The sequence below is a fragment of the Nonomuraea maheshkhaliensis genome, assembly GCF_039529435.1.
GTDB classification, from domain to species: Bacteria; Actinomycetota; Actinomycetes; order Streptosporangiales; family Streptosporangiaceae; genus Nonomuraea; species Nonomuraea maheshkhaliensis.
This window is the reverse complement of sequence record NZ_BAAAMU010000047.1, coordinates 1-57191: the sequence shown is the minus strand read 5'-3', so window position 1 is coordinate 57191 and position 57191 is coordinate 1. Positions and strand designations below refer to the sequence as shown.

At 71.4% G+C, this 57191-nt stretch carries 48 protein-coding genes (1 of these 48 running past the window's edge); 31 read left to right on the top strand and 17 right to left on the bottom strand.

Annotated elements, in window-relative coordinates; genetic code table 11:
• The 6 genes from ABFX54_RS28495 to ABFX54_RS28470 form a co-directional block, all read left to right on the top strand.
• On the top strand, positions 1-564 hold the 3' portion of the coding sequence (locus ABFX54_RS28495) for a BMP family lipoprotein (protein WP_346109630.1). The gene continues 504 nt to the left of window position 1, outside the view; only the last 564 of its 1068 coding nucleotides appear in the window; its start codon lies off the left edge, out of view; its stop codon occupies positions 562-564.
• Between the two features lie 87 nt (positions 565-651).
• Positions 652-2259, top strand: coding sequence for an ABC transporter ATP-binding protein (locus ABFX54_RS28490; protein ID WP_346109629.1), 1608 nt, complete (start codon positions 652-654; stop codon positions 2257-2259).
• Entirely contained in the window at positions 2259-3401 is a 1143-nt protein-coding gene (locus tag ABFX54_RS28485) for an ABC transporter permease (RefSeq protein ID WP_346109628.1), read from the top strand. Before ABFX54_RS28490 ends, ABFX54_RS28485 begins: the two co-directional genes overlap by 1 nt.
• Entirely contained in the window at positions 3398-4678 is a 1281-nt protein-coding gene (locus ABFX54_RS28480) for an ABC transporter permease (RefSeq protein ID WP_346109627.1), read from the top strand. The genes ABFX54_RS28485 and ABFX54_RS28480 overlap by 4 nt, the downstream gene beginning before the upstream one ends.
• Positions 4675-5070, top strand: a complete 396-nt coding sequence (locus ABFX54_RS28475) for a cytidine deaminase (RefSeq protein ID WP_346109626.1) — start codon at positions 4675-4677, stop codon at positions 5068-5070. The genes ABFX54_RS28480 and ABFX54_RS28475 overlap by 4 nt, the downstream gene beginning before the upstream one ends.
• Positions 5070-6350, top strand: coding sequence for a thymidine phosphorylase (locus tag ABFX54_RS28470; protein ID WP_346109625.1), 1281 nt, complete (start codon positions 5070-5072; stop codon positions 6348-6350). The genes ABFX54_RS28475 and ABFX54_RS28470 overlap by 1 nt, the downstream gene beginning before the upstream one ends.
• A gap of 75 nt (positions 6351-6425) precedes the next feature.
• On the opposite strand, the gene ABFX54_RS28465 is transcribed toward ABFX54_RS28470, so the two are convergent.
• Positions 6426-6851, bottom strand: coding sequence for a MarR family winged helix-turn-helix transcriptional regulator (locus ABFX54_RS28465; protein WP_346109624.1), 426 nt, complete (start codon positions 6849-6851; stop codon positions 6426-6428).
• A 135-nt stretch (positions 6852-6986) separates the two neighbouring features.
• On the opposite strand from ABFX54_RS28465, the gene ABFX54_RS28460 reads away from it, so the two are divergent.
• The 5 genes from ABFX54_RS28460 to ABFX54_RS28440 all read left to right on the top strand — a co-directional run bounded on the left by ABFX54_RS28460 (position 6987) and on the right by ABFX54_RS28440 (position 11259).
• The gene (locus tag ABFX54_RS28460) at positions 6987-8348 is read left to right on the top strand and encodes an MFS transporter (protein ID WP_346109623.1); all 1362 of its coding nucleotides are present in this window, start codon (positions 6987-6989) and stop codon (positions 8346-8348) included.
• Between the two features lie 139 nt (positions 8349-8487).
• Positions 8488-9105: an AMIN-like domain-containing (lipo)protein gene (locus ABFX54_RS28455; RefSeq protein ID WP_346109622.1), complete on the top strand. Its 618-nt coding sequence runs from the start codon at positions 8488-8490 to the stop codon at positions 9103-9105.
• Positions 9106-9109: 4 nt separating this feature from the next.
• Positions 9110-9460 (top strand): cupin domain-containing protein, encoded by a 351-nt coding sequence (locus ABFX54_RS28450; RefSeq protein WP_106236343.1) that lies wholly within the window; start codon positions 9110-9112, stop codon positions 9458-9460.
• 117 nt (positions 9461-9577) lie between these two features.
• Positions 9578-10651, top strand: a complete 1074-nt coding sequence (locus tag ABFX54_RS28445) for an adenosine deaminase (RefSeq protein WP_346109621.1) — start codon at positions 9578-9580, stop codon at positions 10649-10651.
• Positions 10648-11259 carry a PH domain-containing protein gene (locus ABFX54_RS28440; RefSeq protein ID WP_346109620.1) on the top strand — a complete coding sequence of 204 codons (612 nt, stop codon included), beginning with the start codon at positions 10648-10650 and terminating at the stop codon, positions 11257-11259. Before ABFX54_RS28445 ends, ABFX54_RS28440 begins: the two co-directional genes overlap by 4 nt.
• A gap of 65 nt (positions 11260-11324) precedes the next feature.
• Here the strand turns inward: ABFX54_RS28440 and ABFX54_RS28435 are convergent, their stop codons facing one another.
• Genes ABFX54_RS28435 through ABFX54_RS28425 form a run of 3 tightly spaced genes read right to left on the bottom strand, consistent with a single transcriptional unit; the run spans position 11325 to position 14231 of the window.
• On the bottom strand, positions 11325-12056 hold the full coding sequence (locus tag ABFX54_RS28435) for an enoyl-CoA hydratase/isomerase family protein (protein ID WP_346109619.1): 732 nt from the start codon (positions 12054-12056) through the stop codon (positions 11325-11327).
• Positions 12053-13531: an AMP-binding protein gene (locus ABFX54_RS28430; protein WP_346109618.1), complete on the bottom strand. Its 1479-nt coding sequence runs from the start codon at positions 13529-13531 to the stop codon at positions 12053-12055. The genes ABFX54_RS28435 and ABFX54_RS28430 overlap by 4 nt, the downstream gene beginning before the upstream one ends.
• Positions 13491-14231 (bottom strand): TetR/AcrR family transcriptional regulator, encoded by a 741-nt coding sequence (locus ABFX54_RS28425; protein ID WP_346109617.1) that lies wholly within the window; start codon positions 14229-14231, stop codon positions 13491-13493. The genes ABFX54_RS28430 and ABFX54_RS28425 overlap by 41 nt, the downstream gene beginning before the upstream one ends.
• 159 nt (positions 14232-14390) lie before the next feature.
• Here ABFX54_RS28425 and ABFX54_RS28420 point away from each other — a divergent pair, with 159 nt between their 5' ends.
• Positions 14391-14876 (top strand): GyrI-like domain-containing protein, encoded by a 486-nt coding sequence (locus tag ABFX54_RS28420; RefSeq protein ID WP_346109616.1) that lies wholly within the window; start codon positions 14391-14393, stop codon positions 14874-14876.
• A gap of 340 nt (positions 14877-15216) precedes the next feature.
• On the opposite strand, the gene ABFX54_RS28415 is transcribed toward ABFX54_RS28420, so the two are convergent.
• The 5 genes from ABFX54_RS28415 to ABFX54_RS28395 form a co-directional block, all read right to left on the bottom strand.
• A complete protein-coding gene (locus ABFX54_RS28415; RefSeq protein WP_346109615.1) occupies positions 15217-15933 on the bottom strand; it encodes a hypothetical protein in 717 nt (238 codons plus the stop codon).
• Between the two features lie 65 nt (positions 15934-15998).
• Positions 15999-17621 (bottom strand): phospho-sugar mutase, encoded by a 1623-nt coding sequence (locus tag ABFX54_RS28410; RefSeq protein ID WP_346109614.1) that lies wholly within the window; start codon positions 17619-17621, stop codon positions 15999-16001.
• Positions 17618-18442 (bottom strand): purine-nucleoside phosphorylase, encoded by an 825-nt coding sequence (locus ABFX54_RS28405; protein WP_346109613.1) that lies wholly within the window; start codon positions 18440-18442, stop codon positions 17618-17620. Before ABFX54_RS28405 ends, ABFX54_RS28410 begins: the two co-directional genes overlap by 4 nt.
• 2 nt (positions 18443-18444) lie before the next feature.
• Complete coding sequence (locus ABFX54_RS28400) at positions 18445-19752, bottom strand: M20/M25/M40 family metallo-hydrolase (protein WP_346109612.1); 1308 nt, start codon at positions 19750-19752, stop codon at positions 18445-18447.
• Positions 19749-20741: an Lrp/AsnC family transcriptional regulator gene (locus ABFX54_RS28395; protein ID WP_346109611.1), complete on the bottom strand. Its 993-nt coding sequence runs from the start codon at positions 20739-20741 to the stop codon at positions 19749-19751. The genes ABFX54_RS28400 and ABFX54_RS28395 overlap by 4 nt, the downstream gene beginning before the upstream one ends.
• Before the next feature lie 111 nt (positions 20742-20852).
• On the opposite strand from ABFX54_RS28395, the gene ABFX54_RS28390 reads away from it, so the two are divergent.
• Positions 20853-22157, top strand: a complete 1305-nt coding sequence (locus tag ABFX54_RS28390) for an MFS transporter (protein ID WP_346109610.1) — start codon at positions 20853-20855, stop codon at positions 22155-22157.
• Positions 22158-22173: 16 nt separating this feature from the next.
• Here the strand turns inward: ABFX54_RS28390 and ABFX54_RS28385 are convergent, their stop codons facing one another.
• Positions 22174-22623: a gamma-glutamylcyclotransferase family protein gene (locus tag ABFX54_RS28385; RefSeq protein ID WP_346109609.1), complete on the bottom strand. Its 450-nt coding sequence runs from the start codon at positions 22621-22623 to the stop codon at positions 22174-22176.
• A gap of 70 nt (positions 22624-22693) precedes the next feature.
• Between ABFX54_RS28385 and ABFX54_RS28380 the strand changes: the two genes are divergently transcribed.
• From ABFX54_RS28380 to ABFX54_RS28350, 7 genes are all read left to right on the top strand, one after another.
• Entirely contained in the window at positions 22694-24082 is a 1389-nt protein-coding gene (locus ABFX54_RS28380; RefSeq protein WP_346109608.1) for an NAD(P)H-quinone dehydrogenase, read from the top strand.
• Positions 24083-24209: 127 nt separating this feature from the next.
• The gene (locus tag ABFX54_RS28375; protein WP_346109607.1) at positions 24210-26495 is read left to right on the top strand and encodes a TIM-barrel domain-containing protein; all 2286 of its coding nucleotides are present in this window, start codon (positions 24210-24212) and stop codon (positions 26493-26495) included.
• Positions 26496-26512: 17 nt separating this feature from the next.
• Positions 26513-27820, top strand: a complete 1308-nt coding sequence (locus tag ABFX54_RS28370; protein ID WP_346109606.1) for an ABC transporter substrate-binding protein — start codon at positions 26513-26515, stop codon at positions 27818-27820.
• Positions 27821-28684 (top strand): carbohydrate ABC transporter permease, encoded by an 864-nt coding sequence (locus ABFX54_RS28365; RefSeq protein ID WP_346109605.1) that lies wholly within the window; start codon positions 27821-27823, stop codon positions 28682-28684.
• A complete protein-coding gene (locus ABFX54_RS28360; protein ID WP_346109604.1) occupies positions 28681-29502 on the top strand; it encodes a carbohydrate ABC transporter permease in 822 nt (273 codons plus the stop codon). The genes ABFX54_RS28365 and ABFX54_RS28360 overlap by 4 nt, the downstream gene beginning before the upstream one ends.
• 16 nt (positions 29503-29518) lie before the next feature.
• On the top strand, positions 29519-32413 hold the full coding sequence (locus tag ABFX54_RS28355; RefSeq protein ID WP_346109603.1) for a glycoside hydrolase family 3 C-terminal domain-containing protein: 2895 nt from the start codon (positions 29519-29521) through the stop codon (positions 32411-32413).
• 161 nt (positions 32414-32574) lie between these two features.
• The gene (locus tag ABFX54_RS28350; RefSeq protein ID WP_346109602.1) at positions 32575-33066 is read left to right on the top strand and encodes a DoxX family protein; all 492 of its coding nucleotides are present in this window, start codon (positions 32575-32577) and stop codon (positions 33064-33066) included.
• Positions 33067-33072: 6 nt separating this feature from the next.
• Here ABFX54_RS28350 and ABFX54_RS28345 read toward each other — a convergent pair whose 3' ends face one another.
• Complete coding sequence (locus ABFX54_RS28345; RefSeq protein ID WP_346109601.1) at positions 33073-33843, bottom strand: SDR family NAD(P)-dependent oxidoreductase; 771 nt, start codon at positions 33841-33843, stop codon at positions 33073-33075.
• Between the two features lie 197 nt (positions 33844-34040).
• On the opposite strand from ABFX54_RS28345, the gene ABFX54_RS28340 reads away from it, so the two are divergent.
• Entirely contained in the window at positions 34041-36704 is a 2664-nt protein-coding gene (locus ABFX54_RS28340) for a cellulose binding domain-containing protein (protein WP_346109600.1), read from the top strand.
• Positions 36705-36885: 181 nt separating this feature from the next.
• On the top strand, positions 36886-37998 hold the full coding sequence (locus ABFX54_RS28335; protein ID WP_346109599.1) for an acetamidase/formamidase family protein: 1113 nt from the start codon (positions 36886-36888) through the stop codon (positions 37996-37998).
• A gap of 12 nt (positions 37999-38010) precedes the next feature.
• On the opposite strand, the gene ABFX54_RS28330 is transcribed toward ABFX54_RS28335, so the two are convergent.
• Complete coding sequence (locus ABFX54_RS28330; RefSeq protein WP_346109598.1) at positions 38011-40860, bottom strand: helix-turn-helix transcriptional regulator; 2850 nt, start codon at positions 40858-40860, stop codon at positions 38011-38013.
• 302 nt (positions 40861-41162) lie between these two features.
• Here ABFX54_RS28330 and ABFX54_RS28325 point away from each other — a divergent pair, with 302 nt between their 5' ends.
• Positions 41163-43460 carry a TOMM precursor leader peptide-binding protein gene (locus tag ABFX54_RS28325; RefSeq protein WP_346109597.1) on the top strand — a complete coding sequence of 766 codons (2298 nt, stop codon included), beginning with the start codon at positions 41163-41165 and terminating at the stop codon, positions 43458-43460.
• Here ABFX54_RS28325 and ABFX54_RS28320 read toward each other — a convergent pair.
• On the bottom strand, positions 43444-43818 hold the full coding sequence (locus ABFX54_RS28320; RefSeq protein WP_346109596.1) for a hypothetical protein: 375 nt from the start codon (positions 43816-43818) through the stop codon (positions 43444-43446). The two genes, ABFX54_RS28325 and ABFX54_RS28320, sit on opposite strands and share 17 nt — an antisense overlap.
• A 41-nt stretch (positions 43819-43859) precedes the next feature.
• On the opposite strand from ABFX54_RS28320, the gene ABFX54_RS28315 reads away from it, so the two are divergent.
• The 5 genes from ABFX54_RS28315 to ABFX54_RS28295 all read left to right on the top strand — a co-directional run bounded on the left by ABFX54_RS28315 (position 43860) and on the right by ABFX54_RS28295 (position 51387).
• Complete coding sequence (locus tag ABFX54_RS28315; protein ID WP_428834583.1) at positions 43860-44900, top strand: SagB/ThcOx family dehydrogenase; 1041 nt, start codon at positions 43860-43862, stop codon at positions 44898-44900.
• 4 nt (positions 44901-44904) lie between these two features.
• Positions 44905-45717 (top strand): HlyD family efflux transporter periplasmic adaptor subunit, encoded by an 813-nt coding sequence (locus ABFX54_RS28310; protein ID WP_346109594.1) that lies wholly within the window; start codon positions 44905-44907, stop codon positions 45715-45717.
• Between the two features lie 10 nt (positions 45718-45727).
• Complete coding sequence (locus ABFX54_RS28305) at positions 45728-47983, top strand: NHLP family bacteriocin export ABC transporter peptidase/permease/ATPase subunit (RefSeq protein ID WP_346109593.1); 2256 nt, start codon at positions 45728-45730, stop codon at positions 47981-47983.
• Positions 47984-47985: 2 nt separating this feature from the next.
• Entirely contained in the window at positions 47986-50913 is a 2928-nt protein-coding gene (locus tag ABFX54_RS28300) for an NHLP bacteriocin export ABC transporter permease/ATPase subunit (protein ID WP_346109592.1), read from the top strand.
• 129 nt (positions 50914-51042) lie between these two features.
• Positions 51043-51387 (top strand): YciI family protein, encoded by a 345-nt coding sequence (locus tag ABFX54_RS28295; RefSeq protein WP_346109591.1) that lies wholly within the window; start codon positions 51043-51045, stop codon positions 51385-51387.
• A 65-nt stretch (positions 51388-51452) separates the two neighbouring features.
• Here ABFX54_RS28295 and ABFX54_RS28290 read toward each other — a convergent pair whose 3' ends face one another.
• From ABFX54_RS28290 to ABFX54_RS28280, 3 genes are read right to left on the bottom strand one after another with little or no spacing between them, the layout of a single operon-like run.
• Positions 51453-51638 (bottom strand): hypothetical protein, encoded by a 186-nt coding sequence (locus ABFX54_RS28290; protein WP_106236399.1) that lies wholly within the window; start codon positions 51636-51638, stop codon positions 51453-51455.
• Positions 51635-52513, bottom strand: coding sequence for a class I SAM-dependent methyltransferase (locus tag ABFX54_RS28285; RefSeq protein WP_346109590.1), 879 nt, complete (start codon positions 52511-52513; stop codon positions 51635-51637). Before ABFX54_RS28285 ends, ABFX54_RS28290 begins: the two co-directional genes overlap by 4 nt.
• Positions 52510-53877: a cytochrome P450 gene (locus ABFX54_RS28280; RefSeq protein WP_346109589.1), complete on the bottom strand. Its 1368-nt coding sequence runs from the start codon at positions 53875-53877 to the stop codon at positions 52510-52512. Before ABFX54_RS28280 ends, ABFX54_RS28285 begins: the two co-directional genes overlap by 4 nt.
• A 306-nt stretch (positions 53878-54183) precedes the next feature.
• Between ABFX54_RS28280 and ABFX54_RS28275 the strand changes: the two genes are divergently transcribed.
• From ABFX54_RS28275 to ABFX54_RS28265, 3 genes are read left to right on the top strand one after another with little or no spacing between them, the layout of a single operon-like run.
• A complete protein-coding gene (locus ABFX54_RS28275) occupies positions 54184-54558 on the top strand; it encodes a hypothetical protein (RefSeq protein WP_346109588.1) in 375 nt (124 codons plus the stop codon).
• Positions 54559-54606: 48 nt separating this feature from the next.
• Positions 54607-55548: an ABC transporter ATP-binding protein gene (locus tag ABFX54_RS28270; protein WP_346109587.1), complete on the top strand. Its 942-nt coding sequence runs from the start codon at positions 54607-54609 to the stop codon at positions 55546-55548.
• Complete coding sequence (locus ABFX54_RS28265) at positions 55545-56399, top strand: ABC transporter permease (protein WP_346109586.1); 855 nt, start codon at positions 55545-55547, stop codon at positions 56397-56399. The genes ABFX54_RS28270 and ABFX54_RS28265 overlap by 4 nt, the downstream gene beginning before the upstream one ends.
• Here the strand turns inward: ABFX54_RS28265 and ABFX54_RS28260 are convergent.
• Positions 56392-57191 (bottom strand): cytochrome P450 (locus tag ABFX54_RS28260; protein ID WP_346109585.1); only part of this gene is annotated, 800 nt, incomplete at its 5' end. The two genes, ABFX54_RS28265 and ABFX54_RS28260, sit on opposite strands and share 8 nt — an antisense overlap.

The window sequence follows — 57191 nt, the reverse complement described above, 5'->3', positions numbered from 1 at the left end:
AAGTCGGAGAGCGGCCACGTCGGCTTCGTCGGCGGCGTCGAGTCCGACCTGATCAAGAAGTTCGAGGCCGGCTTCGTGGCCGGGGTGAAGTCGGTCAAGGCGGACGCCAAGATCGACGTCACCTACCTCACCCCCGACGGCGACTTCTCCGGCTTCAAGGCCCCCGACAAGGGCAAGGTCGCGGCCGAGAAGATGTACCAGGACGGCGCCGACATCGTCTACCACGCCTCCGGCGACTCCGGCCTCGGCGTGTTCCAGGCGGCCGCCGCGGCCAAGAAGAAGGCCATCGGCGTCGACTCCGACCAGCGCCAGACGGTCAAGGAGACCGACCTGCAGTCCGTCATCATGACCTCGATGCTCAAGCGCGTCGACGTCGGCGTCTTCGAGTTCATCAAGGCGTTCCAGGGTGGCGCCAAGGGCGGCTCGAACGTGACGTACGACCTCAAGGTCGACGGCGTCGGCCTGTCCACCACGGGCGGCGAGATCGACGACATCAAGGACAAGCTCGACGCTGCCAAGCAGGACATCGTCGACGGCAAGATCACGGTTCCTGCCAAGCCGTAACTGGGGTATGAGTGACAGATGAGGGCCCGGAGTCCGTAAACTTCGGGCCTTCTGTCTATGTCGCCCACCCGCTCTAGGAGAGGCGAAATGAGTGCTGACACCCTGGCCACGGCGCGACCCGCCGTAGAGCTGGAGGGCATCACCAAGCGTTTCCCCGGTGTCGTCGCGAACCACGACATCCGCATCACCGTCCAGCCCGGCACGGTGCACGCCATCGTCGGGGAGAACGGCGCGGGCAAGTCCACCCTGATGAAGATCCTCTACGGCATGCAGAAGCCGGACGAGGGGACGATCAAGGTCAACGGCACGGAGGTCAGCTTCCGCACGCCGAGTGACGCCATCGCGGTCGGGATCGGCATGGTGCACCAGCACTTCATGCTCGCCGACAACTTCACGGTGCTGGAGAACATCATCCTCGGCGCCGAGCCGAAGCGGGCCGGACGGCTCGACACGGCCGCGGCCCGCAAGCGCATCACCGAGCTGGCCACCGCCCACGGCCTGCGCGTCGATCCCGACCGGCTGGTCGAGGACCTCGGCGTCGGCGACCGCCAGCGCGTCGAGATCCTCAAGGTGCTCTACCGCGGCGCCCGCATCCTCATCCTCGACGAGCCGACCGCCGTGCTCGTGCCGCAGGAGGTGGACGAGCTCTTCCAGAACCTGCGCGAGCTCAAGGCCGAGGGCCTGACGGTCATCTTCATCTCCCACAAGCTCGACGAGGTGCTCGGCATCGCCGACGCCATCACCGTGATCCGCCGCGGCACCACCGTCGCCAGCGTCGATCCCGGCGACGTCACCGCGCGCCAGCTCGCCGAGCTGATGGTGGGCAGCGAACTGCCGACCCCCGAGACCCGCGAATCCACGGTGACCGACACGGTCGCGCTGCGGGTCTCCGAGCTCACCGTCGAAGCCGACGGCCACCACCCCCTGCCCAAGGGCGTCTCCGTCGGCGAATACGCCGCCCGGCTGCGCGCCGAGGGCAAGCGGCTGCTGCTCGACGAGGTCTCGCTCCAGGTGCGCAAGGGCGAGATCCTGGGCATCGCCGGCGTCGAGGGCAACGGCCAGTCGGAGCTGATCGAGGCCGTCATGGGCATCCGCGCCGCACACGGCCGCGTCGAGCTGAACGGGCGCGACGTCAGCGGCTGGTCCACGCTGCGCCGCCGCGAGGCCGGCATCGGCTACATCCCGGAGGACCGGCACCGCCAGGGCCTGCTGCTGGAGGCCTCGCTCTGGGAGAACCGCGTGCTCGGCCACCAGACCAGGAAGCCCGCGCGCAACGGCATCTGGGTGGACCGGCGGGCCTCGAAGGCCGACACCCAGCGCATCATCGAGGCGTACGACGTCCGCACCCCCGGCGTCGACACGCTGGCCCTGGCCCTGTCGGGTGGCAACCAGCAGAAGCTGATCGTGGGCCGCGAGATGAGCGGCGAACCCGCGTTCCTCATCGCCGCGCATCCCACGCGCGGCGTCGACGTCGGCGCCCAGGCCGCGATCTGGGACCATCTGCGCGACGCCCGCGCCGCCGGGCTGGCCGTGCTGCTCATCTCCGCCGACCTCGACGAGCTGATCGGCCTGTCCGACTCGATCCAGGTCATCTACCGCGGCCGGCTCGTGGCCGCGCTCGACCCTTCCGAGATCACGCCCGAACGGCTGGGCGGTTACATGACCGGCGCGATCGCCGGAACTGAGGAGACGTGATGCCCGCCGGGCTCAACCGGGCACTGCTCACCGTCGCCGGCGCCGCCGTCGCCGTCGTCCTGGCGATCGCGATCTGCAGTGTGGCCATCGTCATCGCGGGCGGCAGCCCGCTCGACGCGCTGGCCGCCTTCTTCGACTTCGGCAGAAGCGAGTCGGCGGAGTCGAACTCCGTCGCCGTCTTCCTCAACCGGGCGGTGCCGCTGTTCATCGCCGGGCTGGCGGTGGCCGTCGGCTTCCGCATGAACCTCTTCAACATCGGCGTCGAGGGCCAGTACCGCGTCGCGGCCCTCTGCGCCGCGTACGTGGGCTCCACGTTCACCGCCCCCGCCCCCATCCAGATCGGGGTCATCATCCTGGTCGCGGCCGCGGTGGGCGGCCTGTACGCGCTCATCCCCGCCGTCATGAAGGTGACCAGGGGCGTGAACGAGGTCATCTCCACGATCATGCTCAACTACATCGCGATCGCCGTGTCGGCCTATCTGGTCCGCGGCCCGTTCGCGGGCGAGCGCGCGCAGGGCCAGCTCACCACGACCACCCCGCCGCTGCCGCCGTCCGGCATGTTCCCCGACCTGAACTTCGTCTTCGAGTGGTTCGGCATGGTGGCGCCCACCCGCAACGGCGGCCTGTGGGGTTTCCTCATCGTGGCCGTCGTGCTCGGCGTGGTGATCTGGCTCGTGCTGGAGCGCACCCGGTTCGGTTTCAACATCAAGGCCAGCGGGCTCAACGGGCCCGCCGCGCTCGCCTCCGGCGTCAACCCCAAGACCATGGTGATCGCGGCCATGGTGCTGTCCGGCGGGATCGCCGGCCTCATCGGCCTGCCCGAGATCCTCGGCGACCGGGGCGCCTTCGGCTCCAACTTCACCGCGGGCCTGGGTTTCCTCGGCATCGCGGTCGCGCTGCTCGGCCGCAACAAGCCCCTCGGCATCGCGGTCGCCGCGCTGCTGTTCGCCTTCCTCGACCGGGCCCAGGGCGCGCTGCAGTTCGCCGACATCCCCGCGTCCGTCGTCACGATCATCCAGGGCGCGATCGTGCTGCTGGTCGTCGTGGCCAACGAGGTGACCAACCGGATCGCGCTCAGACTCGAAGAACGGCGAGCCGCCCAGCAGCTCGGCAGGAACACCCCCGTTGAGGTGGCAGCATGACCAGGGTCCGCAAGTATCACCTGGCGCTCATCGGCGTCGCCGGGCTCATCCTGGTGGTGTCGGCGGTCCGCGTCCTGACCGGCTTCAACGACCTCACCTCCTCCGGCACGATCGGCGCCGCGCTGCTGCTGGCCGTGCCGATCGCCCTGGCCGGTCTCGGCGGCCTGTGGGCCGAACGGGCCGGCGTGGTCAACATCGGCCTCGAAGGCATGATGGTGCTCGGCACCTGGTTCGCCGGCTGGGGCGGCTACCAGTGGGGTCCCGTGGGCGCGCTGGTAGCCGGGCTGATCGGCGGCGCGCTCGGCGGGCTCCTGCACGCCATCGCGACCGTGTCGTTCGGCGTCGACCACATCATCAGCGGCGTCGCCATCAACCTGCTCGGCCCCGGCATCACCCGCTTCCTGTCGGAGGTCCTCTACAAGGAGGGCACGCCGGCCGGCGAGGCAGGCGCCGGCATCACCTCCTCGCCCGCCGTCAGCGGGCAGACGCCGGAGTTCAACCTGCCCCTGCTCTCCGCCGGGCCCGACCTGCTCGGCAGACTGGAGAGCACCCACTGGTTCCTGCTCTCCGACCTGGCCGGCATCCTGCGCGGGGTCACGCACAACGTCAACGTGCTGGTGATCCTGGCCGTGCTCCTGCTGCCGCTGACGTTCTACGTGCTCTGGCACACCGCCTTCGGCCTGCGGCTGCGCTCGGCCGGCGAGAACCCGTGGGCGGCCGAGTCGCTCGGCGTCAACGTCTACCGGATCAAGTACGTCGCCGTCGTCATCTCCGGCGCCTTCGCCGGGCTCGGTGGCGTGTTCCTGGTCTTCGTCTCCGACAAGTACGTCGAGGGCCAGACGCAGGGGCGCGGCTTCATCGGCCTGGCCGCGATGATCTTCGGCAACTGGCGGCCCGGCGGCCTCGCGGCCGGCTCCGCGCTGTTCGGCTACGCCAACGGGCTGCAGCTGCGCAGTGCCCCGGCGGTCAACACGTTCTTCCTGTTCGGCGCGGTGCTGCTGCTGGTCTATCTCGGCCTGCAGATCCGCCGCCTGCTCTCCGCCGACCGGCCGGCCGAACTGGCCGCCCCAGGGCCCCGCCAGTACACCCTGATGGGCGTGGCCGCGCTCGGCGCCGTCTTCCTGTTCTGGCTCTGGCTGACCATCGACCAGCTGCCCAACGACTTCATCTTCATCACGCCACACGTGCTCACGCTGCTCGTGCTCCTGGTCGCCTCGCAGCGCCTGCGGATGCCCAAGGCCGACGGCGTCAGCTATCGCCGGGGGGAACAACATTGAACATCGACTGGGACGGCCTGCGGGACGAGGCCAGGGAGGCCATGCGGCACGCGTACGCGCCGTACTCGAAGTTTCCCGTCGGGGCGGCCGCCCTGGTGGACGACGGGCGGATCGTCACCGGCTGCAACGTCGAGAACGCCTCCTACGGCCTGGGCCTGTGCGCCGAGTGCGGCCTGGTCTCGGCGCTGCAGCGCTCGGGCGGCGGCCGGCTGGTCGCCTTCACCTGCGTGGACGGCCACGGTGAGCTGCTCATGCCGTGCGGGCGCTGCCGCCAGCTCCTGTACGAGTTCGGCGGCGAGGACCTGGTGCTGGAGACCGAGGACGGCCCGAAGCGGATGGCCGAGATCCTGCCGTACGCGTTCGGGCCGCAGGACCTCAGCAGGAGCGCGTGATGGACGCCATCGAGGTCATCCGCGCCAAGCGTGACCGGGGCGAGCTGACCACGGAGCAGATCGACTGGGTGATCGGCGCGTACACGCGCGGCGACGTCGCCGACGAGCAGATGTCCGCGCTGGCCATGGCGATCCTGCTGAACGGCATGAACCGGCGCGAGATCGCCGACTGGACCCAGGCCATGATCCGCTCGGGCGAGCGCATGGACTGGTCGGCGCTCGATCGGCCCACGGCCGACAAGCACTCGACCGGCGGGGTCGGAGACAAGATCACGTTGCCGCTGGCGCCGCTGGTGGCGGCCTGCGGGGCGTACGTGCCGCAGTTGTCGGGCCGCGGGCTCGGCCACACCGGCGGCACCCTGGACAAGATGGAGGCGATCCCCGGCTGGCGGGCCTCGCTGTCCAACGACGAGATGCTGGGCGTGCTGCGCGCGGCGGGCGCGGTCGTGTGCGCGGCCGGCTCCGGGCTGGCCCCGGCCGACAAGAAGCTCTACGCCCTGCGCGACGTCACCGGCACCGTCGAGTCGATCCCGCTGATCGCCTCGTCCATCATGTCGAAGAAGATCGCCGAGGGGACGGGCTCGCTCGTTCTCGACGTGAAGGTGGGCTCGGGCGCGTTCATGAAGAACGTCGCCGACGCCAGGGAGCTGGCCGAGACCATGGTCGCGCTCGGGACCGACGCGGGCGTGCGCACGGTCGCGCTGCTGACCGCGATGGACCGGCCGCTCGGGCGGGCCGTGGGCAACGCGCTGGAGGTCGAGGAGTCGGTCGAGGTGCTGGCCGGCGGAGGTCCCGCCGACGTGGTCGAGCTGACCGTACGGCTGGCGCGGGAGATGCTGGCGGCCGCCGGGGTGTCCTCGGGCAAAGACCCTGAGCAGGCGCTGAAGGACGGCTCGGCGATGGACGCCTGGCGGCGCATGATCGCGGCCCAGGGCGGCGACCCGGACGCGCTGCTGCCCAGGGCGGCCGAGACGATGACCGTGGAGGCGCCCGCGTCCGGGGTGCTGACGCGGCTGGACGCGTACGCGGTGGGGCTGGCCGCCTGGCGGCTCGGGGCCGGGCGGGCGCGCAAGGAGGACCCGGTCTCGGCGGGCGCCGGGGTCGTGCTGCATGCCAAACCGGGGGATCTGGTGCGGGCCGGGCAGCCGTTGCTGACGCTGCACACGGATGAGACGTGGCGCTTCGATCGGGCGGTCGAGGCGTTGCGGGACGGCTATGCGGTGGGGGAGGCGAGCGAGGAGCAGTTGCCGCTGGTCATCGACCGCATCACCGCCTCGTAGCCCTTCACGCTCCTCAGGTTTTCGCGATCATCGGCCCTTGGGCTGCCGCGATCACCGGCCCTTAGGGTGCCGCGATCACCGGCTCGCTCTCTGAGCGGGGACCGGGCCGGTGGTCGGCAGGCCCGGGATCGGGGCGTCGGCGAAGATCTCGGTGAGGACCGCCCGCTGCGTCGGCAGGGCTTCGGCGTGGCGGGAGCGGCCCTCGTCCGTGATGCAGACGTACACCCCGCGCCGGTCCGCGTCGCACACCCCGCGCGAGACCAGCGACGCCTTCTCCAGCCTGGCCACCACCCGCGACAGCGCGCTCTGGCTCAGATGGACCTCTTCGCACAGCTCCTGGATGCGCAGCTTCCTGTCGTGATGGACGATCCGGTCGAGCACCTCGAACTCGCTGGGCCCCAGGCCGTGCCGATCGCCCAGCTCCCGCTCCAGCGCGCACATCGCCTTGGCATGCCTGCCCAGGACGTAATGCCAGGTGTCGACCACGAGCTCCTCGTCCATGTCGCGGAGGCTACCACTTCCGTAAATCTCATGCAACGACATTAAATGCAGTTGCATTAGATGTGCGTGCATGTATTGTTCTGACTCATGTCCTCTACCTCATCCCGTTGGGGCGCGCTCGCCGTGCTCTGCGCAGTGCTATTCCTTGACGCCCTTGACGTGTCGATGGTCGGCGTCGCCCTGCCGGCCATCCAGCACGACCTGGGTCTTGACACCTCCGCCCTGCAGTGGGTGGTCAGCGGCTACGTGCTCGGCTACGGCGGTCTTCTTCTGCTCGGGGGCAGGACCGCCGACCTGCTCGGGCGGCGCAGGGTGTTCCTGGTCGCGCTGGGCGTCTTCGCCGTGGCGTCGTTGCTCGGTGGCATCGTGGACGACGGCGGCCTGCTGATCGTGGCCCGGTTCGTCAAGGGTGTGGCCGCCGCGTTCACGGCGCCGGCCGCGTTGTCGATCATCACGACCACGTTTGCCGAGGGGCCCGAGCGTAACCGGGCGTTGAGCTTCTTCACCGCCTCGGGGGCCAGCGGCTACTCGCTCGGTCTCGTGCTGTCCGGCCTGCTGACCGAGATCGGCTGGCGGTGGACGTTGCTGATGCCGGTGCCGGTCGCGGTCATCGCGCTGGTCGCCGCGTTGAAGGTGCTGCCGCGAGGCCGGGAGGAGCGGGCCGAAGGCGGTCACGACCTGGTCGGCGCCGTGACCATCACCGCGTCGATGTTGCTGCTGGTCTTCACCGTCGTGCAGGCCCCCGAGGCGGGCTGGGCCTCCCTGCGCACGATCGGCTCGCTCGCGGGCGTGGCCGCGCTGCTCGCGCTGTTCGTGGTGACCGAGCTCAAGGTGCGGCACCCGCTGGTGCGGCTGGGCATCCTGCGCTCCGGCCACATCGTGCGGGCCAACCTGGGGCTGCTCATCCTCATGGGCTCGTACGTGTCGTTCCAGTTCGTCGCCATGCAGTACTTCCAGAACCTGCTGGGCTGGTCGGCCCTCGGCACCGCCATGGCGTTCCTGCCCGCCGGCGTGCTCGTCGCGGTCACCTCGACCAAGATGGGCGACTTCGCCGACCGGTTCGGGACCGGCAAGCTGATCGTCATCGGCGCCGCCGCGCTGGCCGGCGGGTACGCGATCTTCCTCGGCATCGACCGCACCCCCAGCCTGGGCGGCATGGTGATCCCCGGCATGGTCCTGCTGGGCATCGCGTTCGCGCTGTCGTTCCCCTCGCTGAACATCCAGGCCACCAGCGGCGTGCACGACGACGAGCAGGGGCTGGCCTCCGGCCTGCTGAACACCTCGGGGCAGGTGGGCGGCGCGATCGTGCTGGCCGTCGTGACCGCCGTGCTCACCTCGGGCGGTGAGACCCTGTCCATCGGGGCGCTGCGCGCGGCGATCGTGGTGTCGCTGGTGCTGGCGCTGGTCGGGCTGGTGATCTCGGCCACCGGCCTGCGCGCCCGCAAGGCGGTGCCGGACGCCGAGCCGCAGGAAGCACGGGTGTACGAGGCCGTCTGACGGCGGCGGCACCCGGTCGGTCTGCCTATGGCGATGGCGCCGGTCGGTCTGACGGCGGAGGCGGTGGCACGCCGGTCGGTCTGATCGCGGTGGCGCGAGGCCCGGCGTGGCGCGCCCCAAGGCTGGGCATTTATCGGGCATGCGCTCGTCATCCACGTCCGCCGGCCGGTCGCCGCGCACCCGTGCGGCCGTCATGGTGGCCTGCCTGGCCGTGTTGACATCGGCGCTGACCACAGGGCTGACCGCGTGCGGCACCGTCCGGCAGGCCACGTTGCCGCAGACCCCTGGCAGCACGGAGACCGGCTCGGCCTCCGCCGCTCCCGGGGCCCCGACCAGCACCGCCGAGGTGGACGTCGACCGGAGCGGCACCGAACCTGCCGTCGTGACGGGGGTGCGTTTCGCCGCCCACGACGGCTACGACCGGCTGGTGGTGGACCTCAAGGGCGGCATGCCCGGATACAACGTGAAATGGGTGGACGAGTTCGTCCAGGACGGCTCGGGCAAACCGATCGGCGTGCGCGGTGGCGCGTACCTTCAGCTCACGCTCTTCCCCGCGCAGGCCCATGACGAGAACGGCGAGCCCACCTGGAGCGGCGGGCCCGTCTACCCGGCCGGGCTGGCCAATCTGGCCGACGTCGTCAGGACCGGCGACTTCGAGGGCCGCGTCGGGATCGGGCTGGTGCTGGACAGGCAGGCCGCGTTCCAGGTCACGGAGCAGAGGTCGCCGAACCGCCTGGTCCTGGACGTGGCACACTGACCTGGTGGTCAGAAAGATCGGGGCTCCGGCCCGCATTCCCGTACCAGGCGGCAAGCTCATCGACGAGCACGTGGGTCGCGTCAGCAGCGGCGACGAGGCGATCTCGATCGCTCACATGGTCGCCCCGCCCGGCTGGGAGGAGCCGCCGCAGACGCCGGCGTTCACCGAATACACGGTGGTGCTGCGCGGCACGGTGATCGTGGCGCACGACGAGGGCACGACGCTGGTCGAGGCCGGGCAGTCGGTGGTGACCTCGCCGGGGGAGAAGGTCCGCTACAGCGCCGGGCCCGAGGGCGCCGAGTACATCGCCGTGTGCCTGCCCGCCTTCTCCCCTGACGGCGCCGGACGAGACTGACGAACGGGGCCGACCGGGCGTCGCTGACCGGCGCGGGACATACGGGGCGCGGCCGGCCGGCGCGCGCTGACCGAGTGGGGCTGACCGGGTGGTGGGCGGTGCTCATATCATGGCCTGATGAGGCCCACGCTTGACGAGATCCGGCGGGCTCCCAAGGTGTTGCTGCACGATCACCTCGACGGCGGGCTCCGCGCCGAGACGATCGTCGAGCTGGCCAGGGAGACCGACTACGGCCGGCTGCCCACCCACGATCCCGACAACCTGCGCCAGTGGTTCGAGGAGGCGGCCGACTCCGGTTCGCTCGAACGCTACCTGGAGACGTTCGACCACACGGTCGGCGTCATGCAGACGCGCGAGTCGCTGGTGCGCGTGGCCGCCGAGTGCGCCGAAGACCTGGCCGCCGACGGCGTCGTCTACGCCGAGGTGCGCTTCGCGCCCGAGCAGCACACCACCACGGGCCTGAGCCTCGACCAGGTCGTGGAGGCGGTGCTGGAGGGGTTCGCGCGCGGCTCGGAAGGGCGCGGCATCCGTGTCGGCACCCTGCTGACGGCCATGCGGCACCAGGCGCGTTCCAGGGAGATCGCCGAGCTGGCGGTGCGTTACCGCGACGGCGGCGTGGTGGGCTTCGACATCGCGGGCGCCGAGGCCGGCTACCCGCCCACGCGTCACCTCGACGCGTTCGAATACCTCCAGCGGGAAAATGCCCACTTCACCATTCACGCGGGCGAGGGGTTCGGGCTGCCGTCGATCTGGCAGGCCATCCAGTGGTGCGGCGCCGACCGGCTCGGCCACGGGGTGCGCATCATCGACGACATCTCCGTGTCCGAGGACGGGTCGGCGAAGCTGGGGCGGCTGGCGGCGTACGTTCGCGACAAGCGCATTCCGCTGGAGATGTGCCCCACGTCCAACCTGCAGACCGGAGCGGCCGCGTCGATCGCCGACCACCCCATCGGGCTGCTGCGGCGGCTGCACTTCCGCGTCACCGTCAACACCGACAACCGGCTGATGAGCGCGACCGGCCTGTCGCTGGAGTTTCTCAAGCTGGTCGAGGCGTTCGGCTACGGCTGGGACGATCTGCAGTGGTTCACGGTCAACGCGATGAAGTCGGCGTTCCTCCCGTTCGACGAGCGGCTGGCGCTGATCAACGGCCGGATCAAGCCGGGGTTCGCGCAGCTGAAGTGGCAGCCGTGAAGCAGACCTACCGGTCCAGGACCGCGTTTGTGCTGGCATGGGTGTGGCTGGCCTTCGTGGCCTTCAACGTCTTCGACCTGATCGTCCGCTACAGCGGGAAGGCGTCGCTGGTGGCGCTGGCCGTGCTGGGGGCGCTGACGGCGCTCGTCTACGCGGTGGCGCTGCGCCCCGCCACCGTGCTCACGGAGGCGGGGCTGGTGGGGCGCAACCCGTTCCGCACCACGTTCGTGCCCTGGGCCTCGATCGAGGACGTCACGGTGTCCCACTCCATCAACGTGCACCACGGCGAGGAGCAGGTGCTGCGGCTGTGGACGCCGATGAGCAGCGCGCGTGAGCGGGCCAAGGCGCAGCGGCGCGGCGCCCCCGCGCCGCAGCGGGGGCGCTTCAAGACCGAGCCGACCCTGACGAAGGGCGAGCAGGCGGCGGCGGAGGCGTTCTCCGGCAAGACGCACGCCGACTGGGTGGGCGACCAGATCCGCGAGCGCGCCGAGTCGGCCAGGCGCCGCGACGGCCAGGCGGCGCCGGCCCGGATGACGTGGTCCTACGACGCGATCGGGGTGCTGGTGGTCGCGGTGGTGCTGGTGATCGCCGCGATCGTCGTCGCCTGACGGGAAGTGCCGGCCCGCGCGGCCGGTTGACGGTCGCCTGGCCCGCGCGGGCTGTTGACCGGCGCCTAGCCTGCTCGTTTCCTGTTGACGAAGGCGTTCATGCCGGCCTGGGCGATGCCGGACGCCTCCACCTGCTCGGCCGCCTCGGTCTCCACCTGGAAGGCCCGCTCGACCTCCGCCAGTGACGGGCGCAGCAGGGCGAGGTGGACCGCCGTGGCCGTGCCCGTGGCGCTCCAGTGGCGTACGCGGGCGATGGCCGTCTCCACCAGCGCCTCCGGGTCCACGATCTCGTCCAGCAGGCCGACGGCGAGGGCATCCTGCGCGCTCATCCTGGTCGAGTCGAGCACCAGCCGCAGCGCCCGGCCGCCGACGAGACGGGGAAGCAGGTAGCTTGCGGCGTTGGAGATCGACAGGCCGATGTGGTTCTCCGGCAGGAAATACTCGGCCGCCGGCGTGCCGATGCGGGCGTCGAAGCAGAGCGTCCACTCGGCGGCGCCGCCCACGGCCAGGCCGTTGACCGCCGCCACCACCGGCACCCGGGTCTCCAGCACGGCCCTGGTCATGTCGTGGAACAGCTCCACCTCCTCGATCAGCGACCGGCCGACGGCCTGGTCGATGTCCTCGCCGGCGGAGAACGCCCGGCCGGTCCCGGTGACCACGATGCCCCTGCCGCCGCGCCCGTGCTCGCGGACGGCGGCGGCGAGGTCCCTGCGCATGGGGGCGGTGAGGGCGTTGAGCTTGGCCGGCCGGGCGAGGGTGATCAGGGCCACCTCGTCGCGTACGGTCACGTCGATCATCTCTGCTCCTTGTTGACCTGGATGGCGGGGGCGGCGCGCTGGTCGCGTTCTGGGTGGAGGAGGTGGCGTTTCTCGATGCGGGCCGACGGGGTCAGCGGGAACGCCTCGACGAACTCCACGTACGCCGGGATCTTGAACCGGGCCAGCCGCCCCCTGGCGTGCTCGATCACGCTCGCGGCGGTCTCGGCCGTGGCCGGATGGCCCGGCCGGAGCTGGAGGAACGCCTTGGGCAGCTCGCCGAACAGCTCGTCGGGGATGGGCACCAGGGCGGCGGAGACGACGGCAGGATGCTCGGCCAGCACGTGCTCCACCTCGGCGCAGGAGATGTTCTCGCCGCCCCTGCGCACCATGTCCTTGATCCGCCCGGCGTGCCTGATCCGGCCCTGGGAGTCGCGGACGCCCAGGTCGCCGGTGTGGTACCAGCCGCCTCTGAAGGCGTGGGCGGTCGCGTCCGGATGGTTCCAGTACCCCTTCATCATGGGCACGCCCCTGACCAGGATCTCCCCGGTGCCGGGGTCCAGCTCGACCTCCTTGCCGGGCGGCGCCACCCCCATGGCGCCGGTGCCGACCGTGCCGGTGTCGTCGAGGGGTGACACCAGGTCGGTGCCGCTCTCGGTGGAGCCGTACAGCTCCCGCCACGGCGCGCCCCAGCGTTCCTCGAACGTGCGGTGCAGGTCCGGCTGGATGCCCGAGCAGAGCACCGCGCGCATGCGGTTGGCCCGGTCGAGGGGGTGCGGCGGCTGCTTGTGCAGGAGGAGGGGCATCGTGCCCAGCACGTACGTGAGCGTCGCGCCGTGCTCCCTGGCCGAGGCCCAGAAGCCGGAGGCGGAGAAGCGGGGGAGCACGACGAGCGGGACGCCGCCCATGAGGGCGAGCAGGGTGACCCACTGGGGGTCCATGTAGGAGTACGCCTGCGCGATCATCAGGACGTCGTCGTCGCGCAGGGAGACCTGTTCGGCGACGACGGCGGCGGATCTGAGCCAGTAGGCGTGGGTGAGCATGCAGGCTTTGGGAAAACCGGTAGTCCCCGACGTGTACTGAAAATTCGCGACATCGTCGGCTTTAGAGGGAGTGGTACGGAGAGCTCCGCCGGTGAGCCGGTCGAGGAGGTGGACTGTGCCGGGGATGTGCGGGGCGTACTCGGCGCTGGTGATCGTGGCCACGGCCCCGGAGTCGCGCAGGACGTGCTCCAGGTCGGCGGCCCGGTAGCGGACGTTCACCGGCACGGTGATCGCGCCCGCCTTGAGGACGGCCAGCCAGCTCAGTGGCCAGCCGGCCACGTTGTCCAGCATGATCGCCACCCGGTCGCCGGGTCGCACGCCCTTGCCGGCCAGCGCTCCGGCCAGCCGATCCGATCGTTCGTCGGCCTCGGCGAAGGTCAGGGAGACGGGTGAGGAGTCGGGGAAACGGAGGAACTCGCGCTCGCCGTACGTGTCAGCGGCGTGCCTCATCAGGTCGGGGATCGTTGCTTGCATGCGGCTCCCAGGGGAACTCGGGCAGCAGGGCGAAGTCGGCCGTCACCGTGGCCTCGACGGGGGCCTGGTCGGAAGCGGGGTCGGAAGCGGAGTCGGAAGCGGGGGCGCGGACGGCGGCCAGGCCGATCGCGACGAACTCGGCGCACACCTGCTCCAGCGTGGAGTCCCCGTCGGGGCGGTACCACTCGCTGGTGCCGGTGCACATGGACATCAGGGCGAGCCGGGTCAGCTTCTCGTCGGCGACCCGGAAGACGCCCTGCTCGACGCCGTCGGCCAGCGCGTGCTTCCAGTGGTCCTCGTACGCGTCGCGCAGGGCGATGATCTCGGCGTGGGCGGCGGAGCCGGGCGTCAGGGAGCGCAGCTCGCCGTCCATGACGCGGCTGGTCATGGGGGTGAGGGCGTGGACGGCGGTGAGTGAGCTGATCAGCAGGGCGAGGCGGTCGGCCGGCCGCTCGTACGGGGCCAGCATGCGCTCGGTGGCCTCGATCAGCTCGCGCTGCGCGACCCGCATGAGGTCGGCCAGCAGCGCTTCCTTGCTGGTGACGTGGTGGTAGATCCCGGCGTTGGTCATGTTGACCGCCTTGCCGAGGTCTCTGATGCTGGTGGCCGCGTAGCCCCGCCGCGCGAACAGCAGCACGGCCGCGGTCCTGATCCGCCGGCCGGCATCGGTGTCGCGGTCGGTGAGGTCTACGATCATCATTTCCTACCGAACGTTCGGTTGCCTCTTAGATCCGAAAAATACCCCATGTCCTACGAAATCGCCATAGGTTGACCCCGACGTCGTGCCACTGTCCCCGGGCCACCGATGATTTCGGGCGCCGGGCTTCGTATGAGGGGAGAGAGAAGGAGGCAACGACACATGCCACAGATCATCGAATTCCCGCCGCGCCCGTACCTCGGGGTGCGCCGTACCATCACCATGACCACGTTCCACCTGGTCGCCGACCGGATCGGCGAGATCATCGGCCGCCTGGCCGAACGCGGCACCGCCCCCGCCGGAGCGCCGTTCCTGCGCTACCACAGCATCGACCTGGCCGCCGACCGCCTGGAGGTGTCGGCAGGGGTGCCCGTACCGGCCCCGATGGACGGGGGAGACGACCTCTACGCCGCCACCCTCCCCGCCGGCCGCTACGCCACCACCACCCACCACGGCCACCCGGACCAGCTCGTGGGCACCGTCGAGTCACTGCTGCGCTGGGGCCGCGAGCAGGGCCTGGAGTGGGACCTGACCGAGAAGGACGGCGCCGAGCACTGGGGCTGCCGCCTGGAGCTCTACCGGACGGACCCACGCGTGGAGCCCGACATGAACAACTGGGACATCGACCTGCAACTACGCCTGACCTGACACCCGGCCACGGGGAGCGGACCTCACCGCCACGCGTCGACCAACTGCTCCGGCCCGATGTGGACGACGCCGTCCACGTCGCAGCCGCTGCGGGGGACGGCGTAGAGCGGAGTGGTGCTGCCGGCCCCTTCGACCTGCGCATGTGGACGATGAGCTCGGCAGATCGTGCTCGTCGAAGGGCCGGTTCTCCAGCCGCTTCACCGATCCGACAAAGGTGAGCCGCACGGCCGGCGACTGCTGGTCGGCGGCGAAGAGGCTCGGCACACCGCTTCGCCGGATGAACTCCTCGGCGAAGCGCGTCTTGCCCACGCGGCGCCTGCCGCGCATGAGGATGGCAACGTCAGCTCGTGCTGAGCATGAACGGCAGGTCATCGCCCCAGGAGTCCAGTTCGGGGCCGTGGCCGGCGGCGCGGGCGTGGGGTTCGAGGTCGTTCAGCAGCCCCCGGAGGGCCGTCGGGGCGTCGGGGGACAGGGCGGACTCCAGGCGCGGCAGCAGGTCCCCGGCGGGCCATCCGTCCAGGGGGTGGTGGCGCAGCTCCCACTCCAGGTACTTGTTGTACGGCCGCACCCGCCCGTGCAGCGCGAACAGGTGGCTCAGGAAGGCCGGCACCGCCTCCGAGCCGTCCAGCAGGACGCCGAGACGGTTGCCGTCACGGGCGTTCTTCATGCACCGGTACACGCTGTTGAGTAACGCGCCCAGCGCCTCGCGCCCGATGGCGAACGCCTCGTCCGGGGTGAGCGTGCCCTTGGCGGCGACCAGGGAGGCGATGCCGCCGGCGTCCTTGAGCACCTGAGCGTGGGTGAAGGCGTACCGGTTCCACTCGGTGCCGGAGCCGGGCAGGGCGTGGGCCCTGAACTCGCCGAGCGTCATCACCACCAGGTCCACGAGCGCGTCCCTGCGCGGCTCGAACGGGGCTCCGTCGGCGGCGATCAGGTAGACGTCGTGGTCGGAGCGGGCGGTGGCGGTGCCTTCACGGGCCTGCGACCCGCTCAGCACCAGGCCCAGCACCCGGGGATCGGGCAGCGCCCGGGACAGGAAGCTCTCGTACGTCTCCACGCGGCCAGACTGCCACGATCTTCATCGCCACGCGTCCAGCAGCCCGCATGTCTCCGCGTGGCCGGTTACAGGGCCAGGCGGGTCTCCAGGTCCGTGCGGATGGTCGCGAGTTGCTCCGCCGCCCGTGCCCTGGCCTCGGCCGGGGTGGTGGTCACCGGGACGACCGCCTCCAGGTAGCACTTGAGCTTGGGTTCCGTGCCGGACGGGCGTACCACCACGCGGGCGCCGCCCGCCAGGAGGTAACGCAGGCCGTCAGTCGGCGGGAGGCCGCCGTCGCCGCGGGCCAGGTCGTCGGCCCGGTCCACCGGCAGGCCCCCGAGACTCGTGGGGGGGTCGGTGCGCAGGCGGGACATGGCGGCCGTGATCAGCGAGAGGTCGGACACCCGGAACGAGAGCTGCGAGGTCGCGTGCAGGCCGTGGCGGCGGGCCTGGTCGTCGAGGAGGTCCAGGAGGGTGCGGCCGTCGCGTCTGGCCGCCGCCGCGATGGCGGCCACGGTCAGCGCGGCGCCGATCCCGTCCTTGTCCCTGACCGGCAGGCCGGCGTCGGAGCCGACACTGTAGCCGATGGCCTCCTCGTAGCCGAAGACGAGCCCGGGGCCCGCCTTGATGATCCACTTGAAGCCGGTGAGCGTCTCGCCGTACCGGACGCCGTGCGCCTGGGCGATCTTGCCGAGCAGGGTGGAGGAGACGATGGTGGTGGCCACCATGCGGTCGCCGGTGGTGTGGGTGAGCACGTGCTCGGCCAGCAGGCCCCCGACCTCGTCGCCGGTCAGCATGCGAGCGCCGCCGCCGGGCAGCGGCACGCCCACCGCGCACCGGTCGGCGTCGGGGTCGTTGGCCACGATCAGGTCGGCCTCCGTCTTGGCGGCCAGCACGATCGCCAGGTCCATCGCGCCCGGTTCTTCCGGGTTGGGGAAGGCGACCGTGGGGAAGTCGGGGTCGGGCTCGCGTTGTTCCTCGACGGTCACCGGGCTGTCGAAGCCGGCGGCCTGGAAGGCGGCGGTCAGGGTGGCCGCCCCGACCCCGTGCAGCGGGGTGTAGGCGACGCGTAGCTCGCGGGCGTCGCCCAGGGGGAGAGCGGTCACGGCCCGGAGGTAGGCGTCGACCATTTCATCGCCCAGCTCCGTCCCCGTGGAGCCGAGAGGGAGGTCGTCGACCCGGCCGACCGCGTCGATGGCGGCGGAGATCTCCGCGTCGAGCGGGGGCACGATCTGGGAGCCGTCGCCCCAGTAGACCTTGTAGCCGTTGTCGCGCGGCGGGTTGTGGCTGGCGGTGACCGTCACCCCGGCGTCGGCTCCGAGGTGGCGGACGGTGAAGGCCAGCACGGGGGTCGGCAGCGGGCGGGGCAGCAGCGAGGCACGCAGGCCGGCGCCCGTCAGCACCGCCGCCGTGTCGCGGGCGAACACGTCGGACTTGTGCCTGGCGTCGTAGCCGATGACCACGTGCTTGCCAGGACCCAGGACCGCGGCCAGCCCGGCCGCGGCGCGCATGACGGTGACCCGGTTCATCCGGTTGGGGCCCGCGCCCAGCTCGCCGCGGAGCCCGGCCGTGCCGAACTCCAGCTTGGCGCCGAAGCGCTCCTCAAGGGCGGCCAGATCCTCGCGTTCGATGAGGGCGGACAGCTCGGCGCGCGTGTCGGGGTCGGGGTCCTGGGCCAGCCACTCCCGCGCCCGCCGCAGCACGCTCACAGCCGGTCCACCACCTTGGCCAGCAGGACGCCCATGCGGGCGGCCGTGGCCCGGCCCACCTCCAGGACCTCCTCGTGGTTGAGCGGCTCGCCGGACAGGCCCGCGCCCGGGTTGGTGACCAGGGAGATGCCGAGCACGTCGAGGTTCGCCTCGCGGGCGGCGATGGCCTCAAGGACCGTGGACATGCCGATCATGTCGCCGCCCAGCGTGCGCAGCATGCGGATCTCGGCGGGGGTCTCGTAGGTGGGGCCGCGGAAGGCGACGTAGACGCCCTCGGCGAGGGTCGGGTCGATCTCGCGGACGAGGGCGCGCAGGCGGCGCGAGTAGACCTCGGTGAGGTCGATGAACGTGGTGCCGGTGATCGGGTTGGCCCCGGTCAGGTTGATGTGGTCGCTGATCAGGACCGGGTCGCCGACGTTCTGCGTCTCGGGGCGCAGCCCGCCGGCCGCGTTGGTGAGCACCAGCGTGCGTACGCCGGCCGCCGCTGCCGTGCGCACGCCGTGCACGACCGCGTCCACCCCTAGCCCCGACGGCGACTCGTAGAGGTGGGTGCGCCCGAGGAAGATCAGCGCGTGCCGGCCCGCGGCGGTGCGGACAATGCGGATCTTGCCGCCGTGACCGGCCACGGCGGGTGCGCGGAAGCCGGGCAGGTCGGTGAACGGGATCTCGCGCACCGTCTCGCCGATCGCGTCGGCGGCGGGCACCCACCCCGAGCCCATGACGAGCGCGACGTCGAAGGCGGCGTCGGAGAGGTCGAGGCCGGCCGCGGCACGCAACGCCGCGGCGGCCTCACCGGCCAGGGTGTACGGGTCTTTGCTCACCTTCAGTAGTTTAGGAGCAGCCTGTCCAGGACCCGCACCCCGAACTGCAGGGCGTCCACCGGCACGCGCTCGTCCACGCCGTGGAACATGGAGGCGAAGTCCATGTCGGCGGGCAGCCGCAGCGGCACGAAGCCGAACCCGCGCACGCCCAGGTCGGCGAAGAAGGTCTTGTTGTCGGTGCCGCCGGACATGCAGTAGGGGATGGCGCGGGCGGCCGGGTCCTCGGCCTTCAGCGCCGCGATCATGGACTCCACGAGCGCGCCGTCGAACGAGGTCTCCAGCGCGATGTCGTGGTGGATGAACTCACGCCGCACCTTCGGCCCGAGCAGCCCGTCGACGGTCTTGAAGAACTCCTCCTCGAAGCCCGGCAGGAACCGCCCGTCGACCACGGCCGTGGCCTGGCCGGGGATGACGTTGGACTTGTAGCCGGCGTCGAGCTGGGTCGGGTTGGCGGTGTTGCGCAGCGTCGCGCCGACGAACCGCACCAGCGGCCCGATCTTGTCGAGGACCGGCCGGGGGTCGTCGTCCTCGTCGAACGGGAGGCCGAAGGCGTCGGCGACCTCGGTGAGGAAGCGGCGCACTGTGGGCGTGTACGTCAGCGGAAAGTCGTGCCCGCCGATCCTGGCCACGGCCTTGGCGACCTCGGTGACGGCGTTGTCGCCGTTCAGCATCGAGCCGTGGCCCGCGGTGCCGTCGGCGATCAGCTTCATCCAGGCCAGGCCCTTCTGGGCGGTCTCGATGAGGTAGAGCCGCAGCGACGGGTCCACCTCCAGCGAGTAGCCGCCGACCTCGCTGATCGCCTCGGTGACGCCCTCGAACAGGCCGGGGTGGTTGGCGGTGAGGTATTTGGCGCCGTAGACGCCGCCGGCCTCCTCGTCGGCCACCCAGGCGAAGACCAGGTCGCGCCTCGGCCTCAGCCCTTCGCGCTTGAACCGGCGCAGCACGGCCAGCATCATCGCGTCCATGTCCTTCATGTCCACGGCGCCGCGGCCCCAGATGTAGCCGTCGCGCACCTCGCCCGCGAACGGGTCGACCGACCAGTCGGCGGCGTTGGCCGGGACGACGTCGAGGTGGCCGTGGACGAGCAGGGCGGGCAGCGACGGGTCGGTGCCCTCGACGCGGGTGATCACGTTGCCGCGGCCCGGCTCGCTCTCGATGTAGGTGGCCTCGATGCCGGCCTCGGCCAGCCTGGCCATGACGACCTCGGCCGCGGCCCGTTCGCCGGGGCCGCTGCCGTCCCCGTAGTTGCTGCTGTCGACGCGGATCAGCTCGGCGCAGAGGTCGGCGACTTCGAGTTCGGCGGGTGTCATGGCGTTGTCTCCCAATGGTGATCCAGCGTGAGCAGTCCGGACTTGTGCAGGTGGCCGCGTTTGTGCGCGCGGGTGATGAGGGTGAGGTCGACGTCGGTGATCTCGTCGTGCCGGCCGACGACGCCGGTCATGAAACGGTAGAGGGCCGCCTCGTGGGCCGCCACGACCTGCACGATGAGGGAATGGGTGCCCGTCGTGGCGGCACAGTAACGGACGTCGGGGTGCGCCGCCAGCCGCTGGCCGACCAGGTCGAGGCCGTGGGGGCGGACCTTGAGCCAGAGCATGGCCTCCACCTCCAGGCCGAGCAGGGCGGGCTCGACCTCGGCGCGCGGCAGCAGCAGCCGCCGCTCGATCAGCGAGGTGACCCGGCGGCGCGCGGTGGGCACGGAGATGTCGAGCCGCTCGGCGACCGCGGTGAAGGCGATCCGGCCGTCGGCGGCGAGGAGCTCGGCGATCTCCTGCTCCAGGGGTGACAGGCCCTCCTCGTCGGGCAGGCACTCGGGCGGCGGGGCCGGCCGCAGCTCGGCCACCTCCCGTTCGGTCAGGAAGGGCGCGTGCCACTCGGCGACGGTCCTGAACGTGTGCAGGACGACCTGGGTCTGGGTCTGCAGGACGCCGTCGATCTCCGACACCTGGGCCGACAGGATGCGGTGCAGCGCCTCGCGGGAGGGGGAGACGAGCTCGCAGCCGAGGTCGGCGGCCCCGGTGAGGGAGTAGACAGAACGGGTGTCGGGGCGCTCTGCCAGCGCCTTGGCCACCTGCGTGGCGGTGCCGGGCCGCACCTGGACGTGCAGGTGCACGGGCCGGCCGTGGCCGGTGCGCAGGTCGTCGTAGATGGCCGTGACGCGGACGAAGCCCTCGGCGATGAGCCGCTGCAGCCGCCGGGCGACCGTGCGCTCGTGCTCGCCCACGGCCCGGCCGATCTCACCCCACGAGGCCCGGGGGCTGACTTGCAGCGCGGCCACGAGCCGTCGGTCGAGAACGTCCACGGATGCCCGTCCCTGTGTCGGGATTGTAAAAGTTGGGGTAATTATTTGACTGTTTCGGTCGCCCGAATGCAGAGTAAGCCATTACCGCACTTGTCAGCAAAGGAGCCCTTCTTGGCGACCTCCCCCGTGGCGCACTCCCCACTCGGAATCCCCAAGAGCCGCGTCCGGCAGCTCATGGCGGCCAGCATCGGCAACGTCGTCGAATGGTACGACTGGTACGCGTACACCTTCCTCGCCGTCTACTTCTCCGACCAGGTCTTCCCCAAGGCATCGGACAACAGCCTCGTCCCGCTGCTCAGCTCGTTCGCCGTCTTCGCGGTGGGCTTCTTCATGCGCCCCCTGGGCGGCCTGCTGGTCGGCGCGTTCGCCGACAGGTACGGCCGCAAGTCGGCCATGACGTTCACCATCGTGCTGATGGGCGCGGGCTCCCTGCTGGTCGGCCTGACCCCCACCTACGCGGCCGTCGGCCTGCTGGCCCCGGTCATCCTCACCCTCGCCCGGCTGATCCAGGGCCTGTCGGTGGGCGGCGAGTTCGCCGCCGCGACCACCTTCCTGGTGGAGTCGGCCCCGCCCGGCCGCCGCGGCCTGTTCTCAAGTTTCCAGTACGTGAGCACCACCATCGGCCAGCTCATCGCCTCAGGACTGGCCGCGCTGCTGGCCACGAGCCTGATCGAGGCCGACATGGACTCCTGGGGCTGGCGCGTGCCGTTCGTCGTGGGCGCGGTGCTGAGCCTGGTGGGCCTGTGGATCCGCAAGGGCGCCGACGAGACCTCGGCCGTGGCGGAGGAGATCCAGCGCGGCGAGGCCACCCGGCCCAAGCTGTTCGAATTCCTGCGGCTGCACCCGAGGTCGGCGGCGACGATCGTGGGCATCACGATCGCCGGCACGGTGGCCTACTACACCTGGACCAGCTTCCTGCCCACGTACGCGCAGATCACGGTGGACTTCGACAAGGCCGAGTCGCTCCAGATCGGCACGATCTCGCTGGTCTTCTTCATGATCCTGCAGCCGCTGCTGGGCATGCTGTCGGACCGGGTGGGGCGCAGGCCGATGCTGATCACCTTCGGACTCGGCTTCGTCATCCTGCCCGTGCCGCTGCTCGGCCTGCTCACCGACGCCTACTGGAGCCTGCTGGTCGTGCAGCTCGTCGGCATGGTCTTCCTCGGCTGCTTCACCGCGATCTCGGCCGCGGTCAACTCCGAGCTCTTCCCGACGCGGGTGCGGGCGGCCGGCGCCGGATTCCCGTACTCGCTGACCGTCGCGCTCTTCGGTGGCACCGCGCCGCTGATCGGCACGGCGCTGCAGGAGGCGGAGAACCCGGGCCTCTTCCCGTGGTACATGTCGGCGCTGGCGCTCGTCTCCACGCTGGTCTACATCTTCGTGCTCAGGGAGACCAAGGACGAGCCGCTGCGCTAGGCACTGACCGGACTCACTAGCCGAACGAGGTGCAGGGGCGCTCCCGCAGCTCCTTGACGTAGTCGTCGGGGGCGCCCGCCCGCTCGGCCGCGTCGGCCAGGCTGCCCAGGTAGCGGGCCGAGGGCAGGCCGCCCTCGTAGCCGTCGAGCACGTAGAACCAGGCCACGACCTCGCCGTCGAGCGTCTGCACCCGCAGCCGGACCTTGTGGTAGGCGCCGCGCACCGCGCCCTCCCACTGGTCGAGCGACTGCTCCTCCCAGTCGGGCACGTCGTAGAGGACCACGAAGACGTGCTCGTCGGGGTCTTCGACGATCGTGGCGACCGCGCCCTCCCACTTGAGGTCCATGCCTCCGAACGTCAGCCGCCAGCCCGGCAACCAGCCCACACCGCGGATCGGTGAGTGCGGGGCACGCATGGCCATCTGCTCCGGGTCCATGTTGCTGCCATAGGAGGCGTATACAGGCACAGCGGCAAGACTAGCGCCTGAGACCGCGCCCCGTTCGTCAGCAGCTCGGGGCATGCGGGAGAATGGTGGTGTGACGAGGATCGTGATCATCGGCGGCGGACCAGGCGGCTACGAGGCGGCACTGGTGGCCGCCCAACTAGGCGCGCAAGTCACGATGGTCGAGCAGGACGGCCCGGGTGGCGCCTGCGTGCTCACCGACTGCGTGCCGTCCAAGACGCTGATCGCGACCTCCGTCCGCAAGCAGGCCCTGCTCGACGCCCCTTCGCTGGGCGTGTCGTTCTCCGGTGGCCTCGACGGCGACGCCGGGGTGGCGCAGGTCGATCTGCCGCTGGTCAACAAGCGGGTCAAGGAGCTGGCCCAGGCGCAGTCCGCCGACATCGCGACCAGGGTCGAGGCCGAGGGCGTCGAGATCGTCAAGGAGCGCGGCCGGCTGGTCGATCCGCAGGTGGTCAGGGCCGGAGACCGCACGATCAGGGCCGACGTCGTGCTGGTGGCCACGGGGGCGACGCCGCGGGTGCTGCCGGGGGCCGAGCCCGACGGCGAGCGCATCCTCAACTGGCGTCAGCTCTACGACCTCGAAGAGCTGCCCGAGCACCTGATCGTGGTCGGCTCGGGGGTGACGGGGGCCGAGTTCGCGGGGGCCTACCGTTCGCTCGGGGCGGAGGTCACGCTGGTCTCCAGCCGCGACCGGATGATGCCCAACGAGGACGCCGACGGCGCCGAGGTGCTCGAAGAGGTCTACCGGCGGCGCGGCATGAACGTCATGGGCCGCTCCAGGGCCGCCTCCGTCAAGCGCACGTCCCACGGCGTGGTGGTGACGCTGGAGGACGGCCGCACGGCCGAGGGTTCCCACGCGCTGATGACCGTCGGCATGATCCCCAACACCTCCGGCATCGGGCTGGAGGAGGCGGGCGTGCAGCTCGACCGGGGCGGGTTCGTCAAGGTCGACAAGGTCTCCCGCACGTCGGCGCCCGGCGTCTACGCGGCCGGCGACTGCACCGGCGTGCTGATGCTGGCTTCGGTCGCCGCCATGCAGGGCCGGATCGCGGTGTGGCACGCGCTGGGCGAGGCCGTGCAGCCGCTGCGGCTGGCCACCGTGGCCTCCAACATCTTCACCGACCCGGAGATCGCGGCCGTGGGCGTCGCGCAGCGCGCCATCGAGGCGGGCGAGATCGAGGCCAACGTGGTCAAGCTGCCACTGGCCACCAACGCGCGGGCGAAGATGCAGGGCTTCAACGACGGTTTCGTGAAGCTGTTCTGCCGCCCGCACACCGGGATCGTGCTGGGCGGCGTGGTCGTCGCGCCGCGGGCCTCCGAGCTGATCCTGGCGGTGTCGGTGGCGGTGCAGCAGCGGCTGACCGTCGACCAGCTCGCTCACACGTTCGCGGTCTACCCGTCGCTGTCGGGATCGGTCACCGAGGCGGCCAGGCGGCTGATGCAACCGGGCGTCGGCATCTAGGAAGTTCCTGCGAAGAAGGGGCGTGCGGTGGTCCGCGCGCCCTTTTGTTGTGCCTCTGACCGTTGACCTTTGTTGGTATGGACACCAAACTAAGTCACGAGTTGGCGCAGCGTTCGAAGGAGCTTCCATGCCCTATCGCCCTCCCCTGGTCGCGCACGAGTACTTCGTCGCGGACCCGCCGGAGCTGCCGGTCCGCGTACGAGGAGAGGGCGGCCTGTCGGCGCTCATCGCCGCGGAAGTGGTCGCGGCCGACGGCGCCGAGGTGCTGCTCAAGGCGGTCACCTCGGCGGAGGAGACGCTGGTCGTCCAGGTGGGGGCGGCGGGCGAGGGCGTGATCAGGGTGCGGCTGTCGGAGGACGCCACCGCCCGGCCCCGCTCCGAGCGCGCCATCGCGCTGGTGACGCCCGGCACGTACGCGGGAGCACGGGTCGTGGCCGAGCCCGGCGCGCCGATCGTGGTGGACGCCGGGTCGTTGCGGGCCGAGATCACCCTGTCGCCGTGGCACCTGCGCTTCACCGACGCGGCCGGGGCGACGCTGGTCGAGCAGGACCGGGGGCACACCGACATCAGCGGGCGCCTGCGTACGCTGCCGTTCGGGCGCTCCGCCTCGGGAGGCGCGCCCGTCGCCTACCACGAGAGCTTCGCCGCCGCGCCCGACGAGGCGTTCTCCGGCTTCGGCGAGTCGTTCACCCGGCTGGACAAGCGCGGTCAGCGACCGCTCATGTGGAACTTCGACGCCTTCGGCGCCGAGTCGCAGCGCGCCTACAAGAACATCCCCTTGTACGTGTCCAGCCGGGGCTACGGCGTCCTGGTCGACAGCGGCGCGCCCCTGGAGTTCGACGTGTGCCAGTCCACGCACAGCGTGGTGCAGATCCTGGTGCCCGACGACGTCATGGACTACTACGTGCTGGCGGGCCCGGCCCCCGCGGAGGTGCTGGACCGGTACGACCGGCTGACCGGCCGGCCCTCGCTGCCGCCGAAGTGGGCGTTCGGCACCTGGATCTCCTCGGGGTTCTGCGTGGACAGCGGGGAGCGGGTGCTGGCCAGGGCGCGCACGATCAGGGAGCGCGGCATCCCGTGCGACGTGCTGCACCTGGACACCTACTGGCAGAGCGACGGGCGCTGGTCGGAGATGCGCTGGGACCCGGTGAACTTCCCCGACCCCGAGGGCATGCTGGCCGAGCTCGCGGAGATGGGGTTCAAGGTCTGCCTATGGATGAATCCTTATATTTCCCACCTTAGCCCGGTCTTCCAGGAGGCCGCCGAGGCCGGATACCTGCTGCTCGACCCCCAGGGCGAGCCGTACGTCGCCGACTGCTGGCACGGCTCCTTCCCCGCCTGCGGCATCGTGGACTTCACCCACCCGGAGGCGGTCGAGTGGTTCAAGGGCCTGCTGCGCCCGCTGCTGCGCCAGGGCGTGGCCGCGTTCAAGACCGACTTCGCCGAGGGCGTGCCGGCCGACGCGGTGGCCGCCAACGGCATGAGCGGCACCGAGCTGCACAACGTCTACACCCTGCTGTTCAACGACGCCGTCGTGGACGTCACCCGCGAGGTCAACGGGCACGAGCTGGTCTGGGCGCGCTCGTCGTACCTGGGAGGCCAGCGGCACAGCGCCCAGTGGGGCGGCGACACCTACACCAGCTACGCCGCCATGGGCAGCACGATCAGGGGCGGCCTCGCGCACGGCCTGTCCGGTGTGCCGTTCTGGAGCCACGACGCGGGCGGCTTCACCGGCCGGCCCACCGACGACCTGTACGTGCGCTGGACCCAGTTCGGCGCGCTCTCCCCGCTGCTGCGCCTGCACGGCACCACGACCCGTGAGCCATGGGAGTTCCCGGAGGTCGAGGAGCAGGCGGTCGCGGCGCTGAAGCTGCGTTACCGGCTGATGCCCTACCTGTACTCGGCCGCCGTCGAGGCCGCGCGCACCGGCGCGCCGATGATGCGGGCGCTGTGCGTGGACCATCCGGACGACCCGGTGGCCTGGCAGGCCGACCTGCAGTACCTGCTCGGGCACGACCTGCTGGTGGCCCCCATGACCGGGCCCGAAGGCGTCAGGCAGGTGTACCTGCCGCGCGGCCGGTGGGTGGACTACTGGACCGGCGAGGTGCTGGACGGCGCCCGTTACGTCCGGGTCGCCAAGCCGCTCGGCCAGATCCCGCTCTTCGTCCGGTACGGCGCGCTCATCCCCGTACAGGAGCAGCGGGACACGGTGGACGTGCCGGAGGAGATCGCGCTCGTCGCCTTCGGCGGCGGCGGCGGGAGCGCCGAGATCCACGACGCCGACGGCGTGACGGTCGCCGTCGCCACCAGGGACGGCGACGTGCTGCGTGTCGCCGTCACCGGCCCGAAGCGCGTCACCGGGGTCGAGCTCGTCCCGGTGCCCGGAGCTCCCGCGCGGGCCGTCATCTCGTAACACCCCCTGGAGGGATCATGGTCAAGTCAAGAGGCGTGGCGGTGCTGGCCGCCGCCGTGCTCGCCCTGTCGGCCTGCGGCGCGGGCGGCGGTTCCGCGAGCCCGAGCCCCGGCGGCACCGAGCCGCGCGTGCTCAAGCTCTGGCACTACGAGACGGCCGACAGCGCCATGGGCAAGGCGTGGGCCGAGGCGATCAAGAAGTTCGAGGCGTCGCACCCGAACGTGACCGTCGAGTTCGAGGAGAAGGGCTTCGAGCAGATCCAGAAGACGGCCGCCATGGTGCTCAACTCGGACGAGGCGCCCGACATCATGGAGTACAACAAGGGCAACGCCACGTCCGGGCTGCTGTCCAAGCAGGGCCTGCTCGCCGATCTGAGCGAGGAGGCCACCAAGCGCGGCTGGGACAAACTGCTGCCCGGCGGCCTGCAGACCACCGCGAAGTACGACGACCGGGGCGTGATGGGCTCCGGCAAGTGGTACGGCGTGCCCAACTACGGCGAGTTCGTGATGGTCTATTACAACAAGGACCTCTTCGACAAGCACAAGGTCACGGCCCCGGCCACGTACGAGGAGTTCACCGCCGCCCTCGACACGTTCGTCAAGGCCGGCGTGACCCCCATCTCCAACGCCGGCGCCGAATACCCGGCGCAGCAGATCTTCTACCAGCTCGCGCTCACCAAGGCGCAGAAGCCGTGGCTGGACGCCTTCCAGTCCTACAAGGGCAAGGTCGACTTCCACGGCCCCGAGTTCACCTACGGCGCCGACACGTTCGCCGACTGGGTGAAGAAGGGCTACATCCCCAAGAACTCGGCCGGGGTCAAGGCCGAGGACATGGGCGTGGCGTTCATGAACGGCAAGTTCCCCGTCATGATCAGCGGTAGCTGGTGGTACGGCCGCTTCGCCTCGGAGATCAAGGACTTCGAGTGGGGCCACTTCCTGTTCCCCGGCGCCACGATGTCGCCCGGTTCGAGCGGCAACCTCTGGGTCGTCCCCGAGAAGTCGGAGAACAAGGACCTGGCCTACGACTTCATCGACATCACGATGAGCAAGGACATCCAGAACCTGCTCGGCAACTCCGGCGGCGTCCCCGTGGCCGCCGACGCCGCCGCGATCACCGACGCCAAGAGCAAGGAGCTCATCGAGTCCTTCAACAAGCTGACCGCCGCCGACGGCCTGGCCTTCTACCCCGACTGGCCCGCGCCCGGCTACTACGACGTGATGGTGGCCGGGGTCCAGGAGCTCATCAACGGCAGCAAGACCTCGGCCGAGGTGCTGGACGAGCTGGCCAAGCCGTACGAGGACAACCTCGCCGACATTGGCAACTAGATGAGGGCACGCACGAGGGGGTACTGGCTCTACCTGGTCCCCAGCCTGCTGCTGTTCCTGGCCGTCATCGTGGTGCCGTTCCTGATGAACGTCGGCGCCAGCTTCACCCGCTGGTCGGGGGTGGGCACGCCGCGCTGGATCGGGCTCGGCAACTACGCCCGGCTGCTGGAGGACGAACGCTTCTGGGAGTCGTTCCAGCACAACGTGGGGCTGATCGTGGCCATGGCCTTGGTGCCGACCGCGATCGGGCTCGTTCTGGCCGCCGCCCTGTTCGACTACATCGGCAAGCGGTTCGGGGCGCGCACGGCCTCCGCGCTGCGCGCGACGTACTACCTGCCGCAGGTGCTGCCGGTGGCGGTGGCGGGCGTGGTGTGGGGCTGGATGTTGCACCCGTCGTACGGCGCCGTCAACCAGATCTTCGGCCTGGACCTCGACTGGCTCGGTGACCCCGATCTGGCGCTGGCCACGGTCATGGCGGTGATGGTCTGGTTCCAGCTCGGCTACCCGGTCGTGATCTTCATGGCCGGGCTGCAGCGGGTGGACCCGGCCTACTACGAGGCCGCCGAGATCGACGGGGCCTCGTGGTGGCGCAGGTTCTGGCACATCACGATCCCGCAGATCCGGCCGGAGATCTTCGTGGTGCTGCTGACGTGCACGATCGCCGCGCTGAAGGTGTTCGGGCCGATCTTCGTGCTGACGCGCGGCGGGCCGGGGAACGCGACGATGGTGCCGTCGTACTTCTCGTACCTGAACTTCTTCCAGAAGAGCAACGTCGGGTACGGCTCGGCCATCGCCACCGTGCTGGCGCTGATCATCATCGTGGTGACGTTCCTGTTCCTGCGTGTCCAGGAGCGTGACGCATGAGGGGCCCGGGACGCTGGGCGGTGCTGTTGGCGCTGGTCGTGCTGGCCGTGGTGATGATCTTCCCGTTCGTGACCGTGGCGATGAACGCGGTCAAGTCGCCGGCCGAGTACAGCTCGAACGGGCCGCTGAGCCTGCCCGAGGGGCTCTACCTCCAGGGGATCGCAGACTTCTGGAACCGGGTGGAGTTCGGCGTCAAGCTCTGGAACAGCTTCGTCATCAGCGCCTCGGTGTCGGTGCTGGCGGTGGTGCTGTCGGTGCTCAACGCGTACGCGCTGGGCATCGGCAGGGTGAAGGGCCGGTTGTGGATCCTGGTGCTCTTCCTGGTGGCCAACACGCTGCCGCAGGAGGCGCTGGCCTACCCGCTGTACTACCTGGCCAAGGCCGTCGGCCTGTACGACACCCGGCTCGCGGTGATCATCATCATGACCGCGATCCAGGCGGCGTTCGGCACGTACCTGCTGAGCGCGGTGCTGGGCCAGTTCCCGAAGGAGATCCTGGAGGCAGCCTCGATCGACGGCGCGGGGCGGCTGCGGTCGCTGCTGCGGATCGTGGTGCCGATCAGCCGGCCCACGATCAACGTGCTGCTGATCTTCTTCTTCATCTGGACCTGGAACGAGTTCTTCCTGCCGCTGATCTTCCTGATCTCGAACGACACCCAGACGGTGCCCGTCGCGCTCGGCGTCCTGCAAGGGCAGCGGTACATGGACGCGACCATGTCCAGCGCTTCGGCCCTGCTCGGCATCGTCCCGGCGGTCGCCTTCTTCCTGATCTTCCAGCGCACGCTGACCCGAGGTGTGACGGTCGGCGCCATCAAGTGATGGAGAACCACTCAAGATGCGAAAAATCCCGTTATTAGCGGTTGTTTCCCTCGCCGCGTCGTTATCCGTCGCGCCCGCCGTTGTCGCGCCCGCCGTTCAGGCCGCGCAGGCGTACCCCTTCCAGAACCCGGCCCTGCCGCTCGACCAGCGCGTCACCGACCTGCTCGGCCGGCTCACCCTCGACGAGAAGCTGAGCCTGCTGCACCAGTCGCAGCCGGCGATCCCGCGCCTCGGCATCGCCTACCACAAGAACGGCACCGAGGCGCTGCACGGCGTCGCCTGGTCCAACCACCGCGACGACAACTGGAACCAGAAGTTCGCCGCCGGCACCGTCTTCCCGCAGGCGGTCGGGCTGGCCAGCACCTGGGACCCGGCGCTGATCAGGAAGGTCGGCGCGGCCGTGGGCGACGAGACGCGCGGCTACCACGCCGCCGACCCCGTCCTGTGGGGGCTGCAGGTGTGGGCGCCGGTGGTCGACCTGCTGCGCGACCCGCGCGCGGGTCGCAACGAGGAGGGCTACTCCGAGGATCCGCTGCTCACCGGGGCCATGTCGACCGCGTACGGCAAGGGGCTGCAGGGTGACGACCCCTTCTACCTGAAGACCGCGCCCGTGCTGAAGCACTACCTGGCCTACAACAACGAGACCGACCGCAGCCTCACCTCCTCCAACCTGACGCCCAAGCTCAAGCACGAGTACTACGAGCCGGCCTTCAAGGCGGCGATCTCGGCCGACGCCGCGACCGGGGTGATGGCGTCGTACAACCTGGTCAACGGGCGGCCCAATCACGTCAACCCGGACCTGAACGACGCGGTCAGGACCTGGACCGGCAAGACGCTCTACAACCCCAGCGACGCGTGGGGGCCGCACGCGCTCACCGACCTGGAGCGCTACTACGACGACAAGCCCGAGGCGTTCGCCGCCGTGCTGAAGGCCGGGCTGGACAGCTTCACGATCGACGGCAGCGACCTCGGGCCGATGCTGACCAACCTCAAGGCCGCGCTCGACCAGGGCCGTATCACCGTGGCCGATGTGGACAAGTCGGTACGCAACGTGCTGTCCATCCGGACCCGGCTGGGCCACTTCGATCCGGACGGCGGGCCGTACGCGCGGATCACGGCGGACGTGATCAACAGCGCCGCCAACCAGCGGCTCAACCGGGAGACCGCCGGCAAGGCGGCCGTGCTGCTGAAGAACTCCGGCGTGCTGCCTTTCGGCAGGCCGAAGTCGGCCGCCGTGGTGGGGCCGCTGGCGGACCGGCTGTATCGGGACTGGTATTCGGGGCGACTGCCGTACCAGGTGACGCCGCTCGACGGGATCAAGGAGCGGGTGGGCGCCGTCACCACCGGCGAAGGGCTGGAGCGCATCGCGCTCAAGCATCTCGACTCCGGCCGGTACGTCACCGCGACCGGCACCGGGCCCGACGACAACGCCGCCCTGCTCGACACCGCGCCCGGCGCCGCCTCGCAGTGGGACCTCACCGACTGGACCGGCGGCGTGTCCACGCTGCGCAACGCGGGCAACGGCCGGCTGCTGGGCGGCGACTGGCGCTCGCTCGACACCGACGACGCCGAGCCCGACGGCTGGTACGTCTCCCAGCAGTTCGCACTGGAGCGGCAGGCCGACGGCAGCCACCTGATCCGTTACGCCGGATATGAGACGGTCGAGGGCTGGTTCGGCCTGCCCGACGCGTACGTGGGCGTCACCGACGGCACGCTCGGCCTGGTGCAGAAGGCGCAGGCGGCGAAGTTCGCCAAGGAGGTCGTCTCCGACGGGCTCGGCGCGGGCGTCGCGCAGGGCGCCGAGGCGGAGGTCGCGGTGGTCGTGGTCGGCAGCCATCCCTTCGTCGCGGGGCGCGAGTTCCACGACCGCGCCGACCTGCGGCTCGGCGCGGGCCAACTGCGGCTGATCGAGGCCGTGCGCAAGGCCAACCCGCGCACGGTGGTCGTCCTGGAGACGAGCTATCCGGTCGTCGTGGACGCCCCGACCCTGCTGTGGACCACGCACGCGGGCGCGGAGACCGGGCACGCCGTCGCCGACGTGCTCTTCGGCGACGTCAACCCCGGCGGCCGGCTCACCCAGACCTGGCCCGCCGATGGCGAGCTGCCGAGCCTGCTGGACTACGACCTGGTCAAGACCGGGATGACGTACCTGTACGAAAAGGACAAGCCGCTCTACGCCTTCGGCCACGGCCTGAGCTACACCTCCTTCGGCTACCAGGGCCTGCGCGCGCACGGCGACCAGGTGAGCGTCAGGGTCACCAACACCGGCAAGGTGAAGGGCGACGAGGTGGTCCAGCTCTACACCCACCAGCGCGACTCCCGCTTCGCGCAGCCGGTCAAGCGGCTGCGCGGCTTCCAGCGGATCACGCTCGGCCCGGGGGAGACGCGGATGGTCACCTTCCCGCTGAAGCGGTCGGACCTGGCCGTCTGGGATCACACCAGGGGCAGGTGGGTGGTCGAGAACGCCACCCACGACGTGCTCGTGGGCTCCGCCTCCGACCGGATCCGCCAGAGCACCACGCTGCGTGTGCACGGTGAGACCGTGCCCGTGCGCGACCTGGCCAGGACGACGCGGGCGATGGACTTCGACGACTATTCGGGCGTCGCCTTCGCCGACGAGAGCAAGGCGCGGGGCGAGGTGGTCGAGGGCTCGGCCGGTGACTGGGTGGCGTACACGGGGGCCTCCTGGGGCTCGCGCCTGACGGCCGCGGTGGCGTCGGTGAGCGGCGGCTCGTTCGAGGTGCGGCGCGGCTCGCCGACCGGTGCGCTGCTGGCGACCGTGCGGGTGCCCGCCACGGGCTCGATCTACACCTACGGGACGGCGAGCGCGAGCGTACGGGCCGGCACCGGGAGCGTGTACCTGGTGTTCCGGGGCGACCTGCGGATCAGGGACTTCGCAATCGCTCGATGAGGACGCTCGCCTGACGAGGACGCTCGCCCGATGAGGACTCCGCCGGGCGGTCGCGAGCATGGTCGCGAGCATGGTCGCGGCCGCCCGGCGGACTTGCCTCTTATTGGATAGCTGTGTTATCTATTATTTGGATAATACAGCTATCCAGAAGAGGGTGTCTGATGACCGTGATCGTTCTGCTGGTCGCCACGCTGGCGTTCCGGCTGCTGGGAGTCCTGGGCGTGGGCCGGTTCGGCACGTGGCGGGTGAGCGCGGCCCACGGCCTGGCCGTCATGCTGGTCATGACCGCCGGCGCCCACTTCGTCCCGGCCGGCGTGACCTTCATGCCCAACTACGCCGACATGCTGGCCATGGTGCCGCCGTTCGTGCCGTTCCCCGCCTTCATGGTGTATCTGAGCGGCGTGCTGGAGCTGGCCGGGGCGGCGGGGCTGGTGCTCGGGCGCACCCGCAGGGCCGCCGGGATCTGCCTCGCGCTGCTCTTCGTGGCCCTGCTGCCGGCGAACGTGCACGCCGCCGAGGCCGATCTCGTGGTCTCCTCGCCGCTCTGGCAGCGCATCCCCGAGCAGGTGCTCTACATCGCGATCGCCCTGTGGGCGGCGCGTCCGTCCGCTGCCCGCCCGGTGGCCCGGCCGGCCGAGAAGGTGAGTGCGTGAGCGGGGTCAGCGGACCGTCCAGCCGCCGTCGATGACCAGCGTGTGTCCCGTGATCAGCGACGCCGCGGGGGAGGCGAGGAAGAGCACCGCCCCCGCGACGTCCATGGGCTCGCCGATGCGGTGCAGCGCCGCGATCCGCTCGATCACGTCGGCCTCGAACGCCGGGTCCGACAGGGCGGGCGCGGTGCCGGGGGTGCGGATGAACGTGGGGGCGACGTTGTTGACCGTGACGCCGTGCGGGCCCCATTCGACGGCAAGGCAGCGGGTCAGGTGGGCGATGGCCGCCTTCGTCATGCAATAGATTGATTCGCCGGGCAGGGCCACCTCGCCGGCCTGTGACCCGATGTTCACGATCCGCCCGTACCCCTGCTCGATCATCACCCGCCCCGCCGCCTGGCTGGCCAGGAACGTGCCCTTCAGGTTCACCCGCACCGTCCGGTCGAAGTCGTCCTCCGTCACCTCCTCGGCCGGGTTGCCCGGCGCGATGCCGGCGTTGTTGACCAGGATGTCGATCCGGCCGAACCGCTCCACCACCGCGCGCACCGCATCGGCGATCTGGCCGGGCGCGGTCATGTCCATCTGCAGCGGCAGCGCGGCCCGGCCGAGACCGCGGACCTCGTCGGTCAGCCCTTCGTCGGCCCCGGCGTCCCGGTAGCCGAGCGCGACGTCGGCGCCGGCGTTCGCCAGGGCCAGCGAGATCGCCCGGCCCAGCCCCCGCGCCGCGCCCGTGACCAGGGCGACCTTTCCGTCCACGCGATATTCGGGGAACGTCGTCATGCGTGCCTTACCTCCTTGCGGCTTTAATTCGTTGTCTATCCAAACTATTGACCATGGCTGCGCGTGTGTGTGAGCCTGCTGGTGAGCTCATGCGCGAAGGCGCGGCGACGGTCAGGGTCCTGCACTCTGCTCGTGCATGGCGGTCTGCTGACGCCTTTGGGACGCCTTCCGGCGTGCCTGGAAAGGAAGAGCCGCGCATGCGAAGAAGATTATTCGTCATGCTCACGACCGTCGCCGTGCTGATCGCGGCGGCGGTCGTCCGGATGGCGCCGGTCTCGGCGATCGCCTCGGATCCGTACGCGTACAAGAACGTCAGGATCGACGGCGGGGGCTTCGTGCCCGGCATCGTCTTCAACCCGTCCGAGCGGAACCTCGTCTACGCCCGCACCGACATCGGCGGCGCGTACCGGTGGAACCAGTCCGGCAAGTCCTGGACCCCGCTGCTCGACTGGGCCGGCTGGGACAAGTGGGGCTACAACGGGGTGATCAGCCTGGCCACCGACCCCGTGCAGACCAACCGGGTGTACGCGGCCGTCGGCATGTACACCAACAGCTGGGACCCGAACAACGGCGCCGTCCTGCGCTCCACGGACAAGGGTGACACCTGGCAGGTCACGGCGCTGCCGTTCAAGCTGGGCGGCAACATGCCGGGCCGGGGCATGGGCGAGGCGCTGTCGGTCGACCCGAACGACAACCGGATCCTCCACCTCGGCGCCCCCAACGGCAATGGCCTGTGGCGCAGCACCGATTACGGCGTGACCTGGTCGAAGGTGACGAGCTTCCCCAACCCCGGCAACTACGCCCAGGACCCCGGCGACCCCAACGGCTACCTGAGCCACCGGCCCGGCGTGGTCTGGGTGACCTACGACAAGCGCTCGTCCACCCCGGGCAGTGCCTCCAGGACCATCTACGTGGGCGTCGCGGACAAGGACAACACCGTCTACCGCACCACCGACGGCGGCGCCACCTGGTCACGGCTGGCCGGCCAGCCCACCGGGTACATCGCGCACAAGGGCGTGCTCGACACCGTCAACGGCTACCTCTACCTCGCCACGAGCGACACCGGGGGGCCGTACGACGGCGCCAAGGGCGACGTGTGGCGCTACGCCACCGCCACCGGCACCTGGACCCAGATCAGCCCCATTCCCTCCTCCAGCGCAGACGACTACTTCGGCTACAGCGGCCTGACCGTCGACCGCCGGCACCCGGGCACGATCATGGTGGCCACGCAGATCTCCTGGTGGCCCGACGTGATCTTCTTCCGCTCGACGGACTCCGGCGCCACCTGGACCCGGGTCTGGGACTGGACGTCGTACCCGAACCGCAGCTTCCGCTACACGATGAACATCTCCGAGAACCCCTGGCTGACCTTCGGCGCCAACCCGCAGCCGCCCGAGGTCGCCCCCAAGCTCGGCTGGATGACCGAGTCGCTGGAGATCGACCCGTTCGACTCCGACCGGATGATGTACGGCACCGGCGCCACCGTCTACGGCACCGAGAACCTCACGCAGTGGGACGCCGGCGCGCAGTTCACGATCAGGCCGATGGCCAAGGGCCTGGAGGAGACGGCGGTGCTCGACCTGATCAGCCCGCCCAGCGGAGCGCCCCTGGTCAGCGGCCTGGGAGACATCGGCGGGTTCCGTCACACGAACCTGGACGCCGTACCACCGATGATGTTCACCTCACCGGTCTTCACCTCCACCACCAGCCTCGACTACGCCGAGCGGGCGCCCTCGATCATGGTCAGGGCGGGCAGCTTCACCGACGCCGACCGCCCGAACGACAGCCACGTGGCCTTCTCCACCGACGGCGGCGCCAACTGGTTCCAGGGCACCGAGCCCGGCGGCGTCAATGAGGGCGGCACCGTCGCCGCCGCGGCCGACGGCTCCCGCTTCGTCTGGGCGCCCAAGGGCGTGGCCCCCGTCTACTCCGTCGGCTACGGCAACTCCTGGCGGCAGGCTTCCGGCCTGCCGACGGAGGCCGTGGTGGAGTCGGACCGGGTCAACCCGCGCAAGTTCTACGGGCTCGGCGGCGGACGTCTCCACCTCAGCACCGACGGCGGCGCCACCTTCACCGCCACCGCCGCCACCGGCCTGCCCGCGACCGGCAAGGTCAAGGCCGTGGCCGGCGTCGAGGGTGACGTGTGGGTCGCGGGCGAGGGCGGCATCTGGCACTCGACCGACAGCGGCGCCTCCTTCACCAAGCTGTCCGGCGTCACGAACGCGGTCAACGTCGGCTTCGGCAAGGCCGCGCCCGGCGCGACGTACCCGGCGGTCTACGCGGTGGCCACGATCGACGGCGTCACCGGCCTGTACCGGTCGGACACCGGCGGCTCGGCGTGGGTGCGCATCAACGACGACCGGCACCAGTGGGGCAACATGGGCGAGGCGCTGACGGGGGATCCGCGCGTGTACGGGCGGGTCTACCTGGGCACGAACGGGCGCGGCATCATCTACGGCGACCGCACGGGCCCGCCCGTGACGGTCACCCCCACGCCGACCGTCACCCCCACCGTCACCCCCACCGTGACCCCGACGGTGACTCCCACGACCGGCACCGGCTGCACGGCCACCTATGAGCCCGGCAACTCCTGGCCCGGCGGCTTCCAGGCGAACGTCACCGTCAGGAACACCGGCGCCGCGCCGATCACCGGCTGGCGGGTGACCTGGACCTGGCCGGGGGACCAGCGGATCACCAACCTCTGGGGCGGCACCCCGGCCCAGACGGGCGCCGGCGTCACGGTCACGAACGCCGGCTACAACGGCGGCGTGGCGGCCGGGGCGGCGACGTCGTTCGGCCTCAACGGCTCCCACACCGGCGCCAACACCCCGCCCACCACCCTCACCTGCACCCCGGCCTGACCGCCGGAAACCACCGAGGGCCGCACGGGACCCACACCCCGTGCGGCCCTCGCCGTCCTGGCGATGCCGCAGGGCCTCGCCGTCCGTGCCGGCGGACGCGGCGTACCGCTGATGGGGTCTTGACAGGGGCGGCGGGCCGGCGAAGCGTGGCGCTCACACGCCTCACCCGAGGGGGCCCGCCATGGCCGTACACGAGATCCGCATCGACCCCGACCTCCCTCTCCGCGACGAGCCCGGCACCGGCCACAACCGCTGGCATCCGGACATCCCGCCCATCGTCCGCTGCGAGCCGGGCGACGAGGTGATCCTGGAGACCAGGGACGCCTTCGACGGCCAGATGGGCCCCGAGGCCACGCTGAAGACCGTCGAGGCGCCCGACCTGGACGTCGTCCACCCGCTCACCGGCCCCGTCCACGTGGAGGGGGCGCGGCCTGGAGACCTGCTGGAGATCGAGATCCTGGAGGTCGCGCCGGACCGCTACGGCTACACCGTCCAGGTCCCCGGCTTCGGGTTCCTGCGTGACGTCTTCCCCGAGCCGTTCATGGTGCGCTGGGAGCTCGACGACGGGTGGGCGGCCTCGGACGACCTGCCAGGGGTGCGAATCCCGGCGGCGCCGTTCATGGGCACGATCGGGCTGGCGCCCGGGCACGAGTCGCTGGCCAGGACCACGGCCAGGGAGCAGGCGGCGCTGGCGCGCGGCGGGTTCGTGCTGCCGCCCTCGCTCGACGGAGCCGTCCCCGCCACCCCCGCCGGAGCCGCGGGGCTGCGGACCATCCCGCCCAGGGAGCAGGGCGGCAACGTGGACATCAAGCAGCTCGGCGCGGGCACACGGCTCTACCTGCCGGTGGACACGCCCGGCGGGCTGTTCTCGGCCGGGGATGCGCACTTCGCGCAGGGCGACTGCGAGGCGTGCGGGACCGCGATCGAGATGCGGGCGACGCTGCGGGTGCGGTTCACCGTGCACGAGGGGCAGGCGGAGGAGAAGGGCATCAGGGGGCCGAGGTTCGCCAGGTCGGAGTACTGGGTGGCGCCGGCGTACGCGGCTCCGCGCCGGTTCTACGCCACCACCGGCATGTCGGTGAGCAGGGACGGCGAGGTGTCGGCCGAGGACGCGACGCTGGCGGCCAGGAACGCGCTGCTGGAGATGATCGACCACCTGGAGGACAGGGGGTGGAGCGCGCAGCAGGCGTACGCGATCTGCAGCGTGGCGGTGGACCTCAAGGTGAGCCAGCTCGTGGACGTGCCCAGCTTCCTGGTGTCGGCGTTCCTGCCGGAGGACATCTTCACGGACTGAACGCGGTGGCGTTCAGAGCTCCTCCAGCAGCCCGGCGGGCACCGGCTCGTCCGGCTGGTCGTCCGCCGGAGGGGCCTCGTGGTCGGCGAGGCCGGTGAGGATGACCGCGAGTTCGGCCCGCGTGTGGATGCCCAGCTTGCGGTAGATCCGCGCCAGATGGGTGTCCACGGTGCGCTTGCTGATCGACAGGACGGTGGCCACCTCCAGGTTGCTCATCCCGCGCAGCACGAGGTCGGTGACCCGGCGTTCGCCGACGGTCAGCGGGTGGCCGTCGTGGCCGTTGGCGGCCGGGGCGGCGGGGTGGCGCGGCGCGGTGGCGGCCCGGTGCTTGTCGGCGAGCGCGGCCAGGCGGACCGCGCCGCAGTCGGTGGCCAGCCGCAGCGCCATGGCCAGGGTCTCGTGCGCCTTGCCCGCGTCTCCCGCCTGGCGTTGCGCGATGCCGAGGCGGAGCATCGCCCTGGCCTGTTCGAGCCTGGCGCCCCGGTGGGCGAGCAGGTCCACCGCCTCGTGCAGCAGGTCGAGCCGGGGGGCGCCCTCGTAGGCGACGCTGCCCGCGCTGAGCGCGCGGGCGATCGTGGTGGGTGCGCCCCACGCCCGTGCCAGCTCCAGCTCCCGCTCGGCCATCATGCGGGCGGCGGAGCGTTCGCCTGACAGGGTGTAGGCGAGGATCGTGTTCGTTCCCCATGGCACGCACGCCGGGTTCGTGATGCCTGCGGCGGTCAGGCGGCGCCCGCACTCCAGCAGGGTCAGCAGCCCGTCGCGGGGCCGGCCGTGGGAGAGGTGCACGCGTCCGAGCGCGTCCAGGAGGTGGCCGGAGATGAGGGGGTGCCAGTCGCCGTACGTCCTGACCGAGCCGAGCGCGCTCTCGGCGGCCTCCAGCTCGCCCCGTTCGACCAGGATCCTGACGGCGCAGGCGGTGGCGGCGGCGTGGAAGCCCTCGGCCCGCACCTCGCGGGCGCTGGCGATGGCGTCGTTGGCGTCGCGCAGCGCCGCGTCCAGGCTGCCGAGCTGGTAGCGCACCTCTGCCCTGGCCGACAGCGCCAGTGCCAGCCTGGTGCTCGATCCTTCTTCCCTGGTCTCGCTGACCAGCCGCTCCGCCCAGTAGGAGGCCTCGTCGAGGCGGTCGCCCCACACCAGGGGCAGCACCGCGGTGACCGGCACCGTGCCCTGGCCGTCCATGCAGCGGCGGGTCTGGGCGAGCATGCGCGGCAGGTTGCGGCCGCGCACGCCGGTGGCGAGGGCCAGCGCGCTCAGGAACTCCCTGGCGGCGGGGGTGAGCAGCGTGCCGAACGAACGGCCCAGCCGGCGTACCCCGAGCTGGCCCGCCGAGCGGCCCCACAGCAGCGCCTGGGCGGCGAACAGCAGGGCCAGGTCGGCGCCGGCGAACTGCGGCATCGCGGCGGCGGTGGTCGCCGCCTCGGCCAGCACCTCGCCCGCCTCCGCGGAGTTCGCGGTGACCAGGATGTCGGCGAACGGGGTCACCGACACGAGCGCCTGCGGCGCCCGCTTGACCCGGCCGTAGACGGTGCGCAGGTGCCGCAGGCAGGCGGGCAGGTCGCGGTGCTTCTCGACGGCGCCCAGCTCGGCGGTGACCTCCAGCACCGTCTCGCGGTCGTCGGTCTCGGCCAGGGCGCGGTGCAGGTAGCCGGTCGCGTCCTGCCAGGAGTGGTTGCCGCCGGCCTCTTCGGCCGCCTCGCGCAGCACGGTCACGGTCAGCGGGTCGCCGGTCGGGCCCGCCGACATCAGGTGCCTGGCCGAGCTGCTCAGCGGCGCGCCGAGCCGGTGCAGCAGCGCCGCGGTACGGCGGTGCAGGCGGTCGCGTTCGTCGGGGTCCATGCCGGCCAGCACGGCCTGCTGGACGCCCGGGTGCGGGAAGCGGCCGGGCGGCGAGCCCGTGATCAGCCCGAGAGCGCGCAGCCGGGCCGTGGCCACCCGCGCCACGTCCTGGCCGTGGCCGGCCAGCATGGCGGCCAGCTCCAGGCCGTCGTCGGGCGCCACGACGGCCAGCGCGCGTAACAGGTCCGCCCCGGCCGCGTCGGCGCCGGAGTCGCTGTCGGTCAGCCAGCCGAGCGCGGTCTCGGTCATCGCCGCGGCGCCCGTCTCCAGCACGCGGGGCATGTCGTCGCGCGTCGCGGTCACGCCGGTCCTGGCCAGCCGGGTCGCCAGCTCGTGCAGCAGCGCGGGGTTGCCCCGGGTGAGCTGGTGGCAGGCGAGCGCGACCTCCGCGTCGACCTGCTGCTCGGCGGTGCCGAGCTGACCGGCGAGCAGCCGCCGCGCGGCCAGGTGGGGCAGCGGCGCGGGCCGCAGCAGCCGCATGTACGGCAGCGCCGCCAGGTCCCTGGCGAGGTCGTTCCCCCCGGACTCGCCGGGGTCGGCACTGGTGAGGATCATCGCGATGGGCAGGCCGTCGAGCCGCCTGGCGATGTAGGAGCACCATTCCGCGGACTGCTGATCGGCATGGTGCACGTCGTCGACGGCGATGATCAGCGGCTGGTCGCCGGTGAAGTCGCGGGTGGCGCGGTAGAGCCCGTGCAGCACGCCGGGAGTGACGGCGTCCTTCCGCTCCTCGTCCGGCGTCAGGCCGGTGGGCGGCGCGCGGCCGGCGGCCATGAGCGGCTCGAACAACTGCCGGATGACGCCGAAGGGGTGCTCGCGCTCGGCGGGGTGGCCGCGGGCCATGAGCAGCAGCGCACCCGTCTCGGCCAGGGCCGACAGCGCCGCGTTGAGCAGCGTGGTCTTGCCCATCCCGCGTGCGCCCTGGATCAGCAGCACGGACGGACTCGCCGAACGAATCCTGGACAGCACTTCCCGTACAGCGGCTAGTTCTACGTCACGGTGTAGCAGCGTCTGCCCGGAAGACATCGCTACTCCAAAAGCTTGGCCCCCTGGACTGTCACAAGGATCATCCCGCCAAGGACAGGTCGGCTGTCAATAGCTGACGGACAAATCGGACAATTATGACGATCCCTTGTCAGATCTCACAACCGTCCCGTGGCCGGGTGAATGCGCATTCCCGGGCCCGCGTATACGTATTTCAGCGCCGCCGTACGGCTTGATGCGTACGCCGGAATTACGTCTTTACACGGCGGCGGGCCCGATGCAACTCTGCGATCAACGCCAGCACGAATGACGGCAGTAATTTGGGACCCAATACGGGGAGCGCCATGGACCGCCCACGTCTCAAGGCACATTTCACCGCTCAAGTGATCGACGGGTCGAAAGTCTTCCTGCTGGCCGACGGCCAGCACTATCGCGTTCAGGCCGAAGGGGCCGGCAAACTCCTGCCCTACCTCGACGGGCGGCACACGGTCGCCGAGATCGCCGCGGGGCTGAGCGGCGAGCTGCCGCTCACCCGGACGCTCACCGCCATTCGCAAGTTCGCCGCGTTCGGGGTGCTCGCCGACGGGCGGCCCGATTGGCCGGACGGCACGCTGGCCTTCTGGGACGCGCAGGGCATCGATCCCGTCCGGGCTCGTTCCGCCTTGGAGCGCGCCGAGTTCACCGTCGTCGCGTGCGGGGACGCCGACGCCGGGCCGGTCGAGGGAGTGCTGCGCGAGCACGGGCTGCGCGTGCGGACGAGGACCGTCGAGGAGGAGGCCGCCGGCCCCGCGGGCGAGCTGACGGTGGTCGTCACCGGGGACTACCTCGATCCCGCGCTCGACCGGCTCAACGCCGCCTACCTGGCCGCCGAGCACCCGTGGGCGCTGGTGAAGCCGTCCGGGATCACGTTGTGGGTCGGCCCGGTGCTGCGGCCGGGGCGTACCGGCTGCTGGGCCTGCCTGGCGCAGCGGCTGGCCGGGAACCGGCAGGTCGAGCGGTACCTGGCGGGCAAGCGTGGCGGCGGCATGCCGTACCACCCGGCCCGCGAGTCCGTGCCCGCCGGACCTTCGGTGGCGGGCGGGCTGCTGGCGGTGGAGCTGGCCAGGATCGCGGCGGGACAGGACGACGGCTCGATCGCGCGATCCTGCCTCGACGGCAGGATGACCACGGTCGACCTGCGCTCGCTCGGCACGATGGAGCACACCGTCATCCGGCTGCCGCAGTGCCGGGCCTGCGGGGACCCGGCGCTGATCAGCGAGCGCAGCCCCAAGGTGATGCTGTCGGCGCGCGACGCCAGGCACGTCACCGACGGTGGCTACCGGATCGAGCCGCCCGCGCGCACGTACGCCCGGCTGGAGAAGCACATCAGCCCGCTCATCGGCGCGGTGACCAGGCTGCACACGTTCGCCGACGAGGACAACGGCGTCACCTACAGCTTCACCGCAGGACACAACTTCGCCATGATCGGCGACAACATGGACCTGCTGCGGCGCAACCTGCGCGGGCAGAGCGGCGGCAAAGGCCGCACGGAGATCCAGGCCAGGGTGAGCGCCCTGTGCGAGGCCATCGAGCGCTACTCCGGCGTGTGGCGCGGCGAGGAGCCGGTGACCGAGGCCGCCTACGCCGACCTCGACCCGGCCGTGGCCGTGCATCCGGAGAGCCTGCTGCACTTCTCCGACGGCCAGTACGCCGGCCGCGATGAGTGGAACAAGGACCCCGCGCACCGCCTGCACCTGGTGCCCGAGCGCTTCCGCACCGACCTGCCCGTCGACTGGTCGCCGGCCTGGTCGCTGACCGAGGGGCGCGAGCGGCTGGTGCCCTCCGGCTACGCCTGGTACGGCCACCCCGACCTGGAGCGGCACTTCTACTGCGTGGGCGACTCCAACGGCAACGCCTCGGGCAACTCGATCGAGGAGGCCGTGCTGCAGGGCTTCTGCGAGCTGGTGGAGCGGGACGCGGTGGCGCTGTGGTGGTACAACCGGGCCAGGCGGCCGGCCTTCGACCTCGACTCGCTGCGCGACCCGTACGTGGACACCGTGCGCGAGTTCTACCAGGGCATGGACCGCGACATCTGGCTGCTCGACATCACCACCGACCTCGGCATCCCGGCGTTCGTGGGGGTGTCGCACCGCATGGGCCACCCGGTGGAGGACGTCATCGTCGGCTTCGGCGCGCACCTGGACCCGCGCATCGCCGCCATCAGGACGCTGACCGAGGTCAACCAGTTCCTGCCCTCGGTGGAGCGGCGCGACGAGCAGGGCAACACCCTCTACCTGGACGACGACGTGGCCACGCTCGCCTGGTGGAAGGAGACCAGGCTGGCCGAGCAGCCCTGGCTGGTGCCCGATCCCGCGCAACGGCCGCGTACGCTCGCCGACCACGCGCTCGCGGGCGGCGACGACCTGGCCGCGGACGTCGAGACGTGCGTGAACCGGGCCGCCGCGGCCGGGATCGAGGTCGTCGTGCTCGACCAGAGCCGGCCCGACCTGGAGCTGAGCGTCGTCCGCGTGATCGCGCCCGGCATGCGCCACTTCTGGCGGCGGCTCGGCCCCGGCCGCCTGTACGACGTGCCGGTCACGCTCGGCTGGATCCCGCGGCCCTGCGCGGAGGACGAGCTCAACCCCGTCAGCGTCTTCTTCTGACGGTCCCGGGGGACGTGCGGTGAACGAGGGAGGAACCCGGCGTGAGTGAGACGAAACGGCGGCTGCGGCGTGAGGCGACGCTGACCGAGGCGGACGGCGAGGTGCGCATCTCCTCGCCCGCCGGTTCGCTGGGGCTGCGCAACCCGCCCGACCGGACGGTGGCGGCGCTGCGCGTCCTGGCGGCCGGTGACGCGACGGACACGGCGCTGGCGGCCACGGTGGGCGAGGCCGGGCTGCTGCGCTGGAACCTGCTGCTGCGCCGCCTGGCCCAGGGCGGCCTGCTGGAGTACGGCACGCCCATGGCCAGGCTACGCCCGACCCGCCGCCGGCCCGTCGCGCCCACGGGCACCCCCGCCACGTACGGCCGCCCCCCCGCCGCCCCCCGGCACGCGGCTCAGATTGTCGCGGTTCGCCGTGGTCACGGCAGAGGACGGCGTGCTGAGCGTACGCGGCCCGCGCAGCCCGGCCGTGGTGGAGCTGGCGCCCGAGGCGGCCGGCCTGCTGGGCGCGCTCGCCGACTGGACCACCCCCGCCGAGCTGGGCGCGCGGGCCGGCTGGACCGCCCCGGCCGAGCTGGTCGCCGGCGAGGTGCTGCGCTTCCTGGCCGCCGCCGGGGCGCTGACCACCGGCGACGAGGACGGCGACGAGGACGGCGACCTGGCCCTGGCCCAGTGGCAGCCCCGTGACCTGTGGCTGCACGCGCACAGCAGGGGCTCGCGGATCGCCGGCCGCTACGGCGGGACGTACCCGTTCAAGGGGCGCTTCGAGCCCCTGCCCGTCAATCCGGCGCCTTTCGGCGGCAAGCGGATCGAGCTGACGGCTCCCGACCTGGACGCGCCGGGGCCGAGCCTGACCGAGACGCTGGAGCGCCGCCGCTCCGTACGCGAGCACGACCAGGACGCGCCGATCACCCTCGACCAGCTCGGCGAGCTGCTCTACCGGTCGATGCGGCAGCGCGCGGCCTTCGACTCGCCGGACGGTCAGCGGCTGGCCGACCGGCCCTACCCCTCGGGCGGCTCGGTGCACGAGCTGGAGGTCTACCCCCTGGTCGTCTCCTGCCGGGGCCTCGATCCGGGGCTGTGGCACTACGACACCGCCGGGCACGCGCTTGAGCTGGTGTCGGAGCCGTCCCCCGCGGTGCGGACGCTGGTGCGGCGGGCCAGGGCGGCGGCGCTGCTCACGGAGGATCCGCAGGTGCTGCTGATCGTCACCGCCCGCTTCGGCCGGGTGATGTGGAAGTACGAGACGATCGCGTACTCGCTGGTGCTCAAGCACGTCGGCGTGCTCTACCAGACGATCTACCTGGTCGGCACAGCGATGAACCTGGCCGTGTGCGGGCTCGGCGGCGGCGACGCCGACGACTTCGCCCTGGCCAGCGGCCTCGACTACCTGAGCGAGGGCAGCGTGGGCGAGCTGGTCCTCGGCAGCAGGCGGGGATAGGGCGATGAAGTTCCGGTTCAAGGCGCTGCAGCGGATGCGCGAGCCCGACGAGCTCGACTCGCCGACGCTGCTGGCCTCGCCGCGCGGGTGGATCGCCACGTTCGTGGTGCTGATCATCGTGGCGGCGGCGTCCGTCTGGTTCTTCGTGGGGCGGCTGCCGGTGACGGTGTCCGCGGCGGGGCTGCTCACCCATCCCGCGGGCACCGCCCGGCTGCAGAGCCCGTACGGCGGCACGGTCCGCTCGATGCTGGTCCGCCCCGACGAGGCGGTGCACAGGGGCCAGCAGGTGGCCGTGATCACCGTGGACGGCGGCAGGGACCGGCCGGTGCACAGCCCGTTCACCGGCCGGGTGGTCGCCTTCTCCGCGGTGGACGGGCACGTGGTCGGGCCCGGTGAGGAGCTGCTGCTCATCGAGCGCACGGACACCGCCGACGACCGGCTGGTGGCGATGTTGTTCGTGCCGGTGGACCGGGCGATGGGCGTGGTGCCGGGCAAGCCGGTGGACCTGTCGGTCTCCTCGGCGCCGCCCGGCGCGTTCGGGCTGCTGCGCGGCCGGGTGCACTCGGTCAGCTCCTATCCGGTCATGCTGGAGCACGCGGCCGACCTGGTGGGCGGCCTGGAGGCGGCCCGCGGCTATCTCAAGGGCGTCCCGGCCAGGCTCGTCATCGTCGATCTCGAACGCGACCCCGGCACGCCGTCCGGTTACGCCTGGTCCACCCAGAAGGGGCCGCCGGCGCGCCTGCAGTCGCAGGTGTCGGTCGCCGGCGCGATCGTCCTGGGCAGTCAAACCCTGTTCGACCTGCTGCTCGGGCGCTGAAGGGGGAGATGTGACGACCACGAGCGCTCCCGCGCAGGCGAGCCCGCAGGCCCCGCCACCGTCACCGCCACGACCTGCCAGGCGGTGGCGGTGGCGGCGGCGCACGCCCACGGTGATCCAGATGGAGGCGGTGGAGTGCGGGGCCGCCTCGCTGGCGATGATCCTCGGCTATTACGGCAAGTTCGTCCCCCTGGAGGAGCTCCGCTCGGCCTGCGGCGTCTCCCGCGACGGCGCCAAGGCGTCCAGCGTGATCGCCGCCGCCCGCCGCTACGGGCTGATCGCCAGGGGCTTCCAGATGGAGGCCGAGGACCTGCGCTCCCTGACCGGGCCCGCCATCGTGTTCTGGGCGTTCCAGCACTTCATGGTCCTCGAAGGGGTGCGCGCCAGGTTCGGCAGGAAGGCCGTGGCGGTCAACGACCCGGCCGGCGGCCCGCGCATGATCGACTGGGACGACTTCGACTCCGGCTTCACCGGCGTGGTGCTGACCTTCGAGCCGGGACCCGGCTTCCGGCCCGGCGGGCGGCCCACCCGCGTCGGCCAGGCGCTGCTGACCCGCCGCATGCCGTCGGGGCGGGCGCTGCCGCTCGTGCTGCTGGCCAGCCTGCTGCTGGTCGTGCCCGGCATCATCGGGCCCGCGTTCAGCCGGGTCTTCATCGACCGGGTGCTGACCGGGCGCGACCCGGGCTACCTGCTGCCGCTGCTGTTCGGCGTGGGCTTCACGGCGCTGGCGGTGTTCGTGCTGACCTCGGTGCAGCGGCACTACCTGCTGCGCATGGAGATCAGGCTCGGGCTGGTCAGCTCGGCCCGCTTCTTCCGTCACCTGCTGCGGCTGCCCGTGGAGTTCTACCTCCAGCGCCGCCCCGCCGAGGTGGCCAAGCGGGTGCAGGCCAACGACACCGTCGCCGAGATCCTCTCCCGCGACCTGGCCATCACCCTGGTCAACCTGGTGCTGGTGCTGTTCTACGGCATCGTCCTCATCCGCTACGACCTGCTGCTCGGCCTGGTCGGGGTGGGGATGGCGCTGGTCAACATCCTGGTGCTGCGGCAGGTGTCCAGAGCCCGTACGGACGCCGTGGCCGCGCTCCGCGCCGACCTGGGCAACCTCACCTCGACCACGTTCAACACCCTGCAGCTCATCGAGACCGTCAAGGCCACCGGCGCCGAACCCGCCGCGTTCCAGCGCTGGGCGGGCTTCCTGGCCAAGGCGGTCACCGCCAAGCAGCGGCTGGGCGTGGCCACGGCCACGCTGACCGTCGTGCCGCCGCTGCTGGCCGGCGTCAACAGCGGGCTCATCCTGCTGATCGGCGGCCTGCGGGTGGTGGACGGCGTGATCAGCGTCGGCATGCTGGTGGCCTTCCAGACCCTGCTCACCTCCCTGTCCAGGCCCGTCACGCAGCTCACGAACCTGGGCGGGCAGCTGCAGGACATCTCCGCCGACGTCTGCCGCCTGTACGACGTCGAGAAGTACCCCGTGGCCACCACCTTCGAGCGCCGCGAGCCCGTACGGGAGCGGGCCGAGGGCCGCCTGGACGGCCGGCTGGAGTTCGACCGGGTCACGTTCGGCTACAACGCGCTGTCCACGCCCGTGATCAAGGACCTGTCGTTCACGCTGGTGCCGGGACGCAGGGTGGCGATCGTCGGCAACTCCGGCAGCGGCAAGTCGACCGCGGGCAAGCTGGCCGCCGGACTCTACGTGCCGACCTCGGGCCGGGTGCTGCTCGACGGCCTGCCCAGGGAGGACCTGCCCAGGGAGGTGGTGGCGGCGTCGGTCGCGTACGTGGACCAGGACATCACCCTGTTCGAGGGCACCGTGCGCGACAACCTGACCCTGTGGAGCGACGACGTGCCGGACGAGGTCGTCGTCTCCGCGCTGCGCGACGCCGCCCTGTTCGACCTGATCGCCACCAGGCCGGGCGGCCTCAACAGCGGCGTGCTGGAGGGCGGGCGCAACTTCAGCGGCGGCCAGCGGCAGCGCCTGGAGCTGGCCAGGGCCCTGTCGCTCCGGCCGACCCTGCTGATCCTGGACGAGGCCACCAGCGCGCTGGACCCGGAGACGGAGCGGAACATCGCCGACCACCTGCGCAGACGCGGCTGCGGCTGTCTCATCATCGCCCACCGGCTGTCCACCGTGCGCGACGCCGACGAGATCATCGTCCTCGACCGCGGCGAGGTGGTCGAGCGCGGCCGGCACGCCGAGCTGCTGGCGCTGGACGGGCACTACGCGGAGTTGCTCAGGAGCTCACGCAGGAACGGGGAAGGAACGTGACGATGCCGGCGCTCTCCGCGTTCTCGCCGTTCTTCACCGACGCGGCCACCCCGGTGGACTATTCCGCGGACAACCTGTTCGTCATGTCGGGCGTGCGTGAGGTGCTGCTGGTCGAGCAGGGGGAGGTGGACCTGTTCGCCGTGCGCCTGGAGAACGGGCGTCCGGTGGGCCGCTGGAACTACCTGTGCCGGATCCGCGAGGGCACGCTGCTGCCCGGCGCGCCGCGCGGCCCCCGGCACGGCATAGTGGGCCGTCCCGTGCCCGGCTCGCTCGTCTCGCGCGTCCCGCTGGCCAGGCTGCGCGAGCTGGCCGGCACCGGGCGCTCGGCCACGATGTCCACCGCCGATTACGGGCTGGCCGTCAAGCAGCTCGTACGCGGCCTGGAGGCGGGCATGGTCTCGCTGGCCACCGCGCTGCGCGACGGGCTGCCCCCGCGCGAGTTCGTCCCCCTGGCCTCGGACGCGGTCACCGTGCTCGGCCAGAACCGGGCCGCCAGATCGGTGGACGGCGTGCGCTGGCTCAGCGTCGAGGAGGGCGCGGTCGAGATGCCCGACGGCGTGGCCGGCGTGCTCACCGCGGGCGCGGAGCTGTCGGTGACCGAGCGGGACTGGGTGGTCGCCACCGCCCCTGCCCGGCTGCGCTCCAGGTCCACCTGGCAACTGCTGGCGGACGAGACGCTCTGGAGCCGCTGGGTGGAGCACGCCATCCGCTTCCTCTACACCGTGGACCGGCGCGTCGAACGCCAGCGGGCCCGCGAGCTGCGCTCGCTGGAGCGCAGGAAGGAGCAGGAGTCGGCCACCACCGTGGCGGCCAGGCGCAGCTTCGACACGCTCGTGCGCGACACCGAGGCCAGGGTGCGCCTGGCCGACGTCACCAACGACCCGCCGGCGCTGGCCGCGGCCAGGCTGGTCGCCTCGCACGCCGGCTTCACCGTCACCGCGCCGCCGCCGGGCGGCAGCAGGGAGGTCGATCCGCTGCAGGCCGTCGCCCTGGCCTCGGGAGTGCGGAGCAGGACCGTCCGGCTGGACGACGGCTGGTGGAAACGCGACATCGGCCCCATGGTGGGCTACCTGCGCGACGACGAGACCCCCGTGGCGCTGCTGCCCATCGGCTCGCGGTACGTGCTCGCCCAGCCGGGACAGAGCCGGGTCACCCCCGTCACCAGAGCGGTCGCGGCCACGCTGGCCAACAAGGCCGAGGTGCTCTACGAGCCGCTGCCGCGCGAGGTGCGCACCGTGGCCGGGCTGCTGCGCTTCGGGCTGGCCCGCAACGGCCACGACCTGTTCGTGCTCGCCTCGCTCGGCACGATCGTGGCCGTCATCGGCCTGCTCGTGCCCGCGATGACCGGGCTGGTGCTGGGCACGTTCGTGGCGCGGGCCGAACGCGACCTCATCGTGCAGGGCGCGGCGCTGGTCATCGGCGGCGCCTTCGTGGCGGGCGCGCTGTCGATCGTCCAGAACGTGGCCGCGCTGCGCATCGAGGGCCGCGCGTCCGCCCGGGTGCAGGCGGGGGCGTGGACCCGGCTGCTGTCGCTGCCCGTCACGTTCTTCGGCAGATACTCCACCGGCGAGCTGGGCACGACCGTGCTCGGCGTGAGCGCGGCCCAGGAGATGCTCTCCGGCGTCATGACCACGGCCACGCTCGGCCTGTTCGGGGGGCTGGCCAACCTCGTCCTCGTCTACGTCTACGACGTCCGCCTCGCGCTGCTCGCGACCCTGCTGGTGCTGGCCGGCGTGCTGGTGTGCGCGGTCGCCGGCTTCTTCGAGGTCCGCCTCCAGCGCCGCCTGTACGAGCAGGAGCAGCGGCTGTCGTCCCGGGTCTTCCAGCTCCTGTCGGCCGTGCCCAAGCTGCGCGTGGCCGCCGCGGAGGACCAGGCGTTCGCCGTGTGGACCCGCGACTTCACGCGGACCAGGGCCACCTCGGCCAAGGCCAGGCGGCTGCAGAACCTGGTGACCACGTTCAACGCGGGCTTCCCGCTCGTCTGCTCGTGCGTGATCTTCGCCGTGGCGGCCGGGCCCCTGCGCGGGCAGTTGCCGATCGCCGCGTTCCTGGCCTTCTTCACCGCCTTCAGCCTGCTCATCGCGTCCGTGCTGCAGTTCACCGGCGCCGCCATCACCGCCATGAGCATCGTGCCGATGCTGGAGAAGCTGGCGCCCGTCCTGGAGGTCGAGCCCGAGGACGACGCGGGCAAGGCCGACCCCGGCGACCTGTCGGGCCGCATCACCCTGTCCAAGGTCTCCTTCCGCTACGGCGCGGACGGGCCCAGGGCGCTGAGCGAGATCGACCTGTCGATCGAGCCCGGCGAGTTCGTCGCGATCGTCGGGCCGACCGGCAGCGGCAAGTCCACCATCCTGCGCCTGCTGCTCGGCTTCGAGCAGCCCGACTCGGGCAGCGTCATGTACGACGGCCAGGACCTGGGCGAGCTCGACCTCGGCGCGGTGCGCCGGCAGTGCGGGGTGGTGCTGCAGAACGGCGCCCTGCTCGCCGGCGACATCAGGCAGAACATCGTCGGCAGCACCAGCCACACGATCGACGACGCCTGGGAGGCCGCCGCGATGGCCGGCATCGACGGCGACATCACCGCCATGCCGATGGGCATGCACACCGTCCTGTCCGAGGGCACCCACACGCTCTCGGGCGGGCAGCGGCAGCGCATCATGATCGCCAGGGCGCTGGTCTCCCGCCCCCGCATCGTCTTCTTCGACGAGGCCACCAGCGCTCTGGACAATCCCGCCCAGAACGTCATCGCCGAGAGCACCCGCAGGCTCAACGCCACCCGCGTCGTCATCGCCCACCGGCTGTCCACCATCAGGGACGCCGACAAGATCCTCGTGCTGGACGGCGGGCGCGTCGTCCAGCAGGGCACCTATGACGAGCTGCTGGGCGACGAGCAGGGCCTGTTCGCCCGCCTGGCCCGGCGGCAGATCTAGCGGGCCGGTCAGGTGATGAGGTCGAGTTGAGGCGCTGCGACGTGGAAGGATGTCACGATAGTGCCGACCGGGGCTCTGCCCGCTCCTCGACGATCCCGAGGGCAGATCTCCTAGGAAGGTAGGCGACTGATGGACTTCGTGCTGCTGATCCACGGCGACGAGATGCTCTGGGACGCCTTCAGCGAGAGCGAACGCACGCGCATGGCCGAGGCGCACCGCCAGTTCGGCAGGGCGATGGTGACGGCCGGCGTCAAGGTCAAATATGGCGCGGGGCTGACCAGGTCCCGCGAGGGCAAGCTGGTCAGGCCCGACGGGCCGGCCGTGGCCGGGCCCTACGCGGTGGGGCGCGAGCAGATCGGCGGCATCTGGATCATCGAGGTCAAGTCCGCGGAGGAGGCCGAGGCGTGGGCGCGCAAGATGCCGTACGCGCCCGGTGACATCGTCGAGGTCCGCCCCTGCGACCCCACCGCCTGACGACCGCTCCGGGGCCGTCCGGAGCCCTCTGAGCGCTCCGGACGGCCCGTCGTCGGTAACTGGCGTCAGTAGCTGGGGCGGCGGCTGAGCACGATGCCCACGGCCAGGAAGAGCAGGCCGGCCACGCCGTACACGATGGCCAGGGACGTCGCGGGCGGCTGCTGGCTGGCGTTGACCACCGCCAGGCCGAGTCCGACGATCCCGCTGATATAGCAGAAGATCGCCACGAAGATCTTCCAGAACGGACTCATTGCGCATTCCTCCAGAACCTTGCGGGTTTCTCCGGAACTGTCTCCGGTACTGAGGGGGCCGGGCCTGGCGGCGCGGTCCCGGCGGCGGCGAAGCCGAGGAGCATGACCCAGGCGTCCGGGTCGGCCAGGAAGCGCCGCCAGCGGTCGGCGGCCAGGGCCAGCTCGGCCATCGACAGCGCGCCCGAGGCCACCAGCGGCACCAGCCGCTCGGGGCCCAGGTGCGGGGCGAAGGCGGCCGTGGGATGGGTGTCGTTCGTCGCGGCGAACGGGCGCAGCACCACGTCCGTGAAGCCGCTCTTGCGCAGCAGCCTGGTGAGCCTCCTGCCGATCTGACGGTCGCCTCCGGCGCCGCGCTGCGCCTGGGCCATCGTGGCGTGCACGGAGGCCAGCTCGGGATACATCGGATCGGCCAGGCCCCACAGCATGCTGTCCACCTCGACGGCGACGAGGGTGCCGCCGGGCCGCAGCACCCGCAGTGCCTCGGTCAGCATGGGCACGGGGTCGGCGAGGTGCTGCAGTACGTAGCGCAGCAGTACGCCGCCCACGCTCGCCGTACGCAGAGGCAGCCCGGCGCCGTCGGCGGCTACGAGCGGCGCGCCGCAGCCGCCCGCGTGGCGCAGCAGCCCCGCGTCCACGTCCAGCGCGATGACGGGCAGGCCGGGCTCGGCCGCGCGCAGCCTGCGGGTGATCGCGCCCGAGCCCGCGCCCAGCTCCAGCAGGGGGCCCGCGCGGGTCAGCCCGAGGTCGCGCATGATGCGCAGCTCCTCGTCGAAGGAGAGCGCCGCCTGGGCTTCGAGGCGGGCCAGCTCGCCGTCCACGCCGCCCCAGGTGGTGTTGGCGACGTCGTACGAGCCCGCCGCGGCCGGCGCGCTCACCGGGGCCTCGGAACCATCATCAGGCCGTGCCTGGGCCGCAGCGTGACCAGGGCCTCCGGCTCGACGGGGAACCCCGGCACCAGCTCCATGCGCAGGTCGCGCAGGATGACGGCGAGCACCAGCGTGGCCTCGACCAGGGCGAAGTGCTGCCCCAGGCAGATGCGCGGGCCGCCGCCGAAGGGCAGGTACTGGTGACTGAGGTGACGGGCCGCCTGTTCGGGATCGAAGCGCTCGGGGCGGTAGACGGCGGGGTCGTCCCAGTAACGCGGGTCGCGGTGCAGCACCCACGGGCTGACGCAGACCAGCGAGCCGGCCGGGATGTCGTAGCCGTCGATCACGTCGGCCGCCACGCTGCGCCGCGAGATGAGCCAGACCGGCGGGTAGAGCCGCATCGCCTCCTGCACGGCCTGCCTGCACCTGCGTAGCGCGGGCAGGTCGGCGGCCGTCGGCGCCCTGCCGTCCAGCACCTCGTCGATCTCCGCCCGGACGGCGGCGGCCGCCTCGGGGTGGCGGTCGAGCAGGTAGAGCGTCCAGGTCAGCGACTTGGCGGTGGTCTCGTGCCCGGCCATGACGATGGTCAGCACCTGATCCCGCAACTCGACGTCGGCCGGGCCGCCGGGCCCACCACCGGGCCCAGCACCGGGCCCAGCACCGGGCCCACCACTGGGCCCACCACTGGGCCCACCGGCGGGCCCTGCCGCCGCGGGTCCTGTGCCGGGGTGGGGGTGTCCGTCCGTGAGCAGGGCGCTGAGCAGGTCGTCGCCGGGTCCGCCCGCGCGGCGGGCCGCGATGATCACCCTGGTCACCTGGTCGAGGAACGCCCGCGCCCGCTGGAAGCCGACGTACCGCGCGGCCGTGTCGGCCGGGTCGGGGTCGTCGCTGGGTACGTAGTGCCCGATGAAGCGGTTGACCGCGTCCACCGCCCGGCCGAACCCCTCGCCCGCGCCGCCGATGTCGGTGCCGAGCATGGCCTTCACGATCACGGTCAGGGTGAGCGAGGTCAGGTCGTGGTCCACCCGTACCGGCCCGGACCCCCTCCACTGCGCCGCCAGCTGCTCCGCCGCCGCCACGATGACCTGGTCGAACCGGTTGACCTCGGCGGGCCTGAAAGCCGGCGCGCACCTGCGCCGCTGCGCCGCCCACTCGGCGCCGTTGCTGGTCAGCAGGCCGTTGCCGAGCAGCGGACGCAGCATGTCGTCGTCCGGTGTGCGGTCCTTGGTGTAGTTGGTCCCGTTCTCCTTGAGTACGTACCGCGCCAGATCCGGCCGGTTGAGCATGTAGACCGGCTCCCCGTCGGCGTCGTGGCGGGTGACGTCCCCGTGGGCCGCCATCGCGGTGACGAACTCCAGCGGCGCGTCTCGCATGGCCCGCAGGCTCTGGGTCCCCGCCGGTCCAGGCGGCACCCGGGGGGATACGTACGTCCCGGACATGAGCACTCCCGATGGCTTACGCAATTGAATGTTCCGATACGCATTTCCGGCCGCTGAATACGTATATGTATTTCGTACGGTTCCGGCCCGCGCATTTGCAGAGTACCTTTCATGCAGAGGTCCCTCAATACTTAATCAATGGCTCCGGAAATTAAGTCTGTGCACCCGGAATTCGGCGTGCAAGACTCCGTTCCGAGACGGCGCACCGGCGCCGAAGGGGAAAAGCTCCAGGAGGACGCAATGGCCCTGAATCCCAGAGAGCGGACCGAATTCGTCAACGCCTACACGCGAGTACTGATCACCGCGTGGTCGAGCGAGGAGTTCTCGGCCAAGCTCGACAGCAACCCGCGCGAGGCGCTGGCGGAATCCGGCCTCGAGGTTCCCGCGGGCGCCGAGATCAACGTCGTGCGCAACGTCCCGGACAACGCGCACGACTCCAACCTCGACGTCCAGGTCTCCCTGTGGGAGCGCGGGCTGGAGACGGGGACGTACGAGTTCCACATCCCCGAGACGCCGCAGATCGACATGGCCGAGCTGAGCGAGGGCGACCTCGACTCGATCGCGGCCGGCGTCGACATCAACTGCTGCTGCTGCCCGTGCTGCTGCTGCACCTGACCTGAGCCGCCACAGAGGTCTTCGCACGCCCGAGAGGAAGAGGAGATCATGTCCGACGATCAGGCGAACCCGATCCGCGTACGGGGGCTGCGCAAGCAGTACGGCTCCAGCCACACCCTGCGAGGCGTGGACCTGGACGTCCGGCCAGGAGAGGTGTTCGCCTTACTCGGCCCCAACGGCGCCGGCAAGACGACGACGGTCGAGATCCTCGAGGGCGTGCGCAGGCGTTCCGGTGGCGAGGTCCAGGTCCTCGGCCGTGACCCGGCCGAGGACGCGCCCCGGTGGCGCGCCAGGCTCGGCATCGTGCCGCAGACCACCGGCGCGTACACGGACCTGACGGTACGCGAGGTGGTCGAGCACTTCGCCTCCTTCTACCCGGCTCCGCTGCCCGTCGACCAGGTGATCGGCATGGTGGGGCTGGGCAGGCAGGAACGCAAGCAGACCCAGACGCTGTCGGGCGGCCAGCTGCGCCGCCTCGACGTGGCCGTGGGCGTGGTCGGCGACCCCGACCTGATCTTCCTGGACGAGCCCACCACCGGGCTCGACCCGGAGGCGCGGGCGGAGGCATGGGACCTGGTGCGTTACTTCGCCGACCAGGGCAAGACGACCGTGCTGACCACCCACTACCTCGACGAGGTGGAGGCGCTGGCGCAGCGGGCCGCCGTCATCGTCGCGGGCGCCATCGTGGAGACCGCCGCCGTGGCCGAGCTCGGCGGGCGGCGCGACGTGCCCGCCACGGTCAGCTTCACCCCGACCGGCGGCCTGAGCGCCGCCGGCCTGCCCGAACTGCCGCAGGACACGACCGTGGGCGCGCGGACGGACGAGATCATCACGCTGCACACCCACCGGCCCACGCGGGCGCTGGCCGTGCTGCTGCCGTGGGCGGCCCGCGAGGGCGTCGAGGAGCTGCGCGACCTGCGGGTCCACCGGCCCACGCTGGAGGACGTCTATCTCAAGCTGATCCGCGAGAACCAGGGGGAACTGTCATGACCAGCTCGGACGCCGTGGTCGCGGGACAGAGCCGCGCGGTCGCGTACGGCGGGGGCTCGGGGCTGTGGCGGGCGTCGGTGGCGCGCTCGTCGGTCGAGCTGAAGTCGTTCTTCCGCAACCGGCAGTCGCTGTTCTTCACGCTGCTGCTGCCGATCGTGCTGCTGCTTGTGCTCGGCTCGATCTTCTCCGGCACGGTGCCCGGCACCCACACCGACTTCAAGCAGATGTTCGTGGCCGGGATCATCGCCTGCGGCATCATGAGCGTCAGCTTCAACGGCCTGGCCATCAACATCGCGATCGAGCGGGACAACGGCATGATCCGTCGCCTGGCCTCCTCGCCGATGCCGAAGAGCGCGTACTTCGTCGGCAAGATCGTCCGAGTGACCGTGACCGGCATTCTGGAGGCCGCGATCCTGCTGGTCGTCGGGGTGGTCCTGTTCCACCTGCCGATGCCGTCGGACCCCGGCCACTGGATCACGTTCCTGTGGGTGCTGCTGCTCGGCGCGGCGGCCTGCTCGCTGCTGGCGGTCGCGTTCAGCTCGGTCATCCCCAACGCCAGGTCGGCGGCGGCGATCGTGACGCTGCCGTTCCTGGTGCTGCAGTTCATCTCGGGGGTGTTCTTCCCCTACAGCGAGCTGCCCGCCTGGATGCAGACGATCGCGGCGTTCTTCCCGCTGAAGTGGATGACGCAGGGGCTGCGCTCCGTCTTCCTGCCCGCGGACTTCGCCGTGGTGGAGCCCGCGCACGCGTGGGAGCTGGGCAGGACCGCGGTCGTGCTCGGCTCGTGGTGCGCGGCGGCGCTGCTGCTGAGCCTGCTGACCTTCCGCTGGCGCGGCGCGAACGTCAGGTAGTGAGGGTGAAGCCGGTCAGCCGCCTGGGCACCATGCTCGGCGCCCACACGGGCGGGTCGCCGACGGGACGCAGCTCCGGATACCTGGTCAGCAGGCCGCCGAGCAACAGCGCGCCGGCCTGCCTGACCAGCGGGGCGCCGAGGCACAGATGGGTGCCCGCGCCGAAGGCGAGGTGCGGGTTGGGCGAGCGCGACACCACCAGCCCGTCGGGCTCCGCGAACACCGCCGGGTCGCGGTTGGCCGCTCCGACCAGGGCCAGCACCCTGGCTCCCGCCGGGATCACGCCGCCGTCCAGCCGGACCTCCTCGGTGGTCACCCTGGCCGTGAACGGGATCGGCGACTCCAGGCGCAGCAGCTCGTCCACGGCCGACACGGCCGCCTCGTGGCTCTCGCGTACCTGCTCGGCGGCGTCCTTCCTGGGCAACAGCCAGTGCAGCGCGTTGCCCACCATCTCGGCCAGCGGCTTCCACCCGCCGACGACGGTGAGCGAGGCGATCCCGAGCATCTCCGCCCTGGTCAGCCGGTCATCGGCGGCCAGCCTCCCGAACGGCGACCCACCCGCCTTGCCCGCGTCCGAGTCTCCTGCGCCAGTAGCGGCCGAAGCCGCGGTCCGTACGGCCTCGGCCGCCGCGTCGGCGCGGTCGCCGAGGAAGCGGGTCAGCTCGCCCATCGCGGCCCGCCCCGCCGCCGCGGCCTGCGGCCCGGCCAGCGGGTCGAGGTTGACCGACACCCGCGCGGCCAGCACGGCGAAGGCGGCCTGGTCGGCGGCCGGCAGCCCGAACAGCTCGGCCA

Bases quoted from the DNA above. Each gene is read 5' to 3' on its own strand.
- ABFX54_RS28290 (WP_106236399.1), bottom strand. From the start codon at position 51,638: ATGAGTCCGTTCTGGAAGATCTTCGTGGCGATCTTCTGCTATATCAGC.
- ABFX54_RS28375 (WP_346109607.1), top strand. From the start codon at position 24,210: ATGCCCTATCGCCCTCCCCTGGTCGCGCACGAGTACTTCGTCGCGGAC.
- ABFX54_RS28485 (WP_346109628.1), top strand. From the start codon at position 2,259: ATGCCCGCCGGGCTCAACCGGGCACTGCTCACCGTCGCCGGCGCCGCC.
- ABFX54_RS28310 (WP_346109594.1), top strand. From the start codon at position 44,905: ATGAAGTTCCGGTTCAAGGCGCTGCAGCGGATGCGCGAGCCCGACGAG.
- ABFX54_RS28445 (WP_346109621.1), top strand. From the start codon at position 9,578: ATGAGGCCCACGCTTGACGAGATCCGGCGGGCTCCCAAGGTGTTGCTG.
- ABFX54_RS28360 (WP_346109604.1), top strand. From the start codon at position 28,681: ATGAGGGGCCCGGGACGCTGGGCGGTGCTGTTGGCGCTGGTCGTGCTG.
- ABFX54_RS28325 (WP_346109597.1), top strand. From the start codon at position 41,163: ATGGACCGCCCACGTCTCAAGGCACATTTCACCGCTCAAGTGATCGAC.
- ABFX54_RS28420 (WP_346109616.1), top strand. From the start codon at position 14,391: ATGCCACAGATCATCGAATTCCCGCCGCGCCCGTACCTCGGGGTGCGC.
- ABFX54_RS28275 (WP_346109588.1), top strand. From the start codon at position 54,184: ATGGCCCTGAATCCCAGAGAGCGGACCGAATTCGTCAACGCCTACACG.
- ABFX54_RS28350 (WP_346109602.1), top strand. From the start codon at position 32,575: ATGACCGTGATCGTTCTGCTGGTCGCCACGCTGGCGTTCCGGCTGCTG.
- ABFX54_RS28430 (WP_346109618.1), bottom strand. From the start codon at position 13,531: ATGCAAGCAACGATCCCCGACCTGATGAGGCACGCCGCTGACACGTAC.
- ABFX54_RS28425 (WP_346109617.1), bottom strand. From the start codon at position 14,231: ATGATGATCGTAGACCTCACCGACCGCGACACCGATGCCGGCCGGCGG.
- ABFX54_RS28435 (WP_346109619.1), bottom strand. From the start codon at position 12,056: ATGATCGACGTGACCGTACGCGACGAGGTGGCCCTGATCACCCTCGCC.
- ABFX54_RS28470 (WP_346109625.1), top strand. From the start codon at position 5,070: ATGGACGCCATCGAGGTCATCCGCGCCAAGCGTGACCGGGGCGAGCTG.
- ABFX54_RS28455 (WP_346109622.1), top strand. From the start codon at position 8,488: ATGCGCTCGTCATCCACGTCCGCCGGCCGGTCGCCGCGCACCCGTGCG.
- ABFX54_RS28280 (WP_346109589.1), bottom strand. From the start codon at position 53,877: ATGCGAGACGCGCCGCTGGAGTTCGTCACCGCGATGGCGGCCCACGGG.
- ABFX54_RS28465 (WP_346109624.1), bottom strand. From the start codon at position 6,851: ATGGACGAGGAGCTCGTGGTCGACACCTGGCATTACGTCCTGGGCAGG.
- ABFX54_RS28370 (WP_346109606.1), top strand. From the start codon at position 26,513: ATGGTCAAGTCAAGAGGCGTGGCGGTGCTGGCCGCCGCCGTGCTCGCC.
- ABFX54_RS28355 (WP_346109603.1), top strand. From the start codon at position 29,519: ATGCGAAAAATCCCGTTATTAGCGGTTGTTTCCCTCGCCGCGTCGTTA.
- ABFX54_RS28340 (WP_346109600.1), top strand. From the start codon at position 34,041: ATGCGAAGAAGATTATTCGTCATGCTCACGACCGTCGCCGTGCTGATC.
- ABFX54_RS28300 (WP_346109592.1), top strand. From the start codon at position 47,986: ATGCCGGCGCTCTCCGCGTTCTCGCCGTTCTTCACCGACGCGGCCACC.
- ABFX54_RS28295 (WP_346109591.1), top strand. From the start codon at position 51,043: ATGGACTTCGTGCTGCTGATCCACGGCGACGAGATGCTCTGGGACGCC.
- ABFX54_RS28265 (WP_346109586.1), top strand. From the start codon at position 55,545: ATGACCAGCTCGGACGCCGTGGTCGCGGGACAGAGCCGCGCGGTCGCG.
- ABFX54_RS28490 (WP_346109629.1), top strand. From the start codon at position 652: ATGAGTGCTGACACCCTGGCCACGGCGCGACCCGCCGTAGAGCTGGAG.
- ABFX54_RS28270 (WP_346109587.1), top strand. From the start codon at position 54,607: ATGTCCGACGATCAGGCGAACCCGATCCGCGTACGGGGGCTGCGCAAG.
- ABFX54_RS28365 (WP_346109605.1), top strand. From the start codon at position 27,821: ATGAGGGCACGCACGAGGGGGTACTGGCTCTACCTGGTCCCCAGCCTG.
- ABFX54_RS28480 (WP_346109627.1), top strand. From the start codon at position 3,398: ATGACCAGGGTCCGCAAGTATCACCTGGCGCTCATCGGCGTCGCCGGG.
- ABFX54_RS28400 (WP_346109612.1), bottom strand. From the start codon at position 19,752: ATGACACCCGCCGAACTCGAAGTCGCCGACCTCTGCGCCGAGCTGATC.
- ABFX54_RS28330 (WP_346109598.1), bottom strand. From the start codon at position 40,860: ATGTCTTCCGGGCAGACGCTGCTACACCGTGACGTAGAACTAGCCGCT.
- ABFX54_RS28335 (WP_346109599.1), top strand. From the start codon at position 36,886: ATGGCCGTACACGAGATCCGCATCGACCCCGACCTCCCTCTCCGCGAC.
- ABFX54_RS28345 (WP_346109601.1), bottom strand. From the start codon at position 33,843: ATGACGACGTTCCCCGAATATCGCGTGGACGGAAAGGTCGCCCTGGTC.